This is a genomic window from Rhodococcus sp. ZPP, from assembly GCF_017656075.1.
GTDB classification, from domain to species: domain Bacteria; phylum Actinomycetota; class Actinomycetes; order Mycobacteriales; family Mycobacteriaceae; genus Rhodococcus_F; species Rhodococcus_F oxybenzonivorans.
The window spans coordinates 3,894,705-3,952,375 of the sequence record NZ_CP058638.1 but is presented as its reverse complement, the minus strand read 5'-3'; the positions used below and the strand labels follow the sequence as shown (position 1 = coordinate 3,952,375).

At 65.3% G+C, this 57,671-nt stretch carries 55 protein-coding genes and 1 pseudogene (2 of these 56 cut by a window edge); 32 read left to right on the top strand and 24 right to left on the bottom strand.

Features of this window, described 5'->3' with window-relative positions:
• Positions 1–653 carry the 5' portion of a zinc ABC transporter ATP-binding protein AztA gene (gene aztA, locus HYG77_RS18720; protein ID WP_208960196.1) on the bottom strand. Its footprint begins 13 nt before the window's first position, so only the first 653 of its 666 coding nucleotides appear in the window; it begins with the start codon at positions 651–653; its stop codon lies off the left edge, out of view.
• 19 nt (positions 654–672) lie between these two features.
• On the opposite strand from aztA, the gene aztB reads away from it, so the two are divergent.
• The 4 genes from aztB (at position 673) to aztD (ending at position 5,036) form a co-directional block, all read left to right on the top strand.
• Positions 673–1,527 carry a zinc ABC transporter permease AztB gene (aztB, locus tag HYG77_RS18715; protein WP_208960195.1) on the top strand — a complete coding sequence of 285 codons (855 nt, stop codon included), beginning with the start codon at positions 673–675 and terminating at the stop codon, positions 1,525–1,527.
• A 42-nt stretch (positions 1,528–1,569) separates the two neighbouring features.
• Entirely contained in the window at positions 1,570–2,841 is a 1,272-nt protein-coding gene (locus HYG77_RS18710) for an ABC transporter (RefSeq protein WP_208960194.1), read from the top strand.
• Entirely contained in the window at positions 2,838–3,764 is a 927-nt protein-coding gene (gene aztC / locus HYG77_RS18705) for a zinc ABC transporter substrate-binding protein AztC (protein ID WP_208960193.1), read from the top strand. The genes HYG77_RS18710 and aztC overlap by 4 nt, the downstream gene beginning before the upstream one ends.
• A gap of 63 nt (positions 3,765–3,827) precedes the next feature.
• Positions 3,828–5,036: a zinc metallochaperone AztD gene (gene aztD, locus HYG77_RS18700; RefSeq protein ID WP_208960192.1), complete on the top strand. Its 1,209-nt coding sequence runs from the start codon at positions 3,828–3,830 to the stop codon at positions 5,034–5,036.
• A 57-nt stretch (positions 5,037–5,093) separates the two neighbouring features.
• Here aztD and HYG77_RS18695 read toward each other — a convergent pair whose 3' ends face one another.
• Positions 5,094–5,537: a carboxymuconolactone decarboxylase family protein gene (locus HYG77_RS18695; protein ID WP_109334019.1), complete on the bottom strand. Its 444-nt coding sequence runs from the start codon at positions 5,535–5,537 to the stop codon at positions 5,094–5,096.
• A 141-nt stretch (positions 5,538–5,678) separates the two neighbouring features.
• On the opposite strand from HYG77_RS18695, the gene HYG77_RS18690 reads away from it, so the two are divergent.
• Complete coding sequence (locus HYG77_RS18690) at positions 5,679–6,047, top strand: MmcQ/YjbR family DNA-binding protein (protein ID WP_109334021.1); 369 nt, start codon at positions 5,679–5,681, stop codon at positions 6,045–6,047.
• On the opposite strand, the gene HYG77_RS18685 is transcribed toward HYG77_RS18690, so the two are convergent.
• Positions 6,031–7,380, bottom strand: coding sequence for a TIGR01777 family oxidoreductase (locus HYG77_RS18685; protein ID WP_208960191.1), 1,350 nt, complete (start codon positions 7,378–7,380; stop codon positions 6,031–6,033). The two genes, HYG77_RS18690 and HYG77_RS18685, sit on opposite strands and share 17 nt — an antisense overlap.
• Positions 7,381–7,437: 57 nt before the next feature.
• Between HYG77_RS18685 and HYG77_RS18680 the strand changes: the two genes are divergently transcribed.
• The gene (locus tag HYG77_RS18680; protein WP_109335410.1) at positions 7,438–8,925 is read left to right on the top strand and encodes an SDR family oxidoreductase; all 1,488 of its coding nucleotides are present in this window, start codon (positions 7,438–7,440) and stop codon (positions 8,923–8,925) included.
• Here HYG77_RS18680 and HYG77_RS18675 read toward each other — a convergent pair.
• Positions 8,904–9,527 carry a lipocalin family protein gene (locus HYG77_RS18675; RefSeq protein ID WP_208960190.1) on the bottom strand — a complete coding sequence of 208 codons (624 nt, stop codon included), beginning with the start codon at positions 9,525–9,527 and terminating at the stop codon, positions 8,904–8,906. The genes HYG77_RS18680 and HYG77_RS18675 overlap by 22 nt on opposite strands.
• A gap of 210 nt (positions 9,528–9,737) precedes the next feature.
• On the opposite strand from HYG77_RS18675, the gene HYG77_RS18670 reads away from it, so the two are divergent.
• The 6 genes from HYG77_RS18670 (at position 9,738) to HYG77_RS18645 (ending at position 14,156) form a co-directional block, all read left to right on the top strand.
• On the top strand, positions 9,738–10,406 hold the full coding sequence (locus HYG77_RS18670) for a fasciclin domain-containing protein (RefSeq protein WP_208960189.1): 669 nt from the start codon (positions 9,738–9,740) through the stop codon (positions 10,404–10,406).
• 371 nt (positions 10,407–10,777) lie between these two features.
• On the top strand, positions 10,778–11,356 hold the full coding sequence (locus HYG77_RS18665) for a sigma-70 family RNA polymerase sigma factor (RefSeq protein WP_109335412.1): 579 nt from the start codon (positions 10,778–10,780) through the stop codon (positions 11,354–11,356).
• On the top strand, positions 11,349–12,074 hold the full coding sequence (locus tag HYG77_RS18660) for an anti-sigma factor (protein WP_208960188.1): 726 nt from the start codon (positions 11,349–11,351) through the stop codon (positions 12,072–12,074). The genes HYG77_RS18665 and HYG77_RS18660 overlap by 8 nt, the downstream gene beginning before the upstream one ends.
• A gap of 65 nt (positions 12,075–12,139) precedes the next feature.
• Entirely contained in the window at positions 12,140–12,361 is a 222-nt protein-coding gene (locus tag HYG77_RS18655; protein ID WP_109335413.1) for a hypothetical protein, read from the top strand.
• A complete protein-coding gene (locus HYG77_RS18650) occupies positions 12,358–12,849 on the top strand; it encodes a Clp protease N-terminal domain-containing protein (protein WP_109334029.1) in 492 nt (163 codons plus the stop codon). The genes HYG77_RS18655 and HYG77_RS18650 overlap by 4 nt, the downstream gene beginning before the upstream one ends.
• Positions 12,850–12,926: 77 nt before the next feature.
• Complete coding sequence (locus HYG77_RS18645; protein WP_109335414.1) at positions 12,927–14,156, top strand: LuxR C-terminal-related transcriptional regulator; 1,230 nt, start codon at positions 12,927–12,929, stop codon at positions 14,154–14,156.
• On the opposite strand, the gene fdhD is transcribed toward HYG77_RS18645, so the two are convergent.
• The 8 genes from fdhD to HYG77_RS18605 form a co-directional block, all read right to left on the bottom strand.
• A complete protein-coding gene (fdhD, locus tag HYG77_RS18640) occupies positions 14,149–14,970 on the bottom strand; it encodes a formate dehydrogenase accessory sulfurtransferase FdhD (RefSeq protein WP_109334031.1) in 822 nt (273 codons plus the stop codon). The two genes, HYG77_RS18645 and fdhD, sit on opposite strands and share 8 nt — an antisense overlap.
• The gene (locus HYG77_RS18635) at positions 14,970–17,276 is read right to left on the bottom strand and encodes an FdhF/YdeP family oxidoreductase (protein WP_208960187.1); all 2,307 of its coding nucleotides are present in this window, start codon (positions 17,274–17,276) and stop codon (positions 14,970–14,972) included. The genes fdhD and HYG77_RS18635 overlap by 1 nt, the downstream gene beginning before the upstream one ends.
• Positions 17,277–17,280: 4 nt before the next feature.
• Positions 17,281–17,913: an MBL fold metallo-hydrolase gene (locus HYG77_RS18630; RefSeq protein ID WP_109334035.1), complete on the bottom strand. Its 633-nt coding sequence runs from the start codon at positions 17,911–17,913 to the stop codon at positions 17,281–17,283.
• Positions 17,910–18,995: an S-(hydroxymethyl)mycothiol dehydrogenase gene (locus tag HYG77_RS18625; protein WP_109334037.1), complete on the bottom strand. Its 1,086-nt coding sequence runs from the start codon at positions 18,993–18,995 to the stop codon at positions 17,910–17,912. The genes HYG77_RS18630 and HYG77_RS18625 overlap by 4 nt, the downstream gene beginning before the upstream one ends.
• Before the next feature lie 181 nt (positions 18,996–19,176).
• Positions 19,177–20,316: a serine hydrolase domain-containing protein gene (locus HYG77_RS18620; RefSeq protein ID WP_208960186.1), complete on the bottom strand. Its 1,140-nt coding sequence runs from the start codon at positions 20,314–20,316 to the stop codon at positions 19,177–19,179.
• A 136-nt stretch (positions 20,317–20,452) separates the two neighbouring features.
• Positions 20,453–21,478 (bottom strand): magnesium transporter CorA family protein, encoded by a 1,026-nt coding sequence (locus HYG77_RS18615; RefSeq protein ID WP_208960185.1) that lies wholly within the window; start codon positions 21,476–21,478, stop codon positions 20,453–20,455.
• A gap of 20 nt (positions 21,479–21,498) precedes the next feature.
• Positions 21,499–22,017 carry a peptide-methionine (S)-S-oxide reductase MsrA gene (gene msrA / locus HYG77_RS18610; protein WP_208960184.1) on the bottom strand — a complete coding sequence of 173 codons (519 nt, stop codon included), beginning with the start codon at positions 22,015–22,017 and terminating at the stop codon, positions 21,499–21,501.
• 99 nt (positions 22,018–22,116) lie between these two features.
• Positions 22,117–22,590: an NUDIX domain-containing protein gene (locus HYG77_RS18605; protein WP_109335415.1), complete on the bottom strand. Its 474-nt coding sequence runs from the start codon at positions 22,588–22,590 to the stop codon at positions 22,117–22,119.
• A gap of 146 nt (positions 22,591–22,736) precedes the next feature.
• On the opposite strand from HYG77_RS18605, the gene HYG77_RS18600 reads away from it, so the two are divergent.
• From HYG77_RS18600 to HYG77_RS18580, 5 genes are all read left to right on the top strand, one after another.
• On the top strand, positions 22,737–22,976 hold the full coding sequence (locus tag HYG77_RS18600; protein WP_109335416.1) for a hypothetical protein: 240 nt from the start codon (positions 22,737–22,739) through the stop codon (positions 22,974–22,976).
• 211 nt (positions 22,977–23,187) lie between these two features.
• On the top strand, positions 23,188–24,513 hold the full coding sequence (locus HYG77_RS18595) for a lipase family protein (protein ID WP_109334045.1): 1,326 nt from the start codon (positions 23,188–23,190) through the stop codon (positions 24,511–24,513).
• 121 nt (positions 24,514–24,634) lie between these two features.
• Positions 24,635–25,321, top strand: coding sequence for a GAF and ANTAR domain-containing protein (locus tag HYG77_RS18590; protein ID WP_208960183.1), 687 nt, complete (start codon positions 24,635–24,637; stop codon positions 25,319–25,321).
• 298 nt (positions 25,322–25,619) lie between these two features.
• A complete protein-coding gene (locus HYG77_RS18585) occupies positions 25,620–26,105 on the top strand; it encodes a hypothetical protein (RefSeq protein ID WP_208960182.1) in 486 nt (161 codons plus the stop codon).
• A gap of 282 nt (positions 26,106–26,387) precedes the next feature.
• Positions 26,388–26,762, top strand: coding sequence for a hypothetical protein (locus tag HYG77_RS18580; protein WP_230989984.1), 375 nt, complete (start codon positions 26,388–26,390; stop codon positions 26,760–26,762).
• Between the two features lie 65 nt (positions 26,763–26,827).
• Here HYG77_RS18580 and HYG77_RS18575 read toward each other — a convergent pair whose 3' ends face one another.
• Complete coding sequence (locus HYG77_RS18575; protein WP_208960181.1) at positions 26,828–28,405, bottom strand: alkaline phosphatase D family protein; 1,578 nt, start codon at positions 28,403–28,405, stop codon at positions 26,828–26,830.
• Positions 28,406–28,517: 112 nt separating this feature from the next.
• Between HYG77_RS18575 and HYG77_RS18570 the strand changes: the two genes are divergently transcribed.
• A complete protein-coding gene (locus HYG77_RS18570) occupies positions 28,518–28,778 on the top strand; it encodes a hypothetical protein (protein WP_109334053.1) in 261 nt (86 codons plus the stop codon).
• Between the two features lie 57 nt (positions 28,779–28,835).
• Here HYG77_RS18570 and HYG77_RS18565 read toward each other — a convergent pair whose 3' ends face one another.
• A complete protein-coding gene (locus HYG77_RS18565; protein WP_208960180.1) occupies positions 28,836–29,306 on the bottom strand; it encodes a DUF6069 family protein in 471 nt (156 codons plus the stop codon).
• A 184-nt stretch (positions 29,307–29,490) separates the two neighbouring features.
• Here HYG77_RS18565 and HYG77_RS18560 point away from each other — a divergent pair, with 184 nt between their 5' ends.
• The 4 genes from HYG77_RS18560 to HYG77_RS18545 all read left to right on the top strand — a co-directional run bounded on the left by HYG77_RS18560 (position 29,491) and on the right by HYG77_RS18545 (position 35,667).
• Complete coding sequence (locus tag HYG77_RS18560; protein ID WP_208960179.1) at positions 29,491–30,003, top strand: nitroreductase family deazaflavin-dependent oxidoreductase; 513 nt, start codon at positions 29,491–29,493, stop codon at positions 30,001–30,003.
• Between the two features lie 72 nt (positions 30,004–30,075).
• A complete protein-coding gene (locus HYG77_RS18555; protein ID WP_208960178.1) occupies positions 30,076–30,702 on the top strand; it encodes a TetR/AcrR family transcriptional regulator in 627 nt (208 codons plus the stop codon).
• A 34-nt stretch (positions 30,703–30,736) separates the two neighbouring features.
• The gene (locus HYG77_RS18550) at positions 30,737–32,449 is read left to right on the top strand and encodes an AMP-binding protein (RefSeq protein WP_208960177.1); all 1,713 of its coding nucleotides are present in this window, start codon (positions 30,737–30,739) and stop codon (positions 32,447–32,449) included.
• Positions 32,446–35,667 (top strand): carboxyl transferase domain-containing protein, encoded by a 3,222-nt coding sequence (locus HYG77_RS18545; protein ID WP_208960176.1) that lies wholly within the window; start codon positions 32,446–32,448, stop codon positions 35,665–35,667. The genes HYG77_RS18550 and HYG77_RS18545 overlap by 4 nt, the downstream gene beginning before the upstream one ends.
• 32 nt (positions 35,668–35,699) lie before the next feature.
• Here HYG77_RS18545 and HYG77_RS18540 read toward each other — a convergent pair whose 3' ends face one another.
• From HYG77_RS18540 to HYG77_RS18520, 5 genes and pseudogenes are all read right to left on the bottom strand, one after another.
• Positions 35,700–36,689, bottom strand: a complete 990-nt coding sequence (locus tag HYG77_RS18540) for an MDR family oxidoreductase (protein ID WP_208960175.1) — start codon at positions 36,687–36,689, stop codon at positions 35,700–35,702.
• 34 nt (positions 36,690–36,723) lie between these two features.
• The gene (locus tag HYG77_RS18535; protein ID WP_208960174.1) at positions 36,724–37,701 is read right to left on the bottom strand and encodes an LLM class flavin-dependent oxidoreductase; all 978 of its coding nucleotides are present in this window, start codon (positions 37,699–37,701) and stop codon (positions 36,724–36,726) included.
• A 41-nt stretch (positions 37,702–37,742) separates the two neighbouring features.
• Positions 37,743–39,161 (bottom strand): MFS transporter, encoded by a 1,419-nt coding sequence (locus HYG77_RS18530; protein ID WP_208960173.1) that lies wholly within the window; start codon positions 39,159–39,161, stop codon positions 37,743–37,745.
• Between the two features lie 113 nt (positions 39,162–39,274).
• Positions 39,275–39,694 (bottom strand): annotated as a pseudogene (locus HYG77_RS18525) (MarR family transcriptional regulator); the annotation flags it as partial.
• 121 nt (positions 39,695–39,815) lie between these two features.
• Positions 39,816–41,243: an FAD-dependent oxidoreductase gene (locus HYG77_RS18520; RefSeq protein ID WP_208960171.1), complete on the bottom strand. Its 1,428-nt coding sequence runs from the start codon at positions 41,241–41,243 to the stop codon at positions 39,816–39,818.
• Positions 41,244–41,339: 96 nt separating this feature from the next.
• Between HYG77_RS18520 and HYG77_RS18515 the strand changes: the two genes are divergently transcribed.
• The 7 genes from HYG77_RS18515 (at position 41,340) to HYG77_RS18485 (ending at position 49,276) form a co-directional block, all read left to right on the top strand.
• Complete coding sequence (locus HYG77_RS18515; protein ID WP_109334075.1) at positions 41,340–41,906, top strand: TetR family transcriptional regulator; 567 nt, start codon at positions 41,340–41,342, stop codon at positions 41,904–41,906.
• A gap of 63 nt (positions 41,907–41,969) precedes the next feature.
• Positions 41,970–43,379 carry an FAD-binding oxidoreductase gene (locus tag HYG77_RS18510; protein ID WP_208960170.1) on the top strand — a complete coding sequence of 470 codons (1,410 nt, stop codon included), beginning with the start codon at positions 41,970–41,972 and terminating at the stop codon, positions 43,377–43,379.
• Positions 43,380–43,602: 223 nt separating this feature from the next.
• Positions 43,603–44,583, top strand: a complete 981-nt coding sequence (locus HYG77_RS18505; protein WP_208960169.1) for a zinc-binding dehydrogenase — start codon at positions 43,603–43,605, stop codon at positions 44,581–44,583.
• A gap of 53 nt (positions 44,584–44,636) precedes the next feature.
• Positions 44,637–45,167 (top strand): MarR family transcriptional regulator, encoded by a 531-nt coding sequence (locus tag HYG77_RS18500; RefSeq protein WP_109334079.1) that lies wholly within the window; start codon positions 44,637–44,639, stop codon positions 45,165–45,167.
• 208 nt (positions 45,168–45,375) lie between these two features.
• Positions 45,376–46,530 (top strand): acyl-CoA dehydrogenase, encoded by a 1,155-nt coding sequence (locus HYG77_RS18495; RefSeq protein ID WP_109335419.1) that lies wholly within the window; start codon positions 45,376–45,378, stop codon positions 46,528–46,530.
• Between the two features lie 23 nt (positions 46,531–46,553).
• Entirely contained in the window at positions 46,554–47,351 is a 798-nt protein-coding gene (locus tag HYG77_RS18490; protein ID WP_109334081.1) for an SDR family oxidoreductase, read from the top strand.
• 257 nt (positions 47,352–47,608) lie between these two features.
• On the top strand, positions 47,609–49,276 hold the full coding sequence (locus HYG77_RS18485) for an AMP-binding protein (RefSeq protein WP_109334083.1): 1,668 nt from the start codon (positions 47,609–47,611) through the stop codon (positions 49,274–49,276).
• A gap of 55 nt (positions 49,277–49,331) precedes the next feature.
• Here the strand turns inward: HYG77_RS18485 and HYG77_RS18480 are convergent, their stop codons facing one another.
• From HYG77_RS18480 to HYG77_RS18465, 4 genes are all read right to left on the bottom strand, one after another.
• Positions 49,332–50,447 (bottom strand): LuxR family transcriptional regulator, encoded by a 1,116-nt coding sequence (locus HYG77_RS18480; protein WP_230989986.1) that lies wholly within the window; start codon positions 50,445–50,447, stop codon positions 49,332–49,334.
• A 26-nt stretch (positions 50,448–50,473) separates the two neighbouring features.
• Positions 50,474–51,625: a helix-turn-helix transcriptional regulator gene (locus tag HYG77_RS18475; protein WP_230989987.1), complete on the bottom strand. Its 1,152-nt coding sequence runs from the start codon at positions 51,623–51,625 to the stop codon at positions 50,474–50,476.
• A gap of 196 nt (positions 51,626–51,821) precedes the next feature.
• Positions 51,822–52,883, bottom strand: a complete 1,062-nt coding sequence (locus tag HYG77_RS18470; protein ID WP_109334087.1) for an extradiol ring-cleavage dioxygenase — start codon at positions 52,881–52,883, stop codon at positions 51,822–51,824.
• 121 nt (positions 52,884–53,004) lie between these two features.
• Positions 53,005–53,811 carry an IclR family transcriptional regulator gene (locus HYG77_RS18465; protein ID WP_230989988.1) on the bottom strand — a complete coding sequence of 269 codons (807 nt, stop codon included), beginning with the start codon at positions 53,809–53,811 and terminating at the stop codon, positions 53,005–53,007.
• A gap of 233 nt (positions 53,812–54,044) precedes the next feature.
• Here HYG77_RS18465 and HYG77_RS18460 point away from each other — a divergent pair, with 233 nt between their 5' ends.
• The 3 genes from HYG77_RS18460 to HYG77_RS18450 all read left to right on the top strand — a co-directional run bounded on the left by HYG77_RS18460 (position 54,045) and on the right by HYG77_RS18450 (position 57,407).
• Complete coding sequence (locus HYG77_RS18460; RefSeq protein ID WP_208960168.1) at positions 54,045–55,109, top strand: amidohydrolase family protein; 1,065 nt, start codon at positions 54,045–54,047, stop codon at positions 55,107–55,109.
• A complete protein-coding gene (locus HYG77_RS18455) occupies positions 55,096–56,079 on the top strand; it encodes an alpha/beta hydrolase (protein ID WP_109334091.1) in 984 nt (327 codons plus the stop codon). Before HYG77_RS18460 ends, HYG77_RS18455 begins: the two co-directional genes overlap by 14 nt.
• An 89-nt stretch (positions 56,080–56,168) precedes the next feature.
• On the top strand, positions 56,169–57,407 hold the full coding sequence (locus HYG77_RS18450; RefSeq protein ID WP_208960167.1) for an MFS transporter: 1,239 nt from the start codon (positions 56,169–56,171) through the stop codon (positions 57,405–57,407).
• A gap of 27 nt (positions 57,408–57,434) precedes the next feature.
• Here the strand turns inward: HYG77_RS18450 and HYG77_RS18445 are convergent, their stop codons facing one another.
• On the bottom strand, positions 57,435–57,671 hold the final stretch of the coding sequence (locus HYG77_RS18445; protein WP_280123269.1) for an MFS transporter. It continues 450 nt past the right edge of the window; the window shows 237 of its 687 coding nt (coding positions 451–687); the start codon falls outside the window, past its right edge; its stop codon occupies positions 57,435–57,437.

The following is a 57,671-nucleotide window of genomic DNA, read 5'->3' as shown; positions in this document are numbered from 1 at the left end:
GAGAACTTCCCGGACACAGTGGCGTCCGTCGGCCCCTGAAGAGACCCGGCCGTCAACGTCAGCGTGCGACCGGCGCGCTCGGCATCGAGCAGTTCGTGGGTGGCCACGACGACGATGGCACCTCGTGCGGCTTCTTCGTCGATCACGTCGTTGATTACGGCGCGGGCCTGCGCATCGAGTCCGGTGGTCGGCTCGTCGAGGAGCAGTAGGTCACCGCGTTGCACGAGCGCCTGAGCAAGCAACGCGCGTTGCCGTTGACCGCCCGACAGCGTACCTACTTGCCGCGCAGCGATATCCGTGATGTCAAGCCTCGTCAACGCAACCTCCACAGCTTGGCGGTCGTCGGGGGTGAGGCGGCGAAACAGTCCACGGCGCTGCCACGCGCCCATGCCGACGAGCTCGCGCACCGTGAGGGGCAGGTTGTCCCCGACCGCCGTGCGTTGTGGCACGTAGGCAACGGGCCGCCCGCGGAGGCCGTCGATGCTTCCGGACGTGGGGCGCAGGATGCCGGCCAGTACATGGAGCAGCGTCGACTTGCCGGACCCGTTGTGCCCTATGAGCGCGGTAACCGCCCGCTCAGTGAAGGATGCGCTGACACGGTTCAGCGCCACGGCGGTCCCGTACCGCACGGTGAGTTCGCTTACGACAATCATTATCGCTTAGGTTAGCACCATGCAGTGGCTACTCGATCCGTTCATGGTGTCTTTCGTTCGCCGGGCGTTGTTCGCCGGAATGCTGGTCTCCGTTCTGTGCGGGTTGGTGGGCACCTGGGTGGTGGTACGCGGAATGGCGTTCATGAGTGAAGCCATCTCCCACGGGATGTTGCCCGGCGTGGCGGTCGCGTACCTCGCGAGCGCCAACCTCATCCTCGGCGCAGCCGCGAGCGCGGTGGTGATGATTCTTGGCGTTTCGTGGGTGTCGAAGAATTCCCGGCTGTCCGAGGACACGGGCATCGGTCTATTGTTCGTCGGAATGCTCGCACTCGGTGTGGTCATCGTCTCGCGGGCACGATCGTTCGCGGTCGATCTCACGGCGTTCCTGTTCGGGGATGTGCTGTCGGCAACGTGGGACGATCTGATCTGGCTCACCGCAGCCGTTGTGGTCGCAGCCCTGATCTCCGTGGTGGCCTACCGGCCGTTCGTTGCTCTGGTCTTCGACGAACGCAAAGCACACACACTGAGACTGCGCCCGCGGTTGGCGCACCTGGCGCTGCTCGCCCTGGTAGTCCTCGCCGTCGTAGCGTCGTTCCGCATCGTCGGAACATTGCTCGTCTTCGGACTCCTGGTTGCGCCCTCCGCCACCGCGGCACTCTTCGGCCGCTCGCTTGTCGCAACCATGGGTCTGGCCGTGCTGCTCGGATGGTCGGCCACAGCCCTTGGACTGATCGTGTCGTGGAACGCCGACACCGCCGCGGGCTCCACCATTGCCGGACTGGCCGTGCTGCAATTCTTCGTCGCCGTACTCATCCGAACTGCAGTGATGCGCCTTCGTGCAGCGAGTTCGCCCGCGCCTGTGCCGATTGGCTAGCCTATCAGTAATGATTATCATTAGTAATAGATGGAGTGCATAGTGCAGAACAGGACACTGGTGCGCGCGGCGATCGCCACGTCGATCGCCGCGCTGGTATCGACCGGGTGCGGCTCGGACGCGACGGACGCGACGGGCGAGACCGCGCCCAGCGGCCAGAGCAGGCCTGGCAGCGACCTCGCGGCCGAAGCAGGAGCCACCGAGGTAGAGGGGCCCGAGCCACGACTGGTCGTCGCAGACGCGCTGTCCGGCCGTGTCGACGTCCTCGATCTGACGACCGCGGACAAGGTCCATTCGTTCCATTTCGACCATCCGACGGTCCTCACCACAGTCAAGGACCGCTACGCGTTCGCAGTCGATGCATCGGGCGGCACCGTGCATGTGGTCGACGCCGGATCATGGACCATCGACCACGGCGACCACAACCACTCTTACACCAAGGCCCCCATCGAGATCGGCAAGCTGACCGGCAAACAGCCGGGAGCCGTCGTAATCGGTGACGACAAGGTCGCCACATTTTTCGATGCCGACGGCCGCGCCGACGTGATCGACTTCGCGCAGCTGCGCAAGGACAGCGCCGAGGTCGGCGAGGTCGTGCCGTCCGCATCTGCGCACGCCGGAATGGCGATACCCGTCGCCGATCGCTACCTCGTCTCTCGACCGGGCACCGGCGCAGGGGCTTTCGCACCGGCTTCGTTCGAGCTCCGCAACGCGAACGGCGGGGTGGAGACGGCATTCGACGTCGCGTGCCCGGCAGCGAACGGACACGCCGTCTTCGACTCCTACGCGCTCGCGGCGTGTGACGATGGTGTCTTCCTCGCACGCGTCACCGGCGGACAGTGGACGGCGGAGAAGATTCCGTACCCGGAAGGCATCGGACCGAGCACCCGCCCCACCGCGTTCCGTGGGACGGACGGAACGCCCCTCCTAGCCGCGACAGCGGGATCACCTATCGCCAATGACGGTGTGCTGCTGCTCGATCCACTGACCCACCACTGGACCCACGTTCGGACGCCGGCCGCGGCGCTCGACGTAAACCTGTCCGGCGACGGCCGCTCGCTCTTCGCCGTCCTCGCCGACGGCACCTTCCGGGTGTTCGACGCAGCGTCCGGGGCGGAGACGGCATCCGCCCCGGCCCTGACCGGCGACAAGCCGCACGAGTCCGCAGCGATCACCGTCGGCGGCAATCGCGCCTACGTCACCGACCCGGAAGCGAAAGCCGTGATAGAGATCGACTATCGAGACAACGCACGAATAGCACGCAGGCTTGATGTCGGAATTTCCGTCTCCTCGGTCAGCGTCGTGGGTTCATGACGGCGACGTTGCGGCGCCTGGTGCCGCTCGGTCTTCTGCTCGCGCTCACCGCCTCGGCCGTCACCGCGTGTGCCTCCTCCGCCTCCGATGGCCCGTTGGTGGTGGTGACGACGAACATTCTTGGTGACGTGGTAGAGAACGTCGTCGGGGATCAGGCCGACGTCATGGTGCTGATGCCGAGGAATGCCGACCCGCACTCGTTCGAGATCTCGGCGCCGGAAGCCGCACGGGTGGCGAGCGCCGATCTCGTCGTATCCAACGGACTCGGGCTCGAAGAGGGATTGGGAAGCACTGTCGAAGCTGCCCGGGCCGAGTCGATCCCGATTCTCGAGGTCGGTGAGCGTGTGCGGCCCATCGAGTACGGCACCGGGCAGTCCTCGGGCTTACTGGACCCACATATCTGGACCGATCCGGACCGCATGCGCGACGCTGTCGCCCTTGTTCGCGACGCGGTCATCGAGCACGTGACCGGTGTGGACGCACAGGTGATTCGAGATCGATCCGATGACTACTCGGGTCAACTCGAGGAGCTGACCGAGCGGATGACGTCTCGGTTCGCAGGCATTCCGGAAGAGCGCCGCACACTGGTCACGAACCATCATGTATTCGGCTATCTCGCAGAGCGATTCGATTTCGAGGTGGTCGGCGCCGTCATTCCGAGTGGGACCACGCTGGCCTCACCCAGCGCTTCCGACCTGTCGCAACTCGCCGCCACCATCACTTCCGCGAAGGCACCGGCAATCTTCGTGGATTCGTCACAACCGAATCGGCTCGCCGAGGTGCTGGCTTCGGAGGCGAGGTTGCCCGTCGCCGTCGTCTCCCTGTTCACCGAGTCACTCGGGGACGTGGGGTCGGACGCCGGGACCTACATACAGATGATGGACTCCAATTCCCTCACGATCAGCCGGAACCTGGCGTCGTGACACATCGCCACATGCACATTCATGGCTTTGACAATCATTTGCGATAAGGAGTACTTCTCATGGGTGACCCTTTTGCGTAGATCTCCCCTGCCCGCGGCCGTTGTTGCTCTAGGACTCTCGGCTGCGCTCTTGACCTCCTGCTCTTCCGACTCGGCCGATGCTGCCACCGACAACGCAACGCGCACCGATTCGGCGACGCCCCGCCTCGCGTTGAGCTACGACGGAGGTGTTCTCGTGCTCGACGCGAAGACACTCGATGTCGTCGGAACCGCCGAGATGGACGGGTTCAACCGCCTCAATCCGGCGGGGGACGGCCGGCATGTACTTATCAGCACGGGCAGCAGTTTCACCGCGCTCGACACCGGTACCTGGACGGACGGCGACAGCCATTTCGTCAGCGATCCGGCTGTCACGGACATCTCGTTCGACGCGACGACGCCCGGGCACGTGGTCCGGCACGACGGCAAAACGGTGCTGTTCGACGACGGAACCGGCTTGGTGCGCGTCTTCGACCCGGCAAAGCTCGCCGATGGTCTGCCCGAGACCACCGACTACACGACACCGGAAGCGCACCATGGTGTGGCGGTCGAACTGTCGGACGGCAGCATGCTCACCACGGTGGGCAACGAAGACGAGCGGACCGGCATCGTCGTACTCGACCGCGACCGCAAGGAGATTGCGCGCAACGAGGAGTGCCCCGGCGTACACGGCGAAGCCGTGGCGGCGGACGAAACCGTGGTTGTCGGTTGCCAGAACGGCCTGCTGATCTACCGTGACGGCGTCATCACCAAGGTGACCAGTCCCGATCCGTACGGACGCATCGGCAACCAGGCCGGGGACGAGAATTCCCCGATCATCCTGGGCGATTACAAGACCGACCCGGACGCCGAGCTCGAGCGTCCTCAGCGGGTCAGCCTGACCGACACCACCACCGGACAGCTGACGCTCGTCGACCTCGGCACCAGCTACACGTTCCGTTCCCTCGGCCGCGGTGTGCACGGTGAAGCGCTCGTCCTGGGTACCGACGGCGCACTGCACGTGATCGATCCCGGGTCCAAGACGGTGACCCGTACGGTGCCGCTGATCGACCCCTGGACCGAGCCGGAGAAGTGGCAGTCGCCCCGGCCCGCTCTGTTCGTGCAGGACGGCACGGCCTACGTGACCGATCCGGCGAAGAACAGGATCCACGCGGTCGACCTCGAGTCCTGGACCGTGTCCGATTCGGCCGATCTTCCGCAGACGCCGAACGAGATCACCGGCGTCACCGGCTGACGCAGTGAAGGCGTATCGGATTCGGACCCGCGAGGGGTGGGTCCGAATCCGATACCGTCACGACGCGTCGGTTGTGCCCGCGAGCGGACCGAGTTCCTCGTCGAGTGCTTCCTGCACCACAGCCATCGCCGACAATCCGGCGGGGGCACCGCAGTAGGCGCTGGCGTGAATGACCGCCTCCACGATCTCCGTGCGGGTCAGACCGTTTCGAAGAGCTCCGCGCACATGCCCTTTCAGCTCACCGTGCGCCCGCAGTGCAATCAGCATCCCGAGGTTGAGCAGGCTACGGCTGCGCCGATCCAACCCGGGCCGGTTCCATACAGCACCCCAGACGTGTTCACTGACGAATTCCTGCAGAGATTCGCTGTCGGTACCGGCAGTGCGGGTGAGCGCCCGCTCGACGAAATCAGCGCCCATCACCTCGCGGCGCACTGCCAGCCCCGCCTCGACTGCGGGACTTCGACCACCACCGGTCGGGCCGGCCGGTTCTGCTTCGGTCATCGGTTCACTCCTGTTCCGGTGCCTCGATCGTCACCACCGTCACTCTACGAACTCCCACCTGCCGTGCTTGCAACACCCGAGCGATGTCGGTGCGGCCGGATATAACGGAACCCGACAACATGAGGAAGTGTGGGAGCTGTGATGCCGACCGAGCACGAGGTGCGCACGATGATGCTGGCTCTGCCAGAGGCACACGAGGTGGTGGTCGCCAACTGGGGTGACCAGCCGACCTTCCGGGTGCGCAACAAGATGTTCGGTCTGGTCGGGTACGGCGCGCCCACGGTGTGCCTGAAAGCCACCCTCGAAACCCAGACCGCCCTCGTCCAGGAAGATCCCGAGGTGTTTCTCGTGGCGCCGTTCTTCGGGCGCTGGGGGTGGATCGACGTGGTCCTGGAGGCGGTGACGTCGACCGAACTGGCGGAGCTGGTCGAGGAGGCGTGGCGCCTCACCGCCCCCAAACGTGTCGTCGCCGCGTACGACAAGGAACGGGGTGCTACTCCGCTGTCGTGAATCGCCCGAGCTGGTGCCGCAGGGCACTTTCGAGATCGGGGCGCCGGAACCGGTGCTCGCACGAGAGAAGCCGTCCCGGAACAACTCGCTGATTCGCGAGGGCCAGTTCTCGGGCCCCTTGCTCACCCAGGAGTAGTTTGGGTCCGAAGTCGGGCACCGGTAGGAACGCCGGCCGGTGCACCACCGACGCAAGTACCGCCGTGTACTCCGCGTTGCGCACGGGGTTCGGCGCGACGGCATTCACCGGACCAGTCAAGCGCGTGTCGACGACGGCCCGATGGTAGATGTCCACCAGGTCGTCGAGGTCGATCCACGACAACCATTGCGTACCTGCACCGAGCCGGCCACCGAGTCCCACTTCGAAGAGTGGCCGCTGTAGCCGCAGGACACCACCTTTCGGCGATTGGACGATACCGGTCCGCACGGCTACCACCCGCGCGCCCGCATCGGAGGCGGAAGCGGTCGCACCTTCCCACTCTGCCACCGTGTCGGCGAGGAAGCCGTCACCACGCTCGTCGTCTTCGTGCAGGAGCTCGTCGCCGCGGTCCGGACCGTAGTAGCCGATCGCCGACGCAGTGACGAAGACCTTGGGTCCGTCGGCGGTGGAACCAATCAGCTCTGCCAGCCGCCGAGTGGGTTCGATGCGGCTGTCCCGAACGGCACGGCGGTGGCTGTCGGTGAAGCGGCCCGCAATGGACGCGCCGGCGAGGTGGATCACCGCGTCGACGCCCGCGAGGAGATCGGCGGCCGGAGCGGCCGGGTTCCAACGCCGCTCGTCCGGGGTCCGCGGCGTGCGGCGCACCAAGCGGACGACCCGGTGACCTCCCGTGGCGAGAAACGCGGTGAGAGCCGAACCCACCAAGCCCGAACTACCGGTCACCGCGATCGTGCGGGAACCCGGCGCCAGGGTCGATGCCCACTGGTGGCGGGCCATGTCGTCGGCGACCTGGCGATGCCGGTAGCGGAACGTCGAGGTCAGGAAGCGGCTAGGGACGGCGGTGTCGACCCGGTCGGTCATCCGGGTCTCGTCTTCGGATACGACCTCGAACGTGTGCGTGTGCCGCCACGGCACCAGCAACCGCATCGGGAGCCCCGCCGAATAGTCGACGAACTGCCGCGGCGGGTCGTACCCCGCTGGGTCGTGTCGGGCTGTCCACCGCAGGCCGCCCGGCAAGCGCAACACCGCCCGCCCCGCCTTCAGGGATTCCGCTTCCTCGTCGAGCGACAGCGGCTGCCACGGCGGCGACAGCCGAGTGAAGGCCCCGGGTCTCGTATGCCACGCGAACAGCTCGTCCCGCGCGGATCGGATCACGCTCGAATGCACGATGCCCATCACTCGACCCTAGCGTTGATCGAGCGAGGCGGCACCCGTGACGGGTAGCGTATGGGAATGACACAGTTACGCGTACTGGTCACGGGTGCTACGGGATACATCGGTGGACGCCTCGCACCCCGACTGCTGGAAGCCGGGTATCAGGTGCGGGTGCTGGCACGTTCCCCCGAGAAGCTCACCGATGTTCCGTGGGCATCGGACGTCGACATTGCTCGCGGTGACCTGAGCGATCCCGAATCCCTTTCTGCCGCTTTCGCGGACGTGGACGTCGTCTACTACCTCGTCCATTCCATGGGCGGCCCGGACGAGTTCGAGGAGGCCGAACGGGTCAGCGCGGAGAACGTCGCTCGAGCCGCCCACACGGCCGGGGTTGGACGCATCGTCTATCTGGGCGGGCTCCACCCCGAATCCGCGGACCTGTCTCCGCACCTCCGTTCTCGGACGGAAGTCGGGAAGATCCTCACCGAGTCCGGCGTGCCCACAATGGTCCTGCAGGCCGGGGTCGTCATCGGATCTGGTTCGGCCTCTTTCGAAATGATTCGTCACCTCACCAACAGACTTCCCGTGATGACGACGCCGCGGTGGGTGAACAACAAGATCCAGCCCATCGCCGTCCGCGACGTCCTGCACTACCTCGTCGCGGCAGCGGAGGCCCCGTTACCGCGCAGCCGCTCCTACGACATCGGCGGCCCCGACGTGATCCGGTACGGCGAGATGATGCAGATCTATGCGGAGATCGCTGGACTGCGGCAACGCAGAATTCTCGTCCTGCCCGTGCTCACACCGAAACTCGCCGGTTTGTGGATAGGACTGGTCACCCCCATACCGCGTTCGCTGGGCCGGGCACTGATCGAATCACTGCACAACGATGCCGTCGTCGGCGAGCACGACATCGACGACGTGATTCCACCACCGGCAGCAGGGCTGACGTCGTACCGTGACGCCGTTCGATTGGCGTTGCGGCGCATCGACAACGGCGAGGTCGAGACCACCTGGGCAAGCGCCTCCCCCGTGGGTGCCCCGTCCGATCCGCTTCCGTCCGACCCCGACTGGGCCGGTGAGGTTGTCTACACCGACGAGCGCAGCAAGGAGTGCGCTGCGGATGCGCACACCCTGTGGAGCGTCGTCGAGAGTATCGGCGGGGAAAACGGATGGTACTCGTTTCCGCTGGCCTGGTCCGTGCGTGGCTGGCTCGATCGGATCGCCGGTGGTGTCGGGCTCACTCGCGGTCGTAGAAATCCGAAGCAGCTCAATACCGGTGATCCACTGGATTTCTGGCGTGTCGAGCATATCGAGCGCGGTTCGCTGTTGCGGCTGCGCGCGGAGATGCGGGCTCCCGGCGGAGCCTGGCTCGAATGGCGTGTCCGCCCCGTCGATCAGGACTCGTCGCGGTTGGAGCAACGCGCCATCTTTTTCCCGAAAGGACTGGCGGGCCGGCTGTATTGGTACTCCATCCTTCCGTTCCACGGGATCATCTTCCGGGGAATGATGGAGAACATCACCGGCGCCGCCGCCCGCCTGGGTCACACGGTGCAGAGGGGTTGAATGTTGTCTCGACCTCCGGTGGTCGGTGAGGTCAGCAGCAGGCACGAGTTGTAACCCCGCGATTCCACCACCTGGCGGATCTGCGTCCAGCCGGAATCGTCTACCGCAGGAGTCCGCGACAGGACGAAACCCGACGTGCGCGCCGGATCGCCGACCAGTGCCCACGAATAGTCGTCGGCGATGTAGGTCACCACATAGTTGGTGGGACCCTCGGGTCCGCTCTGAAACGGTACCGAGGGAAAACTCACGTGCAATTGTGCGTTGGTGACGGGATCGTTGACGCGCGCGTTCCCTTCGATGCCGCTCGTTCCCCCCGCCCACGTCGTGCAGGAGTTGGACACACTCACATTCGTGGAATCGCGCACTCCGTAGGTGGCTCTCGTGTCGCGCGCGCAATCGAGGTTGAACGGTTGCGGTACCGCTGCCAGTTGGTACCAGGTACCGGCATACCGCTCCACGTCGAGGCCGGCGACAGGGGCCAGCGGCCCAGGGAACTCCGCCTGCCCCATCGGTTCTGCCTGCGCCGGACCCGCTGCAAGCAACACAGCGGCGGCAGCGGTCGCAAGTCCGACGGCACATCCACGCATTGTCGAAACGCCCATGTCGAGCCCTCTTCCGGTGATCGAGTTCGCGGTGACACGCACACCCCGAAGAGAGGGCTGCGCGGCACCCTTGCGGAAGGAATTCGACGCCGCCGCGCCACCGGATGGGTTGGATACAAAAATAAAAAGCGGACCCATCCGCTTGGCGAACCGCTCCGAATGGCTGTCGATGGTGCGCAACCGCACCCACATCGGAGAGAGGCAATTTCCATGAACATCACCACACGGGTACTGGCAGTCGCAGCGAGCACGTCCTTGGTGTTGCTGGGCGCAGCATGCTCCTCGGACGACAGCGACTCGTCGAGCACTGCCGGCGCCGCAGACACCATGACTTCCGAGTCGAACTCCGACTCCGGATCCACCACTTCTTCCGCGATGGCCGACCCGGCCGCCAACCTGGTGGGTCCGGGTTGCGCCGAGTACGCGAAGACCGTGCCCGAGGGCGCAGGGTCGGTCAACGGAATGGCGCAGGATCCGGTGGCCACCGCCGCTTCGAACAATCCGCTGCTCACCACGCTCACCGCGGCGGTGTCGGGACAACTCAATCCGCAGGTCAATCTGGTGGACACCCTCAACAGTGGACAGTTCACGGTCTTCGCGCCTGTGGATGCCGCATTCGCCAAAGTTGATCCCGCCACCATCGAAACGCTGAAGACCGATTCTGCTCTGCTCACCAAGGTGCTCACTTACCACGTGGTGCCCGGGCAGATCGCACCGGACGACATCGATGGCGAGCACGCCACCGTCGAGGGCGGCTCCGTCACCGTCACCGGATCGGGTGACGACCTGAAGGTCAATGACGCCGGCGTGATCTGCGGTGGCGTGCAGACCGCCAACGCGACGGTGTACCTGGTCGACTCCGTCCTGATGCCCCAGTAATTTCCGGCTCAGCCATCACACACAGATACCGGTGGTACCGAATCTCGGTGCCGCCGGGTTTGTGCGTTGCAGGAAGGGGCAGAGGGTAGACCCCAACGATGTATTCCTCTGGGCACGAGTCGATCCGGCAGTCCACGGCCACTTCAGCTTCGAATCACTGATATGGAATTCGGTTTCGCCACAACGACGAGGCACGTGCGCAAGCGCTCATCCGCGTGCCCACCGTCAGCGGCAACCCGATGAACGATTCGGTCACCGAGGTCGGGGCGTTCGACGCGGCAACCCGGTTGCTGGAGAGGTCGATGTCCCCGACCTGGTCGCACCGGCTGCAGGCTGGGATTAGGCTGAAGTTCGATGAACGGACAAGGCCGATGACCGGCGTCGACAGGGCCACGGAGAACGTGACGCTGACGGCTTTGCTCGCGCAGATTGCCGCGGGCGAAACCGAAGCGTTCACCGTCTTCTACGAACGCACGAGCGCGCGCGTGTACGGCATGGTGTTGCGCGTTCTCCGCGACCCCGGTTACAGCGAGGAAACCACCCAAGAGGTGTATCTGCAGGTCTGGAAGTCCGCAGCGAGCTTCGACCCCCGCCAGGGCTCACCGCTGTCGTGGCTGATCACCTTGGCGCACCGGCGTGCGGTCGATCGGGTGCGCTCCGAGCAGTCGGGCACCGACCGGGAATCGACCTACGGCGCGGCGAGCTACTACGGCCCGTTCGACGCCGTGTCCGAGGAGGTTGCCCGCCGTGGCGACAAGAATGACGTCATCGACTGCCTGGGCACTCTCACCGAAATCCAGCAGGAGACCGTCGTCCTGGCCTATTACGGCGGACTCACCTACCGCGAGGTGGCAGAGCGGTTGTCCGTGGCCCTTCCCACCGTGAAATCGCGGATCCGAGACGGATTGAGAAGGCTCGGGCAGTGTTTGGGGGTGCAGGTCGATGGATGAGTCCACCAACCCTCTGCTCGATCTCGCCCCGGTATACGCCCTCGACGCGGTCGACGACGTGCAACGGCGCCAGATCGACGCCGCGGTGCGGGACGCTACGCCCCAGGTTCGCGTCGAGTTCGCCGACGCGGTACGAGGTGTCCGGGAAACGATGGCCGCACAGTCCGCGTCTACCGCAGTGGAACCGCCCGCCCACCTGATCGGCCGCATCCTCGGGTCGCTGCCCGCCGCGACCACCCCGGTGTCGCTCGACGGCGCGCGCAGTCGACGCCGCAACCGGCTGATCGCCGCGCTGACAGCGGCGGCCGCAGTGGTCGTTCTCGCGGTCGGCGGTGTGACCGTGGTGCAGCAGTTCCGCGATGATTCCACCGAGCCCGTTCCCGCCCAGATTCTGGCGGCCGACGACGTCCGCACGGCGGTAGCGCCTATTGCCGGTGGCGGTTCGGCCACGGTCGTCTTCTCCAAGGATGTCGACGCGGGCGTCCTGGTGATGAATGATGTCGCTCCGCCTGCTCCGGGCTCGGTGTACCAGATGTGGCTCCTCGGTCCCTCCCACGAACCGGTGTCGGCGGGGATCATGGACGCCGGCGCCGTATCTCCGTCCACGACGGCCGTCGTCACGGGCATCGACGAGTCGACGGCCCTCGGATTCAGTGTGGAGCCGCCCGGTGGTTCGCCTCGACCGACCACAATCTTCGCGACGATCAACCTCGCCTGACCGCAGACCCACCGGCCTATCAACAAAGGTTGACGGAGTCGCCTCATCAACATATGTTGACAGCTGTGGCTGACGATCTGGATCCGGATACCGCGTTGGCGGCCGTGGTGGCACTTCGACGTCAGGCGGATCAGCTCGAGCGCAAGGCAGTGGAGCTGGCCCTCGCTTCCGGCTGGACCTGGTCGGCGATCGGTCAGGCTCTCGGAATCTCAGGGCAGGCGGCACACAAGCGTCTGGGCCCCGGACGCAGAGAAACAGGCAACGCGAAGAGGAGAGGCACACGATGATGCTGACCCGCGGATGGCGCGACATGCGGTCGATGAAACGGCTGTTCGCCGAGACCGAAGCCGAAGCCGACCGGCTCGGTGACCGGGAGCCCGGTGCGGAACATCTCTTATTGGCGTCGTTTTCGTTGCCGGACGGCACTTCTCGGCGAGTGTTCGAGCGTCTGGGGTCCGACCGGGACGCTCTGCGCGAGGCCATTACCCGGGTGCACCGTGACGCACTCGCTGCAGCAGGCATCGGTGACACCACCTCCGTCGACACGGCACTGCGCCGGCCCCGTTCCGGCCCCCTGCACCTGTCGGCACCAGCACGCGAGGCCTTCCGCGAGGCGACAGCGGTGGCAAAGGCGGGACGTCGACCGTTCACCGGGGCGGACATCGTCCGCGCGGTAGCGGGAGTCGAACACGGCACGGCGGCCCGCGCCCTGGAAATTCTGGGTCTCGAGCGGTCCGACGTCATCGATGCCGCCCGGGCCGAGGCTCGGGCCTGACCAGCACCGCGCGATACCCTCGTAAGGTGGTTCTCTCCAGCTCGACCTCGGTGTCACCTGCGGATCTCCTCGGTTCGATGCGCGACGTCATCGACGGCTCGCTCCCCGACATCGCCGTCCGGTTCTCGAAATTTCTCGCCGACATCTGGCCGCACACCGCACTCGTGATCTTCACCCGTGAATGCACGGGACGTCCTCGGAAGGTCAGCGGAGATCCGTCGATCGTCGAGCGGGTCACCATCACCGAACTCGATGCACTGCGCACCCAGCTGGCCGTGGACGAGGTCTTCGACGATCACGCCGTGATCGCCGGCTCGAAGCGGAAGGTCTGGGCACTGCTGGACGCCACCGGCACCTTGCTGCTCGTCGTACCGAAAACCCGTCAGCGCATCCGCGACGTCGACCTCGTCGGGGCCGCGTTCGGTGTCGTGGCCGTGTCCATTCGACTGCAGGTAGCGCAGGCCAGTCCGGCCTATCTGGCGGAGTCGCGGGCGGCGTCGAGCGAGAGGGCCAGGACCATCGTCGAATTGACGGATCTACATGCCGCCACCCTCGAGTCGATCCTCGCGACTCTCCGGTCCAAGGATCTCGACGATCATCGGTCGCGTATCACGGCGAGCGAGACCGCGTCCACGGCCCTGGTGGCGCTGCGCTCGGCCGGTGAGTCCGACCGCCTCCTCACGGAGGAAGCCGTCACCACCGCATTCGCCCGACTACAGGGTGAACTCCGGCCCCTTCTGCAGCACCGGCCACTGGTCGTCGACTACGTCGATCCGCCCGCGGACGGACGGGCCCTTCCCGGTGAAGTCGCGCATGCCGCACGCGCGGTGGTGCGCAGCGCTGTTCTCGCCTTCGCCGCACAGGCGACGCTCGAACGGATTCGCATCGCCTGGGACTGCGACGGATCCAATCTTCTGGTCGAAGTCCGCGACGACGGCGCCGGCGGCCTGGACACCGACGCACTCGTTCGGCAACTGTCGGGCCGCGTCCACACCCTCGGTGGGCGGATTGCCGTCGAGTCCGTCGACGGGTGGGGCTCCCGCGTCGCCGTCGCCATTCCGCTCGATCCTCCGGCGGTGAGGCCCGACGAACAACAGCTCGGCGACCTCAACCCCCGCGAACTCGAGGTGCTGGGCCATCTCGCCACGGGCAAGCGAAACAAGGCGATCGCCGACAGCCTCGGCATCAGCGAGAGCACCGTCAAGTTCCATGTTGCCGGGGTGTTGAAGAAGCTCGGGGTGGGGTCGCGCGGAGAAGCAGGGGCTATTGCGCTCGAGGCAGGGATCCGCGCCGACAGCCTCAGGTGATGCGGTCGGGGTGGGTGTAGATGTTCATCGTGGTGCCGCGGAGAAATCCGATGAGGGTCAGTCCGGTGTCGTGGGCGAGGTCGATCGCCAACGAGGAGGGGGCGGACACGGCGGCAAGGACGGGGATCCCGGCCATCACCGCTTTCTGGGCGAGTTCGAACGACGCCCGACCCGACACCAGCAGGATGCTCCCCCGCAGCGGGATGCGGCCCTGTTCGGTGGCCCAGCCGATCAGCTTGTCGACCGCGTTGTGCCGGCCGACGTCCTCCTTGACCGTCAGCAGGTCCCCGGTAGCGGTGAACAACCCGGCCGCGTGCAGGCCGCCGGTGCTGTCGAACACCTTCTGCGCCGCCCGCAGCCGGTCCGGCAGCTCCGCGATCGTCGCGGACGGCACCCGCACCGGGTCGGTGGCCGGGGAATGCTCCGTGCGTTGCCGGATCGCGTCGAGGGACGCCTTTCCACACACCCCACAGGAGGAGGTGGTGTAGAAGTTCCGTTCGATGCCGGTGTCGGGCAGGAAGATCCCGGGGGCGAGGTCGACGTCGAGAACGTTGTAGGTATTCACCCCGTGCTCGTCGACACTGTTGCAGTACCGGATCGACGCAATATCCGCCCGGTCGGCGATGATCCCCTCGGTCAGCAGGAACCCCTGCGCCAGTTCCACATCCGAACCCGGGGTCCGCATCGTCACCGCCAGCGGGGTCCCGTTCACCCGGATCTCGAGCGGCTCCTCGACCACCACCGTGTCCGGGCGGGTCGACTGCCGGGTGTCGGTGATCCGGGTGACCGGGGTCCGGAGCGTCACCCGCCCCATCAGGACCGCCTCTCGAGCCGGATCAGCACGGCCTTCGACACCGGGGTATTCGACACCGCCGCCACGTGATCGAGCGGAATCAGCGGATTCGTCTCCGGATAATAGGCGGCCACATTCCCCACCGGCGTCGGATACGGCACCAGCCGGAAATCGCCGGCCCGCCGTTCCTGCACGGTCCCGTCAGGGGTGGTCCACTCCGACACCAGATCCACCCGATCCCCGTCGGTGAAGCCCAGTGCGGCAAGGTCGTCGGTGTTGATGAACAGCACCCGCCGGCCGCCCTTGACGCCGCGGTAACGGTCGTCGAGCCCGTAGATGGTGGTGTTGTACTGATCGTGCGAGCGCATCGTCTGCAGGATCAGCTTCCCCGCCGGCACCGGCAGCCAGGACAGTGCGTTGACGGTGAAGTTCGCCTTCCCCGTGCTGGTGTCGAACCGGCGCTCATCCCGGGGTGGGTGCGGCAGGGCGAACCCGTCTGGCGCACGCACCTTCCGGTTGAAGTCCTCGAACCCGGGAATCACCCGGGCAATCGAATCGCGGATCCGGTCGTAGTCGGCGGCGAACTCCTGCCAGGGCACCAGGTGATCGGGCCCGAACAAGGCCTGGGCGATCCCGCACACGATCGCGACCTCACTGCGCAACTGGTCACTGGCCGGGGGGAGGCTGCCGCGGGACAGATGCACCACCGACATCGAGTCCTCCACCGACACCTGCTGCTTGCGCCCGGACTGCACATCCTTGTCGGTGCGGCCCAACGAGGGCAGGATCAGTCCGGTTCGCCCGGTCACCAGGTGGGAGCGGTTCAGTTTCGTCGACACCTGCACCGTCAACGCACAGTTCCGCAGGGCGGCCTCGGTGGTGTCGGTGTCCGGGGTGGCGGAGACGAAGTTGCCGCCCATCCCGACGAACACCGACGCCTTCCCGTCCCGCATCGCCCGAATCGAGTCGACCGCATCCCACCCATGTCGGCGGGGGGACCGGATCCCGAACTCGGTGTCCAACGCGGTCAGGAAGGGTTCGGGCATCTTCTCCCAGATCCCCATCGTCCGGTCCCCCTGGACGTTGGAGTGCCCTCGGACCGGGCACACCCCGGCCCCGGGTTTGCCGATCATCCCCTGCAACAGCAGCAGGTTCACCGCATCCTGAATGGTCGCGACCCCGTGCGTCTGCTGGGTCAACCCCATCGCCCAGCAGATGATCGTCCTCTTCGAGGCGATCAGCGCCTGCGCCGTCTGCTGGATCTGCGCGAGGGTCAGTCCGGTGGCTTGGACCACGGTGTCGAGGTCGACCTGCCGGATGGCGGCGGCGTAGTCGTCGAATCCTGCGGTGTGCCGGTCGATGAAGTCGCGGTCGATCACCGTGCCCGGGTTGCGGTCCTCTTCCTCGAGCAGGAGCCGGCCCAACCCTTGGAACAGGGCCTGGTCGCCGCCGATCCGGATCTGCAGGAACTCGTCGGCGATCTGCACCCCGTTCCCGACCACCCCGTGCACCTTCTGGGGGTCCTTGAACCGCAGCAGCCCCGCCTCCGGGAGCGGGTTGATCGCGATCACTTTCGCCCCGTTACCCTTGGCTTTTTCCAGGGTGGAGAGCATGCGGGGGTGGTTGGTGCCCGGGTTCTGGCCTGCGATCAGGATCAGGTCGGCGTTCTCGATATCCGGGACGGTCACCGAACCCTTCCCGATCCCGATCGTCTCCACCAGAGCCGACCCGGAGGATTCGTGGCACATGTTCGAGCAGTCCGGCAGGTTGTTCGTGCCGAATGCCCGAATCATCAACTGGTACACGAACGCCGCCTCATTACTGGTGCGCCCGGACGTGTAGAACACCGCCTCGTCCGGCGATCCCAGCGCGCGTAGTTCCCCGGCGATCATCGCGAACGCGGCGTCCCAGCCGATCGGCTCGTAATGCGTTGCCCCGGGCAGCAGCACCATCGGATGCGTCAACCGGCCCTGCTGCCCCAACCAGAACTCGGTTTTGCCGAGCAACTCCGCCACCGAATGCTCGGCGAAGAACTCCGGTGTCACGGTGCGGGTGGTGGCCTCCTCCGCGACCGCCTTCGCCCCGTTCTCACAGAACTCCGCGTGCTTGCGGTGCCCCGGAGTTTCCGGCCACGCACACCCCGGGCAATCGAACCCGTCCCGCTGATTCAACTTGAACAACGTGCGGGCCGTGCGCACCGGACCCATCTGCTCCAACCCGCGCCGCAACGACACCAACACCGCAGGAACACCCGCCGCATAGGACTTTTCGTGCGTGACGACGACATCATCCTCGTCGAAGGTGTACCTGTCGGTGGTGTCGGTCATGAACTCAGTTTCCTCGTGCAATCCACTCGGCGAGGTGCGGGGCCTCGGTGCCGATCGTCGTTCCGTCTCCGTGCCCGGTGTGCACAGTCGTCTCCTCGGGGAGGGCGAACAGCCGATCGCGGATCGATCCGATGATCGTCGGGAAATCGGAGTACGACCGTCCCGTCGCCCCGGGGCCACCGGAGAACAGGGTGTCGCCGGAGAACAGAGCACCCACCTCGGGCAGGTACAGGCACGACGAACCCGGCGAGTGGCCCGGCGTATGGATCACCTGAATGTCGGTGCCGGCGATAGCGATACGTTGTTCGTCCTCGAGCCGCCAGTACTTCGCGTCGGGGTGCGTCATCTTCCAGAGGATGTCGTCACCCGGGTGCAACAGCACCGGAGCGTGCAAGCGCTCCGCGAGCTCCGGTGCGACGGTGACGTGGTCGTTGTGACCGTGCGTGCAGATCACGGCGTTGACGTGCCGACCGCCGACCGCGTCGATGATGGGCTGCGCCTGATGGGCGGCGTCGACGATCACCACGTCGGTGTCGTCACCGATCAGCCAGATGTTGTTGTCGACGTTCCACTCTCCGCCGTCGAGAGCGAAAGTGCCCTCGGTGACGACCCGCTCGATCCGCAGCTTCCCGCTCACAGGACCACCACCGAACGGAGCACCTCACCGGCATGCATGGTGTGGAAGGCCTGTTCGACCTCGTCGATCTTGATGCGCTCGCTGACGAACTTCTCGAGGGGAAGCCGGCCCTGCTGGTACAGATCGACGAGCACCGGGAAGTCACGCTCAGGCAGGCAGTCGCCGTACCACGACGACTTCAACGAACCACCGCGGGAGAAGAAGTCGATCAGCGGCATCTCGAGCTTCATATCCGGGGTCGGCACACCGACCAGGACGACGGTGCCTGCGAGGTCGCGGGCGTAGAAGGCCTGCTTCCAGGTCTCGGGTCGGCCGACCGCGTCGATCACCACGTCGGCACCGAAACCGCCGGTGAGCTCCTGCACGGCCTCCACCGCATCCACGTTCGAGCCGTTGATCGTGTGGGTGGCACCGAGATCCTTCGCCCACTCGAGTTTCTTGTCGTCCCGATCGATCGCGATGATCTTCGACGCACCGGCAAGCCGGGCCCCCATGATCGCCGCATCACCGACGCCGCCGCAGCCGATGACGGCGACCGAATCGCCGCGGCTGACGTTGCCGGTGTTCACCGCGGCACCCAGACCGGCCATCACACCGCAACCGAGCAGTCCGACGACAGCAGGGTCAGCCGACGGGTCCACCTTGGTGCACTGACCGGCGTGCACCAGAGTCTTGTCGGCGAACGCACCGATACCCAGCGCGGGCGTGAGTTCGGTGCCGTCCTCGAGAGTCATCTTCTGCGTCGCGTTGAACGTGTCGAAGCAGTACTGCGGACGGCCACGCTTACACGCGCGACACTGACCGCACACAGCACGCCAGTTCAGGACCACGAAGTCGCCGACCTCGACCGAATCGACACCCTCGCCGACGCTCTCCACGATGCCTGCGGCCTCGTGACCCAACAGGAACGGGAACTCGTCGTTGATCCCACCCTCACGGTAGGTGAGGTCGGTGTGGCAGACCCCGCACGCCGCGATGTCGACGACTACTTCTCCGGGTCCGGGGTCGGGAATGGTGATGGTCGCGATCTCAACGGGGGCACCCTTCGAGCGGGCGATGACACCTCGTACCTGCTGCGGCATGGGACTCGTTCCTTCGGTCGATCAGTGTGGCGGATCGATGCATCGCTATATATGCACCTCTTCCCGGAACACTACGGACCGCAGCACCGAGGGGGGACTGATCAAAGGGACAGGCCGACCTGGTCGGATTGCCAGCCCGGCCAGGTCGCAGCTCGTCGGCCGCTCGTGTTGGTACCCGCGCTCAGCCCACCGCCGCGAAAGCGGCAGACACGTATTGGGCACTCCGGTCGGAGCCGAGGAGCCCTGGACCCATCTTGTTCATCACGTAGGTCACCGTCATTCGCCGCTCGGTGTCGATGACGACTTGGGATCCACCCCAGCCACCCCAGAAGCAGATGCGCCCCTCGGGCACGAAGGGAACTGACACCGGCGTCGGCAGGCCGTACCCGATTCCGAACCGGATTGGCTGTCCGAGAGCAAGATCCACGCCGTTCGACTGCTCTTCGAAGATAAGCGCGATGGTGTCGGGCGAGAGCAGACGGACACCGTCAATCTCGCCACCGCACGCCACCACCGATTGGATGCGGGCAAGGGATCGCGCGTTACCGTGCCCGCCCGCCGCACCGTTCTCGGCCTGTCGCCACTCCGGGGTCCATGCCGCAGAGGCGTCGGGGCCCGGCCCGGTGAACGTCTTGACGATGACACTCTCGGGGTCGAGTGAAGCCAAATCAATCGGCAGCGGCGGCGGTGGAACGACATTCGATACGCGTCCGAACTCCGGAGGATTCAACCCGATGTGGAAGTCGGCACCGAGCGGTCCGGCGATCTCCTCGGCGACGAACCGCCCGAGGGTGCGTCCGTCGATCCGGCGGATCACCTCACCGATCAGATGACCGTAGTTGAGTGCGTGATACCCGGACATGGTGCCCGGCTTCCACCACGGAGCCTGGGCTGCAAGCTGTTTGGTCGACTCCGCGAGATCGAACATATCCTCGACCGTGAACGGCTTGTCCCAGCCGGAGACGCCGGAGGTGTGTGAGAGCAGGTGCCGGACCTCGACGTCGCCCTTGCCGTTCGCAGCAAATTCCGGCCAGTACCGGGCGACAGGCGCGTATACGTCGAGCAGCCCTCGATCGACGAGCACGAGCGCGGCGAGCGCGGTCACGGTCTTGGTGCACGACCACACATTGGTGATCGTGTCCCGACCCCACTCCGTGGTGTGCGTGGTGTCGGACCATCCGCCCCAGATGTCGACCACCGGGGCACCGTCGAGGGTGACGGCGATGGATGCGCCGAGATCCTCACCGGAAGCGAGGTTGTCTTTCAACGCTTCCTGCAACGCCGAGAAGCGGCTGTCGCACACACCACCGATTTTGGTCACGCGGATTCCTTTCACGGACGACTACATTATGATCTTGACTTCGGATTCAAGTCGAAACCCAGTGTGGTGCCGACCTGCTGTGATGTCAATCACTCGATCGCCGTTGACCAGCTCGGGAGCACCATGTGCGACGCCGTCACAACCAGCCGCGGCGTTTGAACACCACATAGAGCAGGGCGGCAGCACCCACGATCACGACCGCGCTCGACACGACTCCGCCGTTGTGACCGAACCCAGGGTAGGGAACGTTCTGCCCGTACCAGCCGGTGACCGCAGTCGGTACGGCGATGATCGCCGCCCACCCCGTGAGCTTCTTCATCACCGTGTTCAGCCGAGCGTCCTGTAGGGAAAGATTGGTTTCGAACACGGTAGTCACCATGTCCCGCAACGATTCCGTCCATTCGGTGGCACGGATGACGTGGTCGTAGAGGTCGGCATACCAGCCGTCCAAGGCAACGCTGTTGCCGTTCTCCTCACGGTGCCGCATTACCGCGGTGACGACCTCGCGCATCGGCAGCACCACGCGCCGTAGTTCCACGAGCTCCTTCCTCGCCCGGTACGTGTGCCGCTGGATGACGCGGGTCTGTGCGCGGTCGTCGAACAGTCCCTCTTCGAGGTCCTCGATGGTGTCGTCGAGCGACTGGATGGCGTCGAACTGTCCGTCGACGATGACGTCGAGTAGACCGTGGAGCAGGGCGGCCGTTCCGTGCTGCAGCAGGTCGGAGTTGTCGTCCCAGCGCCGCAGCACCTCCTCCATGTCGAATCCCGCCGAGCCGGCGTCCGCACGCCGCACCGTGACGATCCCGCGGGGAAGGACGAACACCGACACCCTGCTCGTACGCAGACGCGACCCCAGACTGTCCGGCGGCGCGTCCACCGTCAGCCGGGTGGCATACACAGTGAGGAAGGTGTGGTGCGCGTACCGTGTCGCCTTCGTGCGCTCGGCATGCGCGAGAACATCTTCGACCGCGTGCTGGTCGAGTGTGAGCTCCTCGGCGAGCTCGCACAGTTGCGCGTGGTCGGGGTCGCAGAGGTCCAACCAGACGAGGGCACCGTCCTCCTCGAGGTAATCGGAGACCTCAGCGAAAGGAAAGTCCGTGGCGGCGAGCCGGCCCTGCCGCCACAGACGAGTCCTGACAGGTTCCTGCGTACCGGTGGTCACACCTTGTAGTGTGCCCGCGCTCAGCCGACCTCGGCGTCGCGACGCGGAAGCTTCCACCCCGGCCGCACGAAGTGGCAGGTGTATCCGTCCGGCAACCGCTGCAGGTAGTCCTGGTGTTCGGGCTCCGCCTCCCAGAAGTCGCCTGCCGTGGTCACCTCGGTGACAACCTTGCCGGGCCAGAGTCCGGAGGCATCCACGTCGGCGATCGTGTCCTCGGCGACGCGTCGCTGCTCGTCGCTCGTATAGAAGATGGCCGAGCGGTAGCTGGCTCCGATGTCGTTACCCTGCCGGTTCTTCGTCGACGGGTCGTGGATCTGGAAGAAGAACTCGAGCAGGTCGCGGTACGACGTCTTCGACGGATCGAACACGATCTCGATCGCTTCCGCGTGCGAGCCGTGGTTTCGGTACGTCGCGTTCGGCACGTCCCCACCGGTGTATCCCACCCGTGTGGAGATCACGCCCGGCTGCTTACGCACGAGTTCCTGCACACCCCAGAAGCAGCCTCCGGCCAGGACGGCGGTCTCGGTGACGTTCGACATTGTCCGTTCCCTTCATCGGGGCGCGAGTACACCCCGTGTCGTTTCTCCCCCTCCACAACACCGGCCGTCCGCATCTATTCCGCAACGGGGTGCAGTCTGTTACGGTCCAGCGCCTTCCACAGCGCTTTCCAGCTCGTCCAGGAATGCCACCTGTGCGGCGATCAGTCGGGTCCGCGCCACTGCGACGGAACACCACTCGACCCGGTCGATCTCGGGGAACGACGTCAGCCGGCCCGATCGAGGTGGCCACTCCATCTCGAATTCGTTGCTCACGGCGTCGGTGACGTCGAGGTCGCCTCGCACAGCGAACGCGCTGACTACCTTTCCCGCCCGTTGCCGGATCGGAGCAAGAGGAACTACCGCACCCTGCGGCGGATCGAGACCGACTTCCTCCCGAAATTCCCGCTGCGCCGCTGCCCACGGGTCTTCGTCGACGGCGTACTCCCCCTTCACGATCGACCACGCTCCTGCGTCCCGACGCGCCCACAACGGACCACCCGGATGGCAGATCAACACCTCGAGCACACCGTCCCGGATGCGGTAGGGAAGCACCCCCGCACTCTGCTTCGCCACCACACCAGCATGTCACGGACGTGTGACGGCGCTGCGAATGTTCGGCCACACCCACGAGCTTCTTCTCCCGTTCCGCCGTAGCCGGCAGCCGGGGTGGGGTACGTATTGGGAGGACAGGGGGCCTGGCGATCGAGGAGGAGTTACAGATGAGCGATCAGGAAACCGGTGCGGTGACGGGAACGAAAGACAAGGACTACAACTTGATCTGGTTCGTCGAAGCGTCGCTGAGTAACGCTCTGCGCCTGGACGGCTACATCCGGGACGCCGAACGCGCCGGAGATACCGAGCTCATCGACTTCTTTCAGCGAGCGAAGGCCGTGAGCCTCAAAGGTGGCGAACTCGGCAAAGGACTCCTCGCTGCCCGGCTCGCTCCCAAGGACAGCTGACTCCGGCCTCGGAGACGGACAGCGTCGCCGATTCGGGATGAGAAGTCGGTTCGAGGAAGGTGCGACCCAGGACATACAGGACTCCCGCACCCAGTGACCGGGGTCACCGCGTGCAGGCGCCCGTCGGCGCTGTGAGAGTCTGTCACTCGTCGTACCGGATAATCGACCGAGCTTCCGTCTCCGCGGGGTTCTGTCCTGGAAAGGTCGCACAATGAGTGTGAACGCCGAAATTACCGAGGGGCCGCTGTCGGGAGGTGTTCTTCCCGAACCGGTCGGGCAAAGTCGGCCGATCTTGCCGGGGGACGACCCCTTCTACGTCCCACCCGCCGGTTTCGCCGCCGCGGCGCCGGGTGCCGTGCTCCGCAGCCGCGAAGTCGAGCTGGCCCTCCTCGGCGTCATCCCACAGAAAGTGTCGGCCTGGCAGCTGCTGTACCGCAGCTGTGACCTGCACCAGGCTCCCGAGGTGGCGGTCACCACCGTGCTGCTGCCGTTCGGCGCCGACCCGGACGAGGAGCGGCCGCTACTGGCGTATCAGTGTGCGATCGACGCCATCGCCGACAAGTGCTTTCCGTCGTACGCACTGCAGCGGGGTGCGTACTCGCCCGGCAGCCTCCCGCCCCTCGAGATGCTGATCATCGCCAATGCGCTCGAGCGGGGCTGGGCCGTGACGCTGGCCGACCACGAGGGCATGGGTGGCTACTTCGGCGCACCCCGCGAACCTGGCTACCGGGTCCTCGACGGAATCCGTGCGGCGCTCAGTTTTCCGCCCCTCGGACTCGACGCCGCGACCCGAGTCGGCGTGTGGGGATATTCCGGTGGCGGCATGGCCTCGTCCTGGGTAGCCGAAATGGCCCCCGAATACGCACCCGAAATCGACATCGTCGGCGCCGCGCTCGGCGCCCCGGTCGGTGACCCGGGCGAAACCTACATCCGGCTCAACGGCACCCTCCACGCCGGCCTCCCCGCGCTCGTCGTCGCCGGACTGCGCCACCTCTATCCCGGCCTCGGACGAGTGATCCGCGACCATGCCGACGACGAAGGAATCCGGCGACTCGACAAGATCGAAACGATGTCGACGGTGGAAGCTGTTGCACGTTTCGCCCGTGACGACTTCGACGACTACACCGACATCCCCCTCGCCGACATCCTGGCCACACCCGAGGTACTGGAGGTGTTCGACGACATCCGGCTCGGCGGACGCATTCCCGAGTGCCCTCTACTGGTGGTGCACCCGGTCCACGACCAGATCATCCACATCGAGGACGTCGACGGGCAGGTCGAGCGGTACGTCGAGGGCGGCGCCCACGTCACCTACGTGCGGGACCGATTGAGTGAGCACCTGTCACTGATGGTGATCTCCGCACCCGCCATGCTCGAGTGGCTGACGGACCGATTCGCCGGCACGCCGCTCCCACCGTCCGGGACCACAACCGTGTGGTCTATCGCGTCCTCTGCGTTGTCCCCACTTCACGGGTTGCTCACCGTCGGACGCACCGCGGTGCGGGTGCTGTTCGCACGACCCCTGGGCCCTAACTGACCACAGACACCGGCAGCAATACCCGGTGCCCCGACGTCGGAGCGCACGGCCGCCTAGGGTGGACGAAGGAGACGGTTGCACGGCTGTCTCGTGACGACGTCGACGGACAGAGGAGGCTGTGATGAACGGTTTGGGGAGCGGCGACATCGTCCGCACCATGGCTGACCTCGCACGCAGTTTCTCCACCCCCCGCTCGGTCGAAGACAGTCTGTCCACCGTGACTGCCGCTGCTGTCGACTTGATGCCGACGGAAGCGTGTGCGGGCATCTTGATGGTCTCCGGGGGTGGGAAGAAGTTCGATTCGGTTGCCGCGACCTCGGACCTCCTGCCCAAGCTGGACCACGTTCAAGAGGAACTCGGCGAGGGCCCCTGCGTCGCGGCGGCTGTGGCGAACCTGGTGGTCCGCTGTGACGACTTCCGCTCCGACGATCGGTGGCCGAGATTCGCCGCCGCAGCCGTTGACGTGGGCATTTACAGTTCCATCTCCTTCCAGCTGTATACCTCCGAGGGCAAGATGGGCGCACTCAATCTCTTCGCCTTCGAACCCCACGCCTTCGGTCTCCAGGAAGAGTCGATGGCTGAGGTTCTCGCTGCCCACGCCGCGTTGGCCCTGATGGCTGCGCGCACCAAGGAACAGCTGCAGTCGGCGCTGGTCTCCCGGGACGTCATCGGCCAGGCCAAGGGCATGATCATGGAACGGTTCAATGTCGACGCCATCCGCGCCTTCGAGATGCTCACGCACCTCTCACAGGAGACGAACACCCGCCTCCACGCCGTCGCAGAGCAGATCGTCCAACGCGGAAAATAGGGCACTCCCCCGGGAATATCCGGGCTACCGCCCCCGTTGAGAGTGTCGACGGTGTCCGACCCAATGCCCCGGGTACCACATTAAATATGTCGCTGCGAGCGACCACTTGCCGAGAGGCGCACTGGCGGGCACCGTCACCTTCCGCCCGGTCAGACCTACAGTGCGTAGCGTGCCCGACGCAAATGCGAAGCCGCTGACACCGACAGGTGCCGGCGGCTTCTCACGTTCCGAAGCCCTTCACTCAGGTCGACAGAAGAGACAGTGGCCTGGGTGCGGCGGCGATGGCACTATCGGTTCTATGCGCAGACACCGGTGGCCGGCGCAGCCACCACCCGCCACCGGCGGGACCCAGGTGCACGGTCCGACAGTCCTCGCCGCCCATCCATACCTGACGCTGCAATTGAACGACATCACCGCCTATCCGAGTGGGATGCAATTGCGCCTCGTCCTGACGGCCACGGGGAGATGCGCCGAACTCGCCCACCACGAGACGCGCTCGCTGACCGACCCCGAGGACTACTCCGGACACTGGTCTTATCTGTCCGTGTTCGTCACTATCGGCGACATCGAAGGGGAAGCAGATCCCTACCACCCGGTGACCAGATCGACCCGCGCGCGTCCGACCGAATATCGGACGCTGCCGCACTACTGGGTGGGGACTTGCCAGGATTCGGGTGCACTCACCCTGACCGCCGGGTGGGAAGAGATCGGCCTTCCGCCCACCACCACGACCATCAAACTGGGACCCAACCCATACCTACCCTCGACCAGCCGCTCCGAGTGAGGGCCGTCATTCGACGCATCGAGAAGCAAAAGAAACTGGATCAGTTCGGGAAACGGCACACGGTCGAACGAACTGCAGGTCACATACCTCGACCGAGGCGACACTTGCTTCCGGGAACGCGGATATCACCGCAAAAGCAAGCCCGACGAGTGCACGCCGGCCGCATCGATACCGTATTGTTAGGAACTTCAAGCCGAGACACCAGCTGTGTAGCAGAGCGCAGACTTGTGTGGCCGGTCGTGGGGCAGTCGCTTCACGACCTTTCACAGAGACGAGACGCCCGTGCCCCTCGCCCATGCTTTCACCAATCGCTACGCAGATGAGCTCATGATGCTTGCTGCGGCCACCCATCGTCCCGCCAGCATCGTCAATATCGGTTGCGGCTACGCCATTCGCATCGATTTCGAGTACCAGCATTATCTCCTCGCCGTCAACGCCGAGGGCATCCTCGCTGATCAACCAGATGCGGCCGCCCTCTGGCGGGTTGCTCTCTTCAAGGAGAGCGACTCGGCCGAGGCCCCCGACCAACTCATCGTCACCGCCGAGTCCAGTTGGCTCGTGGACGCCTTCGACCTGGCCTTCGCCGAGGTGAAAGCAACCGGTCAATGGCCGTCGGCCGACCTGGCGTTCGGCTCCTTCAACCCTGCGGTGACCTGACCGCGCGGATGTCGGCGCGGTGAACCCCACGAGCCTGCGCACCAGTTGAGCGCCGAGATACGGCGTCACGCCTCGGCGACATTGGGTATCTGGTCCTGGACCACGAAGCTCGCGCGGGTATGGACAGGCGCGCCCGGACGACGGATGTAGGGAACGACGCGGAAGTCGTTGCGCCACAACTGATGGTCCAGCTCGACGCGCACATATCCACGCTGAGCGTTGAAGAATTTCATGTCGGGATTGGCCGCCAGCAGGCGGCGCCCCGTGTCATTCATGTCGGCGCCGTCGCCACCCGTGGTGATCGACGTGCCCGAGAATTCCGACGCGACGACAGGTAATTCCGGGTCGGCATAGTCTCGGCGCAGGTCCGCGACGATGTTCTGGTGACGATCGCCGGTGATCACTACCAGATTGCGCACGCCGCGATCCGCTGCGCCGCCGAGAACGGCGTTGCGATCGGCGACGTAACCGTCCCAGGAGTCGGAAGAGAGCACCGCGTCCGAGCCGGGGTCGTTGTCGGTCTCACCCATCGCCACCTGATTGCCGATGATCTGCCAACGCGCCGGTGACCCGGTGAATCCGTCGAGCAGCCAGTCCCGTTGCTGCGCACCCAGTATTGTGCGATCGGTGTCGAGCCGGTCGGTGCAATTCGCGGTCACGTTACCCCCGCACGCCTGCCGGTCCCGGTATTGCCGGGTATCGAGCATGGTGATCTGCGCGAGATCGCCGAAGCGGTAGCGGCGGTGTAGGCGCATTCCCGGCCCGGAGGGGCGCTGAGCGAGCCGCAGCGGCTGGTGCTCGTAGAACGCCTGGAAGGCGGCGGCCCGGCGCCGACGGAACAGTGCGGAGATTCGATAGATGTCGATGCCCAGTCCCGGCGACTCCGCGGCCCAGTTGTTGTCGACCTCGTGATCGTCCATGGTCACGATCCAGGGGAACGCAGCATGTGCGTCGCGCAGTGGCTGCTCGGCTTTGTACTGTGCGTAGCGCAGCCGGTAGCCGGGCAGATCGACGGCTTCATCGCGGTCGACTCCCATCGACATGCCCTCGCGGCCGCGCCTCCACCCACGTTCGTAGATGTAGTCGCCCAGGTGGACCACCACATCGAGGTCTTCGTCGCTCATGTGCTCGTATGCGGTGTAGAAGCCGGAACTCCACGACTGACAGGAGGCGTACGCGAACCGCATCCGCGCGGTGGGTTGTCCCGAGGCCGGGGCCGTCCGGGTCCGGCCCACCGGGGAGATCGCCGAGCCGGCACGGAATCGGTAGAAGTACCAGCGGGAGGGCTCCAAGCCGTGGATCTCCGGATGCACGCTATGGGCGAGTTCACGCGTCGCAACAGCCGTCCCGCGCGTCACCGGGTGCCGAAAGTTTTCGTCGTGCGCGACCTCGTATTCGACGGTCACCGGATCCCAACCCATGCCGCCGCGACCCCCAGGGGCAAGGGGATCCGGTGCCAAGCGTGTCCACAAGACGACACCGTCCTCTGTCGGATCTCCCGAGGCCACGCCGAGTCCGAAGGGGTCATCGCCTCGCCACCGCGGCGCAGGCAACCGCTCGCTGCTCACCGCTGACGTGCCCACCAGCACCGCAGCCGAGCCGGCCATACCTACTCTCAGCAACTGCCGACGGGAGAGGCGCATACACCACGGTATATCCGGGGGGCGCGGTCGGGCCCCCAATCCGTCATCCGACCTGCGCCCGCCGATATCGCTACGCTGACACGGTCGGTGCAGTAGACCTTGGGAGGAAGCGGTGGTAGCCGTACAGATACAGGTGGGTGATCTGGTGCAGGCATCCGGTCACGCAGGACCGTGGCTGGTGGTGGAAATCAACAAGGGTCTCGCGTCACTGCAGCATCCAGACGGACACCGACTGTCGGTCAGGACGACGACGCTGTCGGTGGTGCACAAGGCAACCAGCCCGGCCGGCGAGGTGAAAGCCGGTGACGGTGAACGGACCGGGACGGTCGGCGACGGCGAATCGGCGGGAGACGCACCGACCCTCTTCGACTAGGCGCCGCCGAAACCCGGCGGCGCCTGATCGACCGAGGTCGGGCCGAGTGTTACCGGCCTAGACGTTGGCGGTGCGCACGATCCGCCGACGCATCGCTTCCAACCCCACGACGATCGCGGCCGCGACCACGACGTGCATCAGTGAGAGTGAGATGGTGCTGGCGGCGTCGAAATCGGCCTGGATGGTCAGGATGATCGTCGCGAGCGCGAGAACGACCCCGATCACCTCTGCGGGACGGATGATAGCCGGCAATTTCACGGAGATGAGCGCGGCGAGTGTCATTCCGATGAGAAGGGGAACGACCGTCATGACGACGACGCCGCCGGGTGCTGCACTGGTGGTCTTCCCCGCATCCGTCATCTCGAACGACGCACCTGCGGGAAGTGCGAGCAACCACAGCACCAGGTTGGGGACGAGTGCGATCACGGCGGTCCAGAGCAGGGCGGCGGGACGGCTCAGTTCGAGGGTAAGCGGATTGAACTTCGTGGCGGCGCTCGTTGCGGTGGCCGTGGTTTCGGTGCTCGACATGTTCGTACTCCTTCGGTGAGATGCTGACTGACTTTGCTGACATGATCTTGCAACCTCAACCTTTGTCGAGGTCAAGGCGTGGGCGCCATGGTTCTTCCGTCGAATCTGAAAGGTAGACCCGAGCGCAGCAGAAAACTCATCGGCGGCGGCGCGCACACCTTGCCGCTGGGGGATGATGGCGGACATGAATGCCGGTTCCTCGTCCTCCGCGCAGCCCCGTCGGCGCCGCAATCCTCTGGTCGCGCTCGCCCGTTGGCTCGGGACACAGGAGTGGGTCATGCGGCTGGCGCCGGCCATCATCTGGCTCGAATCGCATCTGCGCTCGTGGACGGGTAACCGGGTGAGCCTCATTGGCATCGCCGGATTGCAGTCGGTGCAGGTCACGGTTCCGGGACGCAAGAGCGGCACCCCTCGGACCACCGCGCTTCTGTGCATCCCGCAGGGCGACGGGTACATCGTCACCGGTTCGAACTGGGGACGGCCCGAGCATCCGATGTGGTCGGCGAATCTACGGGACGCCCAGGAAGCCCGCGTAAGGTCGGGGTCGCACGAGCGCCGGATGAGCGTCCGGATGGTGACGGGCGAGGAACGCGAGCAGCTGTGGACGTTCGTCACCGAGTACTGGCCGGGTTACCTCATGGAACACGCGCGGTCGGGCGGACGCGAGTTCAGAATTTTCCTCCTCCAACCACTCTGACCCAAACCCTCCCGGCAGTTTCGCTGATCGCGGCGTGCGATATTGACATTGACGTCAACATCAATCGATACTGTGATCGTGACCACAAGCCAAGCGCAGGAGCGGGCTCGCACTGCGCGGAAGAACAACGACGGACCGCGGAGGCGGGAGCTCATCCGCGCGGCGGGCGTGTGCTTCGCTGAACTCGGCTACGACCGCACCACCGTCGAGGTGATCACCAGTCGCGCCGATGTCTCCCGGGCGACGTTCTACGCGTACTTCTCGTCGAGGGACGAAATGTTCCATGCGGTGGCGGACGAGGTGTGTGAGGAGTTCCTCGAGTCGCAGCACGTGGAAGGCCCCGCCAGCGAGGATTTGCGTGAAGTCCTGCGCACCACGACCAAGGCCTTCGTCGAGGCGGTGTACGCCAACGGACGTGTCCTCGAGCTGATCGAGCACCGCGCGCGTCTCGATCCGGAGGTCGGCCGAACATGGTCTGCCGTGCAGACGCGGCTGATTCGTCGGTACACCCGCTTCATCGAGCGGATCAACGAGAGTTGCGACGTGGTCCCGTGCGCGTCACCGGCACGGATCGCGCAGACACTGGCCGACGCCCAGCTTGCCGGTGCCGCCCGGCTCGTCGACGCCACGCCCCGGGAGCGGCGTCGCTACACCTCCGACGTGACTGCCATCTCCGAGAGACTCATCGGCTTCATCTGAGCCGGAAACATCCGCACAGAATCGGGAGTTCGATATGCCATCTCCACCTTCGAGTGACCATGCGGTGCTGGAAGCCGCCCTCGCCGACCTTCGCGCAATCCAGGATGCCGCCTGGCCACCGCAGGTACCGCAAACCGTCGAATATCCGATCGAGGATCGCACGGTCGTCGGCTACCTACGCCACTGGGCGACACGGCGTCCGGACACCGTGGCAATCGATTTCTACGGACGCCGAATCACGTACGCGGAGTTCGACGACCTGTCCGATCGGTTCGCTGGATGGCTGCTCGAACAAGGTGCCACGGCCGGTGACCGCGTCGGCGTGCATCTCGCGAACTGCCCGCAGTTTCACATCGCAATGCTCGGCATACTCAAAATCGGTGGAGTTCATGTGCCGATCAACCCACTATTCCGCGAACACGAACTGATCTACGAACTCAACGACGCCGGGGTCGAGATCCTGCTGACCCAAGACGCTTTCGCGCCCATGGTCGAGTCGGTCCGGCGCGACACTCCCTTGCGCCACGTTGCGGTGACATCGCTGTCCGACCTGCTGCCGCCCGTCCCCAGCGTCCCTCCCCCCTTCCCTGTCGCCGACCCCGCGACCACGGACTGGGCCGAGATCATGGAGTCGCCCCGCGCGGAACCGGTTGCCACCGACCCCGACGCCCTCGCGGTGTTGAACTACACCGGGGGCACCACCGGAATGCCCAAGGGCTGTGAGCACACTCAGTGGCACATGGTCTACACCGCGGCTACCGCGACCGTGGCAGGCGGACGACGAGTCGGTGAGACACCACCGGTCGTTCTAGGTTTCCTTCCCATCTTCTGGATTGCGGGAGAGGATTTCGGAATTCTGTACCCGCTGCTCAACGGCGGCACCGTCGTCCTCCTCACCCGTTGGGATCCCGAGGCCGCGGTGACGCTGATCGAACGATGCCGAGTGACCTCGATGGTCGGGACGGTCGACAATTATGTGGAACTGATGGGTCTTCCCGGATTCGCCGACCGCGATCTGTCGACACTCGACAACGCCATGGCAGTGTCGTTCGTGTTGAAACTCGATCCGGCGATTCGTGCCCGGTGGCGCGACGCCACCGGACACGTGTTGCGAGAAGCCAGTTACGGGATGACCGAAACCCACACCGCCGACAGCATTACCCTCGGCTTCCACACCGGCGACTTCGACCTTCTCAGTGAACCGGTGTTCTGCGGGCTCCCCGTACCCGGCACGGACATACTCGTCGTCGATGAGGCAGGCGTACCGGTTCCGATGGGCGAATCTGGTGAGATCATCGTGCGCAGCCCATCCCTGCTCACCGGTTACTACAGAAAACCCGAGGCCACGGCTGAGGCGCTGCGCGGCGGATGGCTGTGGACCGGTGACATCGGCAAACTCGACGACAGAGGTGCTCTGCACTATCTGGCACGCAACAAGGAAATGATCAAGACCAACGGTATGAGCGTGTTTCCCTCGGAGGTAGAGGCACTGCTCCTGCTGCACCCCGCCATTCAGTGCGCTGCCGTGGTGCCCAAACCCGACTCGGCGAGAGGTCAGGTTCCTTTTGCTTTCGTCCAACTACTGCCTGATCACAACGTGTCGAGTGACGAACTGCGAGAGTGGGCAGCCCAGAACATGGCCGGCTACAAGGTACCCACCGTCGAAGTCCTCGACACTCTGCCCATGACTGCGACAGGGAAGGTCCGTAAGGCCGACCTGTTCACCCTTGCCGAGGAGTACAAGTGACACTGCTGGTCGCCAACCGTGGCGAGATCGCGCTGCGCATCATCCGCTCCGCCGCCGAGATGTCGATGGAGACGGTGGCCGTCTACGCAGAGGACGATGCGGACTGCCCTCACGTGCGGGCCGCGACCGAGGCGGCGGCGCTGAGCGGTTCGGGCCCGGCCGCCTACCTCGACCACGCGGCACTTCTCGCAGTTGCGGAGAAATTTGGTGCCACCGTGATTCATCCGGGGTACGGGTTTCTCAGCGAGAACGCAGAATTCGCCCGCAAGTGCGCACAGGTCGGCGTGAACTTCGTGGGACCGAGCCCAGACCTGCTCGACGTCTTCGGGAACAAGTCGGCGGCCCGGGATGCAGCCGTCGCAGCGAAGGTGCCGGTGTTGCCGGCAACCAACGGCGCCACCGATCTCGACGGCGTCCGCGCCTTCTTCGCGAGCCGGCCACAGGGCATCATGATCAAGGCACTTGCCGGTGGCGGTGGCCGCGGAATACGCGCCGTGCACAGCGCCGACCACGTCGACGACGCCTACCGGCTCTGTGCGTCCGAAGCCCAGCTCGGCTTCGACAACCCCGCCGTATTCGCGGAAGCTCTGCTGACGGGCGCGCGGCACATCGAGGTTCAGGTGGTGGCGGCGCCGTCGTCCGAGGGCGTGCGCGCGCTGGCGCTCGGCGATCGTGACTGCAGCGTCCAGCGTCGACATCAGAAGTTGATAGAGATCGCACCGGCACAGGGCCTCGACCCGACGTTGCGCACCGAGCTACACGAGGCGGCCGCCCGCTTGTGCGCCAGTGTGGGGTACCGAGGACTTGCCACCGTCGAATTCCTCGTCTCTGCCGACGGGTTCTACTTCCTGGAAGTGAACCCGCGAATCCAGGTGGAACACACCGTGACCGAAGAAGTGACCGGTGTCGACCTGGTGGCGACACAACTCGCGATCGCCGCCGGCACCGACTTCGAGTCGTTGCTCCTCCCCCACGGGATCACCGCCACCGGGCTCGACACTTCCGGTGAGCCTGCCGCGTTCCGGGGTATCGCCGTGCAGGCGAGGGTCAACATGGAGACGATGCGTTCCGACGGGCAAGCCGTTCCCGCGGCCGGCACTCTCACCGTGTTCTCCCCGCCGACCGGACCCGGTGTTCGGGTCGATACCTATGGGCGGCCGGGACTCTCCCCGAGCCCGCGTTACGACTCCCTCCTCGCCAAGGTGATCGTCCTCTCGCGCGGACCCGCATTTTCTGCTGCCGTTCGGAAAGCGGAGGCGGCGCTCGCCGAGTTCGAGATCGAAGGCGTCCCCACCAACATCGCGTTCCTACGTGCCATCCTCACCGATCCGGATTTCGGCAGCGGGGTCGTAGGCACCGATTATCTCGGCGAGCGAATGAGCAGACTGGTCGAGGACGCGCAGGCCCAGCAGGGGCCGCACGTTCCGTCCACCGCCGTCGAGTTGCGCGCCGGCCAAGAAGTGTTGCGGGCGGAGTTGGCCGGAACCATCGTCGAAGTGGTCGACGAAGGTCGTAATGTCGACTCGGGCGCCGCGTTGGTGGTGCTCGAGGCGATGAAGATGCAACACGCGATCACCAGTCCCGCGGCCGCGGTGGTGGAACGACTGCTGGTCGCTCCGGGACAAACAGTGGCTACCGGGGATCCACTCGTCGTCATCCGCCGCACCGGTGCCGATTCAGCCGAGATGGCAGACATTGCCGTCGACCTGGACGGTGCACGCGAGGATCTGGCCGAGATCCGGCACCGGCACGAGGTAACCCTCGACGCCGCCCGTCCCGCCGCCATGGCCAAGCGGGCGAAGCTCGGTCGCCGCAGCGCCCGGGCGAACATCGAGAACCTCGTCGACCCCGGCAGTTTCGTCGAATTCGGTCCCCTCGTCCTCGCGGCGCAGCGCAGCCGTCGCTCCGAACAGGACCTGATCGATAACACTCCGGCAGACGGCCTGGTCGCGGGACTCGCGACCATCAACGGTGACGTGTTCAGCGCGGCCGCGTCGGAGGCGGTGGTGCTGTCGTATGACTACACCGTCCTCGCCGGTACGCAGGGGATGCGCAACCATGCGAAGACCGACCGGGTGATCGGATTAGCTGCCCGCAAACAGATTCCGTTGGTTCTGTTCGCCGAGGGCGGCGGTGGCCGGCCAGGCGATACCGACGCCGGTACCGCGGCCGGACTCGACCTCGACACGTTCCGGTCGCTCGCGACCCTGAACGGGAAGGTGCCGTTGATCTCGATAGTGTCGGGCCGGTGCTTCGCAGGTAATGCCGCGCTGGCCGGGGTCTGCGACGTCCTCATCGCCACACCCGACGCAAATATCGGCATGGGTGGGCCAGCCATGGTGGAGGGCGGCGGGCTTGGGGTGTACCGGCCGGAGGACATCGGGCCCGTCGAGGTGCAACGACGCAACGGGGTGATCGACCTCCTTGCCCGCGACGAGGCTCACGCGGTGGAGCTGGCCAAACGCTATCTGTCGTATTTCCAGGGCCCCCTTGCACAGTGGTCCGCCCCGGACGAACGGATTGCCCGGCACGTCGTTCCTGAGAACCGGCTACGCGCGTATGACGTTCGCACTGCCGTCGACGCGATCGCGGACGTCGACTCGGTACTCGAACTGCGACCCGACTACGGGGTCGGCATCGTGACGGCACTGATGCGGGTCGAAGGGCACCCCTACGGAGTGGTCGCCAACAGCAGTCATCACCTGGGCGGCGCCATCGACGCCGTCGCGGCAGACAAGATGGCTGACTTCCTGCGACTGTGCGAGTCGTTCGGTCTTCCGGTGGTTTCTCTCTGCGACACACCGGGCTTCATGGTGGGACCGGATTCGGAGAAGGAGGCAACCGTACGCCGGTTCGGCGCGCTGTTCATCGCGGGCGCGCGGATGACCGTGCCTTACGGCACGATCATCCTGCGCAAGGGCTATGGCCTCGGCGCGATGGCCATGGCGGGCGGATCGTTCCACGCCTCACAGTTCACGGTCGCCTGGCCGACCGGCGAAATCGGGGCCATGGGCTTGGAAGGTGCCGTCCGACTCGGATTCCGGAAGGAACTCGACGCGATCGACGATCCGGCCCAGCGCGACGCGGCGTTCTCTCAGCTGGTCGATGCGGCGTACCAGCAGGGCAAGGCACTGAACGCGGCCACGATCTTCGAACTCGACGACGTGATCGACCCCGCCCAGTCCCGCTCCTGGATCGTGCGCCTCCGCCGCCCGTGAGTACTTGTTAACCGCCCAATGTTAAGAAGTACTCACGGGGCGAAGCCCACGACGGCACGGCCCGAGTAGGACCCGACCCGCACCTGGTCGATCACCGACACCACCTCGGCGATCGGAACGTCGTGGGTGATTGCGTCGAGGTGCGTCGGCGCCAGATCGGTGGCGAGGCGTTTCCACAGGCGACGGCGCTGCGCGATCGGGTACTGCACCGAATCGATACCGAGCAGGCTGACCCCGCGGAGGATGAACGGCAGCACCGTGGTGTCGAGCCCGGACCCACCGGTGAGTCCGCTGGCCGCCACCGAGCCGCCGTACTCGATGGTGCTGAGCACGTGTGCGAGGGTGGCACCGCCGACGCAATCGACCGCGGCCGCCCACTGCGCCTTGCCGAGCGGACGAGGCTTGGTGTCGGGTTCGGGTAGCCGTCCGATCACCTTGCTCGCACCGAGGCCGGTCAGTAGCTCGGCCTTCTCGGGTTTCCCGCTCGATGCCACAACCTCGAAGCCGGCAGCGGCCAGAAGGTCGACGGCAACCGTGCCCACACCGCCGCTCGCGCCGGTGACCAGCACCGGACCGTCGCCCGGTTCGAGTCCGCGGGACAGCAACGCCTCGACGCTCATCGCGGCCGTGAAACCGGCTGTCCCGATAGCTGCCGCGGTCCGGGTCGACATGCCGTCCAGACGCACCACCCAGTCGGCCGGGACCCGGGCGAACTGCGCGTACCCACCGTGGCGGGCGGTACCGATGTCGTACCCGTGCGCGACTACCTTGTCGCCGACCGCGAACTCCGACGACTCCGACTCGACGACGGTGCCGGCGAGGTCGATGCCGGGCACGATCGGGTATGCGCGTACCACTCCGCCTTTCGGGGTGAGCGCAAGAGCATCCTTGAAGTTCACGCTGGAGTACTCGACCTGAATGGTGACCTCACCCGGCGGGAGAAACGACTCGTCGACCGTGTCGGGGGCGAGTTCGATCGTGCCCTCGTTCTCGCGAGCGATCCAGGCGGTGAAGTCCTTCATCAGTTGATCTCCTGACCTCGAGAATGGTGACGGTTCACTCACGGTACAGAAGCGACAGCGATCGGTCGGCGTCGAACAGCGCCTCGCGGTCGAACGTCGATGTGGACGCGAGAAGCTCATCCGCGCCGGTGCGGGCGAACAGGGAGTCGAGCTGCTCCCGCACCTCGTCCGCCGTTCCGTGGATCGACGACTCGATCGACGCGTCGATCTGCTCACGCATCCGCTGTGTCCACGGCCGATCGCGCAGGACCGAGACCGGTTCGAGGGCCGGAAACTCGCCTGTCCGGCTCGACGACGCCAGCGCCCACGCCTCCGACAGCAGGAGATCGCGCGCCGCGTCGGTGCTGTCCGCGATCATCACCTCGAGCGAGATCACCACGTAGGGCTTTCGGTTCCCCGGTGAGGGTACGAATTCGTCGCGGTAGCGATCGAGCTCTGGGATCCTGCCCGCGGTGCTGCCCAGTATCGGTCCGCCTACCACTACGGGCAGTCCGGCGCGCGCGGCGAAGTCGAGCCCCCGCCGGGTGGCGAGCACGAACATCGGGGGTGCCGCCTCCACCCGAGGTCGTGCGGTGACCGGCGCCGCCCCCTCCAGATACCGCCGCAGCTCGTCGAGGTCGTCCGCGAACGTATCGGGTGCAGTGCGGTCGCGGCGCAGAGCGTCACGGACCGGTCTGGTGAATCCCAGAGACCGCCCCACTCCCAGATCGATCCGCCGCGGGTACAGGGCTTCGAGCATCAGGAATTGTTCCGCCACCACGATCGGCTGATGATTGGGCAGCATCACGCCACCCGATCCCAGCCGAATGCGGTCGGTGCGGGCTCCGATCGCGGCGAGGAGTACCGGCGGGGAGCCACTCGCGATCCCCGGGACCCCGTGATGCTCCGCCACCCAGAACCGGTGGAACCCGAGCTGCTCGGCGTGCACCGCCCTGTCGATCGTCCCCGTCAGCGCGGCGGCGTCGGGCACGCCGGCACGCGTGCGGGATCGGTCCAGGATCGACAGCTTCACCCTCGACGCAACCGTCGCTCCGACCCAACTATTTCCCGCAGCTACACCGCGGACACTTGCGAAGACCGGCTGTCGCGCATGTTTCGGGACGTGAGGACGCCGACGAGCAGCACGACTCCCGCAGCCGCGATGAACCAGCCGGTGCGGTGCAGTCCGTCGTCACCGATGATGTGTCCGGCGGTGGCCTGGAGCACCACCGCCGACAGATTCGCACCGATGTATTGGACGGTGCGGTACATCCCGATTGCCGTGCCCACCTCCTCGACCGACGTCACCGAGCTGATCAGATTCTGGTTGCCGATGTTGTTGAAGCCATTCGGTATTCCGAGTACGGCGGCGACGAGCAGCAGCACCACGATCGGTGCGGTACTTCTCTCGACCGAGGCGAGGAGCAGACCACCCAGCAGCAGCGCACAGGTGCCGACGGCGAGTGTTCGCCGGGCGCCGTGCCGCCGGTAGATTCTCGACGCGAGCATCGTCGAGCCGATGCCGACCACTGCGACGGGCAGCATTGTCAGGCCCGCCTCGGTGGCACTCATGCCGCGTGAATATTGCAGCCACTGCGGCACTCCGAAGAAAACACAGTAGAACGCCGTATAGGTCAGCAGAGTGCGCGCAAGGGTCGCGCCGAGTGCGCGGTTACGGGTGAGCGCCCGGACGTCGATGAACGGTTCCGGCGCCCGCCTTTCCCACTGGACGAATGCGGCGAGAGCGAGCGCCCACACCGGCAGCAGCCACCAGAGCGGTTCCGACGTCGACGACAGCAGGAACAGCATCGTCGAGGACACCAGTACCAGGAACAACAGCACCCCGGCGAGGTCGAGTGAGTGCAGCAACTGCCGGTGACCGACCGACGAACCGCCGACGAAGCCGACGTCGGCGAACCGCACAACGGCCAGGGCGCTGAAGGCGATGATCGGCAGATTGATCCACATGATCGACTGCCACCCGAAGGCGCCGACGAGCAGACCACCCAGCGTGGGCCCCAGGGCGACGACCGCCTGACTACAGATGGCGAGTGTCGTGATCGCGGTACGCGGCTGCGCGTCGTACTTCTCCGCGTAACCCCGGATCATCGTCATGGCATTGGGATACTGTGTGGCAGTTCCAATTCCGACCAGTATTCGTGAGAAGATCAGCCAGCCGACCGACGGCGCCAGCAACCCCGCGATCGACCCCAACGCCACCAGCGCGAGACCACCGAGATACACCCGTCGAGCGCCGAGCAGCGAACCGAGCTTGCCCGCCATCGGGGCGGTCACGGCGGTCGCGATGTACAGGGCAGAGATCACCCAGGCAATTCCGGATGAGGGGCCGAACTGTGCGGCGATACCGACGATCGCGATGGCGATCATCGACGAGTTCAGCGGCTGGAGAATACTGCCGGTTGCGACCGAGCCGCTGACCCGAAACGGTACCCGGCGGGCGTCCTGTGTCGGAGTGGTGTCGGTGACCGTCACGGAGTCATCAGTGACTCCTTACGCGAACCCGACCCGGCAGAGTCGGCGAGCCGCCCCCGATCCGGAACGTCGGCGAGCCGCCCCCGATCCGGAACGTCGGCGAGCCGCCCCCGATCCGGAACGTCGGCGAGCCGCCTCAGTAAGCGGCCGGCGATGAAGAGTAAGTCACGCTCGGCGTCCGTGCAGGTGTCAGCCAACGCCGCCGACAACCATTCACTGCGTTGGGCCCGGTCGGCGGCCAGCATCCGATGCCCGGACTCGGTGATGGCGATGAGACTGGCGCGCGCGTCCTGTGGGTCCACTGTCCGCGAAACCATGCCCGAATCTTCGAGCATGGTGACCGTGCGGGCGATGGACTGGGGAGTCACCTGCTCGAGGTCGGCGAGCGTCTTGGCGCTCATCGGTCCTTCTCGATCGAGGTGGGCGAGTGCCTGGAGTTGCGTGGGCGTAAGCAGGTGGCCTGCCCTTTTGGTGCGGATGCGCCTTGTGAACAGCACTATGTCTTCGCGGAGCTGATCTACTCGCTCGTCCATTGCGGCCTCCCTGCTTCAGTGTCGTTAGCCAGTCTAGCTGTCTAATGAACTTCCGACCAGGTGAAGTTTGTCTCGATCAATCGAAGGAATATGGGACAGTTGGACAGCAAACCTGGATAATTCAGGCTGTTACCGGCATGTGCCCGGTCCACCGCTTCAAGGCCACTCGCCACCCATCGGACGCACTGTCGCCCGCCCACGCGATGTACCCGTCGGGCCGCATGAGCAACGCGGGTCCGTCGCCGAGCCGGGTCACGGAGTGAACCCCGGAAGGCACAGGCACGTCCCGCTCGGCTATCAGGACGAAACCGCCGGAGCGCAGTACCTCGTACAACCTGCCGGCGGCAGTCGGAAGGTCCTCGGCCCGCCTGCCCACCAGTACGCTGTCGCCGGTTCGGTGCCCGTACCGGATCCCGATACCCGAAAACGTCTTAGCGACAGCACCACCGGTCGGCGGAAACCGCAGAAGAGTCGCGACCACCACGTTCCGGAGCTTCCGCAGCACCCACGGCCGTAGCGTCATCATTCGCATCGTGGTGCCGCTGGTCCGGAGAACCATCCTTCCTACCGGATGCCGTTCGGCGTGGTAGGTGTCGAGCACGGAGTCGTCCGCCCCGCCGAGCACCGCCGCGAGCTTCCATCCGAGGTTGGCGGCGTCCTGTATGCCGGTGTTCATCCCCTGCCCACCGGCAGGCGAGTGCACGTGCGCGGCGTCGCCGGCAAGAAACACCCGTCCCGTCCGGTACTGCGGGACCTGCCGTTCGTCGCTGTGGAACCGTGACTGCCATCGCACCGCACCGAGGCCGTAGTCCGTACCCATGGCGCTTTCGATGACGTCGCGCAATTCGGCCCGATCCACCGGAGCGCTGTCGTCCACCTGATGCCGCCGGTTCCAGGCGATCACGCGAAACAGGTTGTCGCCGTATGGGGCGAGGAAGGCGAATCCGTCGCGCACCGCGTTGACGGTCACGATGCTGTCGGGCGGATTCCGGAGTTCGACGTCGGCGAGCATGATCGAACGGAGCACTGCCTTTCCGGGAAACGGCTGACCGATCATCTGCCGCACCGCACTGTGTGCGCCGTCTGCGCCCACCGCGTACGCCGCGCGGAACGCGTGTTCCTCTCCCGACGTGTCCCGCCCGCGCACTGTGACAGCGTCGCCGTCCTGCTGCACCCCGGTCACGGTGATGCCGCGGATGATCTCGGCGCCCTGTTCACGGGCGTGCCGCTCGAGGAGGGAATCGACATTTCGCTGCGGGGTGATGAGTACGAACGGGAATCGTGACGGAAGGCCGGCGAGATTCAATTCCGCACCTCGCCACAGCTTCAACCCCGGAGACGGCGCGCCCGAGGCGACCAGCTCATCAGCGAGTCCACGGGCGTCGAGCAACTCGAGGGTGCGGGCATGAACACCGAATGCCCGACTGAGCGGTGATGGTGCGTCCCGCTTGTCCAGAACGGTGACCGATCTGCCTGCGGCTGCCAACTCCCCGGCAAGCATGCAGCCGGTGGGCCCTGCGCCGATCACCACGACGTCGGTGTTCTTCATGACGGTCCTCCGATCGAGCTCCGAGTCAACGCCTGTTGACTTCCACGGTAGGCGCCTTCGATCGCCAAGTCAACAACTGTTGACTACACTCGGGGAATGCCCGAAAGACGTACCCGCTCCGCTGTCGCCACCCGCGCCGCGATCCTCGATGCCGCCCGCGCCCGGTTCGGTGCCGAAGGCTACGACCGCACGACGATGCGGGCTGTCGCATCGGATGTCGGCGTCGATCCCGCCCTGGTGATTCGCTATTTCACCAACAAGGAATCGCTGTTCGCGGAGGCGGCCGAGTTCGAACTCCACCTTCCCGACCTCCACGACGTTCGGGCCGACTCGCTCGCCACCGTGCTGATGCCGCGATTCTTCGCCGTGTGGGAGAACGACGGCGCGTTTCTCCCGCTGCTACGGGCGGCGTCGACCAGCGCTCGGGCCGCCGAGACGATGCTCCAAGTGTTCGCCCGGCAGGTGGCACCGGCACTCGCGGCGGTCGCGGTGGATCGGGCGGCGGAGCGCGCGGCCCTGGTGGGATCGCAGATCCTCGGGCTTGCGTTCGCGCGCTACATTCTTCGCGTTCCACCGCTGGCGGAGATGACACATGAGCAGTTGGTGCGGTGGGTCGGGCCAGTCCTCGAGCACTACCTGACCGCCCCGCATCTGCGAGACTGAGGACGAATGAGGGTCCCGCGGACGCAGCGACAGGCGGGCCACGCAACCGACTTGGAGGCGCTCGTGAGGTCACCGTCCGCGGAATGTGTCCAGCAGCTGAAGGCGACTGTGCCCGATCGGGTGCATCTCCCGGATTCGCCCTCCTACCGAAATGCGCTCGGGAGAGTCTTCTTTCCCGACGCGGCGAGACGGCGTCCAGCCTGTGTGGTGCAGCCGGTTTCCGCTGCGGAGGTCGCGACGGTCATGGCCATCGCGCACCGAACGGGTGGTGCGATCACCGTGCGGGGCGGCGGCCTCAGTTCCAACTGCGTGGCCGACAGTGCCGTCATGCTCGACCTCTCCGCACACCTTCATACCGCCCGCCTCGAGGGTGATCGCGTCGTGGTCGAGGGCGGCGCCACCATGGGAACGATGCTGGACGCCCTCGCGCCCGCCCACCGTGTGGTGCCGGTCGGCATCGTCCAGCACGCCGGCTTCGGGCTCGCCACTCGCGGTGGCTTCGGCTACCTCACCCGCAGCCTGGGCCTGACGCTCGATCATCTCGTCCAGGTCGAACTCGTTCTCCCCTCCGGTGAGATTCTTCAGCTGTCCGAGGCCAGTACCGGCGACGAGGCCGATCTGTGGTGGGCGGTGCAAGGATGTGCGCCCTGCTTCGGCGTCGTCACCTCAGCGGTGTTGCGCACCCACCGGGCCGGCCCGGTATGGGTCGACCGGATGATGCTCGGACTCGACGCCCTCGCCACCTATTTCCGTGTAGCACCGGAGCTTCCGCGCGACACGACCATGGGCGCCGTCCTCGGCTACAGCGACGACTCACCCGATGAGCCGGTCTTGTTCGTCTACACCGCCTGCGCGAGCCGGGACGAGGCCGCCATCGCCCGCGCCCGCACCTCGGCGTCCGGCGTGGCCGCGGCGTCGAAGAACGTGCTCTACCGCTCCGAGATGTCCGGTCGATACCTCGACGGTTTACCCGAGTTCACCCCGCCCGGCCGCGGCGGGCAAGAACCCGAACCGATCCGTCTGCCGGTACCGGGCGAGCCGCGCGGATCCTTCTTCGGTAAAGCGGTTTTCACCGGTCCGACCCTCGATTCCGACATCGCCGAGGCGCTGGCCGCTCAGATCCACGGTGCTCCGACCCGTCAGTGCCGTATCGACTTCCAACACAGCGGCGGTGCCCTCGCCGACGTGGACGACACCGACACCGCGTTCTGGGGCCGCACCGGCGAATGGAACGTTCCCCTCAACGCGATTTGGTTCGACCCCTACGACGGCGCCGCCTGCCTGGCGTGGGCGGGCGGTGCGCTCGACGCCCTCGCTCCGCACACGATCGGCGTCTACAGCGTGGAAGTGCGGCCGGGGTTCCCCGAGACCGGCGTCGAGATCAGCGCGGCCTACGGAGGAAACCTCCGGCGGCTCCGGTCGTTACGACAAACCCACGACGCGCGTGGAGTGCTCGCGCACTATCCGCTCTGAGCTCTGGAAGTGCCACGGAGGCTCTGAAAGTGCTACGAGCGGGAGGACCTGCCGGATGCATCAACCGCAGTCATCGACGGCGGCCACCCCGGCGAAACGTGCTGCGAGGAAGTCGATCGCGCCTTGGGCACCGGTGATCAACCACGGCAAGACAGACGAGCCACCCCGCTATGCGCATGGAAAACATGCTACCGTGCGAATGGTACGACCGAAAGGACTTTCAGTGGATGCCGTGGTACTACGCGAATTCGGGGAGCCCGACGTCCTGCGGCTGGAGTCGGTCCCAGATCCGGCCCCGGGCCCGGGCTGGGTCACCGTCCGCCTGAAGGCGGCGGCACTCAACTGGCACGACGTGCTCGTCCGCCAGGGCAAGTATTCGTCACCCCTGCCGCACGTACTCGGCGCCGACGGCGCAGGCGTGCGCACCGACACGGGCGAAGAGGTTCTCGTCCTCCCGTCGCTGTGGTGGGGCGATCGCGAGGCCGCACCGAGCGCACAGTGGGAGATACTCGGCGATTACCAGCGAGGCACGTACGCCGAGTCGGTACGAGTTCCCGAAAATTGCGTCGCCCCCAAACCACGTGGCCTCAGCTGGGAACAGGCCGCTGCGCTACCTCTGGTCGGACTCACCACCTATCGCGCCCTGTTCACGCGCGGGCGTCTGCGGGCCGGTGAGAACCTCCTGGTTCTGGGTGCCGGCGGCGGCGTCGCGACCATGGCCGTCATGCTGGCGTCGGCCGTCGGCGCGAACGTGACCGTCACATCGTCGTCAGCCGACAAGATCGCGCAGGCGCAGGAACTCGGTGCGGCCAACGGTGTGCTGTACACCGACTCGGAATGGCCGGCGGCGGCTCGCACGCTCACTCCGGACGGGCAGGGTTTCGACCTCGTCCTGGACTCGGTGGGGACTTGGGAACCGTCCATCGCAGCACTGCGACCAGGTGGCCGGTTGGTCGTGCTGGGCGCGTCGCGGAGCGAGCACGCCACCCTCGACGTCCGTCCCTTTTACTTCGGCCAGTACGAACTGATCGGAACCACGATGGGCAGCCCCCGGGACTTCACGGGGCTGTTGACCCTGCTGGACACCGAAACCGTTCCGCCCGTACCTATCAGCGCGGCGTTTCCGCTCGCCGAAGCGGCCGCGGCACACAAGTATCTCGAACAGGGAGGCGGGTTCGGAAAGGTCGTCCTCACGCACTGCTGACCGCCGTTTACTATCTACCTCGACGCGGTTCGCTGACGACGAGAGGACGCCCAGTGGCGAGTGAACTCCCGATGTCGGCCGACGATCATCGACACGACGTGGTCGACTGGATGCGAGCCGAATGGTCCGAGCGGCGGGATTCGGCCGACCTGGAGTTCGGAACCACGATGGCGCTGCTCCGTGCCCATCAGTGGGTCGTGCGTGCCATGGACCAGGAACTGCGATCACTTCGCTTGTCCCGCAACGCCTATCTCATTCTGATGTCGTTGCAGCTGTCAGAGCAGCGGACCCGTACGCTCGGCAAGTTGAGCAAGTACCTCATGGTCCACCCCACCACCGTGTCGATGGCGGTCGACCAGCTCGTGAAAGCGGGCTTCGTCGAACGTCAGGCCCACGCGACGGACCGCCGCACCGTTCTCGCAACCCTCACACCCGCCGGCCTCGAGGTGGTCGAGGACGCGAATGATCGCCTTGCCGCGGTGCACTTCGGTCTTGCGTCGGTCGACACCGAGACACTGGAAGCCTTGATCGAACAATTGCAAGAGGTACGTCGCGCCGTCGGCGACGTCGAGACCGGGCTCTGAGCTACCGGACACGCTCTCGCGCAGTACATCTACCCGGCACACCCCTAGCATCATCTGCCCGGAACACCCCTTGCACGGCGAGCTTTGACGCCCTACTATTCAAACCTAGAATAGTTTCCCGGGGCGAAGAGCAGCCGTGCGGCCTGCTGCACGACAGCGCTCCCTCGCCGTGATCATCAATCCGAGCCACGCACAGGAGCACACTCCGATGGTTTCATTTGCATTCACCGACGAACACGAAGAGTTCCGAAAGACGTTGACCTCGTTCAGCGACCGAGTCCTACTTCCCGGCTATCGCGACCGCGCCGCGTCGACGAACTTCCCCTTCGACATTCTGAAGAGACTCGGCGACCTCGGCTTGCTGGGCATTGGCCTGCCCGAAGAGTACGGCGGCACAGGAACCGAAGACCCTGTACTTCTCGGGATCGCCACCGAGACCCTCGCCTACGGTGACGTGAACATGGCGTCTGCACCCGTCCAGATCGGTTTGGTGGCCTCTCAACTGGCGCTGTGCCGGGACGAAATCCAGGAGCGATACCTCCCTCCCCTCATCAACGGTGAACAGACCATTGCCATCGCCTTGACCGAACCCGGGTCTGGCTCCGATGCAAGTGCGCTGACCACCACCGCGACGGCAGTCGAGGGCGGATGGCGCCTGAACGGCGAGAAGACGGCCATCTCCTGGGCGATGAACGCCACTGCCGCGCTTGTCTATGCACGCGAGCCGGGGTCCAGTCGTGCAAGGGGCGTCAGTTGCTTCGTCGTACCGCTCGATGCGGACGGCGTCAGCGTCAGCCACATGCCCGGCATGGGATGCCTTCCCCTGGGGTGGGGAAGCATTCATCTGTCGGACGTGTTCATTCCGGAGTCCCACCTCGTCGGCGAGCTCGGCAAGGGCTTTCACTCGGTCATGGATCACTTCGACTTCAGTCGAGCCGCCCTCGGACTGATGTGCCTCGGCGCAGCGAAACAGAGCCTGGAGGAAGCCGCCGCATACGCACAGCAGCGGGAGACGTTCGGGCAACCACTCTCCGAACACCAAGGACTTGCGTTTCAATTCGCCGAACACGCAACGTACCTCGAAGGTGCACGATGGATCTGCTACCGGGCACTGTGGCTCCGCGAGACCGCTCAACCGCACACGGCGCTGGCGTCGATGAGTAAGTGGTGGCCGCCCGTCGTAGCAAAGAACGCAATCGAGTTCGCCATGCGCGTACACGGAAACCTCGGGTACTCCACAGAATCGCCTCTGCAGCAGCGGTACCGGGATGTCACCGCATACCTCGTGGCGGACGGCACGGCCGAGATCCAGAAGCGCATCATCGCGAAGGACATCTTCGCCCGCGGCACAGTGTCCCTCTGACATCCCCTGAACGGAGTACACGAATGGGTACGCATGAAATCGCGCCACCGAAAGAACTGAAAGACAGTAGTGGTCTCATCGTGGGCGGCACCGCCGGGATCGGGCTCGCAACCGCCGTGGGCCTCGCCCAGGCCGGCGCACCCCGCATCATGATCGTCGGACGCAATCCGGAACGCGGACAGATCGCCGCCGAACGAATTTCGTCCGCCAACTCGTCGTGTGAAGTCACCTTCCTGTCAGCCGACGCAACCACCGTCGACGGTGCCGCGCACATCGCCTCCGAAGCCGAGCGGATTCTCGACGGCGTCGATATCCTCGTGTCCACGTCGGCCGCCGACACCCGGCCGGAACTGTGTGCGAACATTCCTACCGCCGACATCGCGCGTATCTTCAATCAACTCGCGTTGCCGTGCATGTATCTCGCGAGTGAAATCGTTCCGCACATGACGGTGCGGAAGGGTGGCGTCATCATAAACGTCGCATCGGACGCAGCCAAGACCGCGACACCGGGCGAGTCCGTCATCGGAGCGGCGAAGGCGGCGATCGTCATGTTCACTCGCACCCTCGCCATCGAGGCGAAGCGCAGCGGGATCCGGGTGAACGCCCTGACGCCGTCGCTGGTCGCGGGCACCGGGTCGACCGAACGCATCACCTCCGACGGATTCAGCGCCAGCCTGTTCGCCAAGGCAGCACAGCAGGCGCATCTGGGCGTCCCCGAATCCGAAGATCTGGCTGCGCTGGCTGTCTTCCTTGCTTCCCCCGCCGCACGCCGGCTGACCGGCCAGGCGATCAGCGTCAACGGGGGTATCTCCGCAGCCTGAGATCTGCCTCCGAATCGGGGGCGAAACTCCTCGTCTGGGTGACGCATGGGTGCCGTTCATGCGACCACGGGGTCACAGTTGCCCGCCACCACGCCTCCGACCATCGATCATCCTCCGGGGGCAATTTCCTCACTCGGAAGGATGAGAAGGCTTTCGATTTCCTCCCCTTACGGGCTTCCCTGACGGTAATATGGTTCGACCAAACCCCCCTGTCCTCCTCCTGTCGAGGAAAGGCACCTGAAAGCAAGGATCCGCACATGGATGTCATGGAAGACGCGGGAGCCGTTCTCCCCGAGGACCGCTACAGTGCGAGCACCCTCGAGACCTTCCGTTCGAACGGATACTGGCGCGACGAGAGCCTGGCCCAGCATGTGGATCGCTGGGCAACGATCGACCCAGACTTCGTCGCTGTCACCGACGGCTACGGATCACTCACACGGGGCGAGTTGCGGGCCCATGCGTACCGCCTCGCGTCCTCACTGAAGAAGCTAGGCGTCACGCGCGGGGACCGAGTGCAAGTCCAGCTGCCGAACTGGAACGAATTCGTCGTCATCTATGTGGCACTCGCCAGGATCGGCGCCGTACTCGTACCCACGATGCCGGTCTACCGGCATGACGAGGTCCGCTATGTACTGGAACACTCCGGTGCGAAAATCTCTTTCGTCACTGAGGAATTCCGGAACTTCCGGTACACCGACATGCTGGCCGAGGTCCGTCCCGACGTGCCGGGACTCGAGCACGTGGTCGTCGTGCGGGGGACTGCGGGGGCCGACGAAATCGCGTTCGATTCCTTGACCGCCGGCGACCACGTCCCCGGTGACGACGAACTCGGGCCGCCGCCGTCTGCGGATGCGGCCCACGCCATCATCTACACCTCAGGAACCGAGTCGCGGCCGAAGGGCTGCCAGCACACCTTCAACACGCTCTCCTTCACCGTCTACGGGTTGGGTGGGCAGGTCATGGGACTCAACCCCGACGACGTGATGTTCATGCCCTCCCCCGTGACACATGCGACCGGGCTCGCCGTGGGCGTGACGACACCATTGATTCTCGGAAGTGGGATCCACCTTCTCGACGTGTGGGAACCGGGTGAGGGCCTGCGGCGTATCGCGAAATTCAAGACGACGGTGAGCATGGCCGCGACACCGTTCCTCCAAATGGCTCTCGGGGCCATCGAGGCCGGTGCGGACCACGATGTCAGCTCGATGCGACTCTGGGTCAGCGCCGGCGCACCGATACCGGAAACGCTTCTGCAGGAATGGAAGAAGGCGCTGCCCGACTGCACGCTCCTCCCGGTGTACGGCAGCAGCGAAGGCCTTCTGGTGACGGCTGTCCGTGTCGACGATCCCGTCGAAAAGGTGCTTTCCTCCGACGGTCGGGCCTTCGATGGTGTTGCTCTCGAAATCCGCGACGAAGAGGGTGCTGTGGTTCCCGCGGGCGAGGAAGGCCAGATCTTCTACGGGGGACCGGGCATCTTCCTCGGATACTGGCGTGACCTCGAACGCACGGCCGCATCGGTCGACGACCGTGGGTTCCTCGCATCGGGTGACCTCGGCCGCGTCGACGAAGCCGGCTATCTCCGGGTCACGGGACGGATCAAGGACTTGATCATCCGCGGGGGCATGAACATTTCGGCACGGGAGGTGGAAGAACACCTCTTGGCGCATCCGCAGATCATCGCGGCAGCAGCTGTGTCGATGCCCGACGCCCGTCTCGGCGAGAAGGTGTGCGCCTTCATCGTCGTCAACGGACCCGCGCCGACCCTGCAGGAACTGGCTGAATTCCTACGGATCGAGCGTAAAGCCATGATGCAGAAGATTCCCGAGAAGCTGGTGGTCGTCGATCAACTCCCCACCACCGCGACCGGGAAGATCCAGAAGTTCATTCTTCGGAAGCAAGCGGCAGAACAGGTCGCCGACGCCTAGGTCCGGCCGAAGCAACAGCACCGCCCCCTTTGCCGAGGCAAAGGGGGCGGTGTGTTTACCGTTGACCCGTTATCGCGAGATAGCGGTAGATCGCCTCGGACCGGTTCATGGCACCCAGCTTGCGAAGTATCTTCTTGACGTGCGTCTTCACCGTGAAGATGCTGATGACCAGCTCGTTCGCTATCTCGGCGTTCGATGCGCCCCGGGCAAGAAACGCGAACACCTCGCGTTCACGCGTTGTCAGCGACTCCAGCGCAGCGGAATTCAGATCGTTGTGGGACGTACCGGGCAACGTCGAAGTCTGATCAGCCGAGGTTTCCTCGAGGAAACTGACATCAGCGTGTTCGAGAAGCTCAGCTTCGCGGGCTTCCTGTTGCAGGCGTTGGACAATCACATTCTTCTGTTCACCGAGGCGGTCGGCGAGCATCGCCCGTTCGAACAACGTTCCGAAACCGCGGGCATATGCCCCCAGCATGTCCCGGACCACAACGTTCACCGGATCCCCGGACGGTCGACTGCCGTGCACGAGCCCGATAACCCCGGTCGACACTGTGATCGGGGCAACCACATAGGACTCGGCAGCGAGCATCCGTACGACCTCGCCACTCGGCCGAACATCGCCATTCGGCCCGGCGAGTACCGCTGATCGGGTCTCGCACGCCCTGCTCTCGGCCGATTCGAAGCCGAGGGGCAACACCGAGGAACTCAGGACCTCGTCCGACCTCATCGAGCTGTTGAGCTCGAGGGCCGTCCACGTACCGTTGTGTACCTCGGACAGGAGTATTCGGTCGAGTTGCGCTGCAGTCGCGGCCTCCGAGCAGATTCGCTTGCGAAGACCGGCGACGGACTCCGAGCACCGTAACCGCCGGATCGCGCTGGCAAACTCGGCGGGTTGCACGACGTGCCCCGGACCTCCGCGCACCGTGCGAATCCGCATACGCGTCTTCTGCAGGTCGACGATGAGGCGACCGAGCGCTCGTTGCTGCTGGGAGCCTAGTTCGGGGAACTTCGCAAGTGCAGATTCTGTGGCCTCGTCGAGGAGCGCCATCTGGGTGCCGAGCGAGACAACACGAATTTCGTGGGATCCGGGACCAACGCCGTAGTCGTCGCGCAGCCGGTCGAGGAGAATGATGACTGCATGCGACAACTCACGGTCGGTCGTGGAACGCACGGCAGCTCGCTCCTGCGCCTTCCCTGTCATCGCGCTCGTCGGGTTTGACTCGAGTAGAGGGCGGTCGCCGCGGCGCGCGTCGGTGCGTGCAGCTTCTTCAGCACGGTTTTCACATGCGATTTCACGGTGCCCTCGGAAATGACCAGTGCCTGCGCGATCTGGTTGTTGGTGGCCCCGGTGGCGAGGTGGGACAGGACCTCACGCTCCCGGACAGTCAGCACGCTGTTGATTTCGAGTATCCGGTTCCCTCCCGGGTCGTCGGTGGAACTGTCGGCGGTTGCCGCGGCCTGGTGCGAGAGAATTGCATCCGCCTTCGAGATCCGGTCCAGCATCGTCTGGGTTGCGTCGAACGACTCTTCCACTCGGGCGCGCTGCAGTTGGATTCGGTGCTTCAGCACCGCTTGCTCGTACACGATGGCCAAAATGGTTGTGAAGGCGTCCAACCGATCTCGGTCGTCCGGATCGAGACCACCTTCCGATTCCGGCCGATCGGCATGGAGCAGTCCGATGACCTTCCCCGAGGACATGACGGGCGCCGCGACGTACGCGGACGTCCGAGATCGGCTGATGATCTCTTTGTGCGTGCGGTCGTCGGCAGCCGGGGCGGCGACCAGCGCGGGAACTCGGCGTCGGACCAGCTCGGTTTCCAGAGGCGCATCAGCCAGGGACCACACTGAGGAGTCGACGTAGTCGGAGAAGTCGAGAGGTGATCCGTCGAGGTCGGGCTGCAGATAAAGACGGCGGGGCTGCCACAGAGAACCGGACACCGCTGAAATCAACGAGCGCGCGAAAGGTAGTTGTGTGCACACCACTTCCGGTGCCGCCTCGATGACCTGTTGCGGGGAGAGTCCCCGAAGCGTCACTGCAGCGTCGTGCACCTCACTCAGCTCCGCGATCCGGCGAATCTCTGTGGTCCTGGCGAGCTGCTCCTGAACACGTTCGATGTCGACGAGGACCCGGCATGCGTCTTCGATATCGGACTCGGCGAGCTGCCCCTCGGTGAGCGCTTCGGCAAGGCGACCTCGCGCCGCTGCAAGTGACTCCGGGAGTGTGGGAGTGCCGAAGTCGGAGTGGCCGTCGTGGTCGACCAGCAGCGTGCCGACAATAGCAATGCAGTCGACCGCTTGCTGCACGAGATCCGCTTGATCGGGATCGATTGACGTCGTCGTCCAGCTCACCTTCCGATACACCTCCGGCCGTTTGTGCACACCACACCTGTGATTGGCATCACTATCCTAGAGTAACCCGAAAGCTTTATTATCGTCCAATGGTATGACCAATCAGCTGCCCTATTCCTTCTGGAGCAGAGAACACCCGCGCGTTCCGCGGTTGGTTCCGTCGCCTCCTCGCCGACTGCGCCGGGATGCCGATCTGTTACGAGTACACGGCAAACGCCTTGTTAGAGTTGAACACATCGGTCACCACGAGGTCGGACCACTCCCGGCGCAAACCGAGCTCCTCGACCGCACCGAGCATGCAGAACCAGTTGAGGATCTCGTGCTGGCCGGCATCGACGACTTCTGCGCTGGTGTATCTGCGCATCATTGCGTAATCGTTGTCGAGCAGCGCCTTGTAAATGCGCATGTCAGCTTCGGTATCGGGACGCATATGCCACAACTTGTCCGCCAAGAAGGCGTGGGACCAGCTCGAGGAGGCGACGAATGCCACCTTGAGATCGCGGTCGCGGAAATGCTGCGCGACGGCTCGACCCACTTCGAAACAACGAGCAGGTGTGGGGCCCGAAGGATCAAGCTCCTCCGACTCGATGTCGGCGAATCTGGCCAATCCACCCTTACGCGCGATCGCGTGTTGGCCATAGCAATTGACGGTCATCGGAATGAAGGGGTATGACATCTCCGCGCCGGCGTTCTCGTAATCGAGGAACAATTGCGTGTTGAGGATCGCGTGTGGAAAGTGTGCACCGGCGCGCTTCTTGTACGAGTAGGCCATGTCGAAACCGCGCTCGATCAGGCCGCCGGTGAGTTGGCGGGCTGCCGATGCGTCACCACGCATGACTATCTCGAAATCGTCCGGTTTGCCCCAGAAGTTCGGGCTGCCTCTTTCGTTCATGACCTCGAACGCGGGCACCTCGAGGTCACCGTAGGCGAGCACACAGAAGGGTGGCACTACCTCCTCGCGGAAATTCTCGTATTGGTCGTCGCCCCACACCACGACGACATCGGGGGCGAACTCGTCGACCGCTTCACGCACCCGAGTCAGATTCGACACCAACTCCGCACGATGTGCCGCCGCGGCTGCCGTTCCACCGTCGTCGGACCACTCGGAGCGCATCCGGTCCGGCCAATGGGCCGGGTCCTTCTCCTCGACCGGGATGTCCGGGTCGGTGAGGGTCCATCGCAACAGGCCTGCCATGTGCTCGTCGGTTCCCGCCAGCAGCGGGTAGTGGGTCATGCCGAGAGCGAGGAAGTCTCCCATTTGGCCGTCCTTTCTGGGGTGGCGCCTCGGGCGCCGTCACACGCGCCGGGCGGATCGCTCCCTCATCGTGTGACGTGCCGGTGACGCACGCACGGCAAGTTCCAGTGCCCGGAACGCGGCGTCAGTCGTCGAACGGAAAGAGGTCTGCTCGGCCCTGGGAGAGCATCTGGGTGGTGTCGCGGCTGATGCGGTGGGCGGTCAGTTTGACCGCGTTGATCACCGACTCGGAGACCTGCTTCGACGAGTCGAACTGAACGGCGATCGCCCCCATCGGCCGGCCCTTGATCAGGACGGGCGCCGCAATGTTGCCCAGGCCGAGAACCACACCATCCTTCTGGACAGCTGCTCCCGCCACCCGTATGCGCTTCAATTCGTCCTGAATCTGCATCGGATCCGTCACGGACTTGGGCGTCAGACCGACGAGAGTGCCCGCAAGCAGTTCGGTGAGCTCGTCCTCGGGGATATAGGCCATCATTGCCCGACCCATCGCGGACAGGTGCGCGGGGATCCGCGTACCCACCTCACCTATTGGCCGGGCGTGATCCACGGCGAAGAGCGCCTGCAGCACGACGACCTCGTTGCCCCTGAGGACGCCGAAGTGCACCGATTCCTTCGACCACGCCTGCAACTGGGCCAGGTGCGGCAACGCGACCTCGCGCATTCCGTCCACCGGCATGGACGAAACCAGCTGCAACAGACGGATACCGAGTCGGTAACCCGCACCGTGTTCCTCGATCACATCCAGCTCGCCCAACCGCTGCAGCAACCTGTGTACCGTCGACTTGGGTAAGCCGGTCTTACGGCTGATCTGTGTCAGGGTCAGCACCCGATCTCGCTCGTTGAACGCCCCGATGACCAAGAACGCCTTCGCCAGAATGGAGGGAGGCGCACTCTGCGCGCCACCGACCTCGTTTTTGTCATCTGCCATGTGCATCATCCGGGCCTCCGCACTCTCCGCTCCGCCGACCCAGCGGGAAACCAACTGTAACGGCGGTCACAACGCGCATGTATTCAGGGTACGGGTTTCACCTACCGGTTCCAGCCCCTGGAACAGCCGCGGCGGCCACCGTGCGAGGGCCCCTAACGTTTCGCAGAACCGGCTTACCCACGACGTGGGCGTGCCGACGGAACTGAAACGGATGCGTGCGAAAGGAGAACCTCGTGGTTCCACCCGGCACCGTCGATGTGCATGCGCACTACTTCCCCCGTGACGCCCCTCCCGTCGAGGTCATCGCAGGTTTTCCGCGCGCACCTCGATTAGTGGTCGACTCTCCGACGGAGGGACGGTTGGTCCGCGGATCCGAAGACTTCCGCAGCGTCCGGCGCGCCCTCTGGGATGTGGAGGCGCGCCTGGCGGACATGGATCGCGCGGGCGTCGGGGTTCAGGCGATTTCTCCCGTGCCGGTCACATTGGAATACGGTGCTCCGGTAGCACCGTTTGCCGCCTACTGCCGATGGATGAACGAGTCCATCGCCCGTGCGGTCGACCCTGCTGACGGCAGGCTCGTCGGTATCGGAACCGCCCCCGTTGCATCACCCCGTCACTGTCTGCCCGAACTACGTCATCTGTCCGAAGTTCTGGGGCTTCGCGGCGTCGAGATCGGCACGCGGATCAACGGAATGGAGTTGGACGACCCGGCGCTGGGGTATTTCTTCGACGCCGTCGACAGCCTCGGTCTCGCGGTACTTGTGCACCCGGTCGACGGTGGTGGCGGCGCCGTGCGGCGCTCCGGGTTCACCTATGACTTCGGGCTCGGAATGCCCTCCGACACTGCGTTGGCGGCCACTGCCCTCGTCTTCGGCGGGGTTCTGGACAACCATCCAGGACTACGGGTGGCAACGGTTCACGGCTGCGGAACCTTCCCGTGGGCGTATCCAAGACTTCGCCTCGGAGCCCAGCTTGCCGCCACACACGACCCGGATGATCTGAATCGGACCGTATCGCGCCTCTACGCAGACACCCTCGTGTTCGATCCGGCGCACCTGCCGACTCTGGTACATCGCTTCGGTCCGAACAGGGTCCTTCTCGGCAGCGACCACCCGTTCATCCCGAACCAACCCGAAGAGGGAATTGCGGACTTGTCCTCCATGGCAGCATATTTACCGCCCGGTACCGTGCCGCGAATCCTCCGTGACAATGCACTCGAATTCCTCGGACTGTCATCCGATGCGCTCGTCACCGCTCACTTCTCACCGACAAAGGAAGACCACCATGGCACTCACTGATGAAAATCTCGTCGACGTTCCCGGAATGGCCAGCCGATGGGTACGCCTGGCGAACGGCGCCCGCGCGCATTACATGACTGCCGGCACCTCCGGCCCCGCGGTGATCCTGCTCCACGGCGGTTTACCCGGCTCGTCAGGTCTCGCGGGGTGGCGCTTCATGGCCCCCTATCTCGGCGACAACGGTTTTCGCGTCTACTGTCCCGACATGCCCGGCTTCGGACTGTCCGACACCCGGGAAGAATACTGGCCGGACGGCATGGAGTCGTTCGTCGACTTCATCGACCAGTTCGCCACCGCACTGTGCCTCGACGAGTTCCACCTCGCAGGAAACTCCATGGGCTGCATGAACACGGTCAACTACACGGTTGCACACCCGGACAAGGTCAAGAGCTTCATTCTGATCGCGGGAGATATCGGTGATGTGGTCCCGGAACACTTGACACCACCAGCGGGCGAATTCCGTCTCACGGCGTACGACGGCACACGTGAGGGCATGCGCACCATGATGGAAGCGATCATCCACCGCGGCGAGGCCATCAGTGAAGACCTGATCGACATGCGTTACCTCTCCGCGAGGGACCGGATGGATGCGCACGCGAAGTTCTGGCCCACGCTCCTGCAGTACCGTCGAATCACGGACTGGACGAACGAGAATCGCGCCGCCCGCCTCGTCACCAAGGGGCGCCTCGACCGGTTGAGCACGCCCGGGCTCTACCTCTACGGTCGTCAGGACATCCTCACACCGGTCGAGTGGGGGTACGTCCAGGAAGACTACTTGCCCAATGTCCAGTTCTTCTACCCCGACGAGTGTGGCCACCAGGGTCAGACCGACAGGCCCGACCTGTTCAACCCGGTCTTTCTGGAATTCTTCCGGGACGGTACGGTCTCCGGTGAGCTCGCCGACGCCGCTGGTGTCTCCGATCGCCGCCCCGAACTCCCACTGATCAACCGTTCCCTGGTTTCTGCCTGAATCTCCGGCGACAACCGTTGGCCGACTCCGGGGTCCACGATCCGGCGTCGGCCAATGGTTGTTCCGTCCGTGAACCGAGGAAGTGTCCGATGGCTCGACCGCAGACTGCGCCGACCGAAACATCACCCACTGTTCCGGCACTGTCGGTGCGAACCGGACGTCGTGCCCGGACCTGGTTCTCGATCTGCGCGGCAATGTTCGTGGTCGCCTGGGGTGGCAATCAATTCACTCCACTGCTGACCATGTACCGGACGCAACGCGGGTTCAGCGAACTCGCCGTGAACACACTGCTGTTCGCGTATGTCGTCGGCCTGATCCCCTCGCTCCTGCTCGCGCATCGGCTGGCGGCCCGCTGGGGCACCCGGAATCCTCTCGTTCTCGCCGTACCCCTCAGTGCACTGGGCTCTATCCTGGTCGCGGCCGGGTCACACAACCCTGCGCTGATGTTCGCGGGGCGTATGTCGACCGGTGTGGCGCTGGGGATCGGGATGGTGGTCGGCGGGCTGGCGCTCGATTCGCTTTCGACCACATCTGGCCGCGCTCCACGCGCATCGGCAATGAGCCTGACCAGCGGATTCGCGGTGGGCGCGGGTGCTGCGGGCGCACTCGCCCAGTGGGCTCTTGCGCCGACCACCACGCCTTTCGTGCTTCACGGAGTGCTCTGCGCTGGTGGTGCCGTACTGATTGCGCGATCCACGACCGCTACTGCGCGCACACGGTCAGACCAATCGGAGCGAAACCGAACACCGCTTCCGAGAGCATTCCATCTCCTCGTGATACCCGCCGCACCGTGGATCTTCGGTGCCCTGGGCATCGCTTACGCGGTCCTCCCGCCCATCGTGGCGGCTGAGCTGGCCGGCTTCGATTCAGCATTCTCGGGAGTGCTGCGCCTGCTGAGTTTAGGACTAGGCTTCATCGCGCAACGTCTCGCCGGGCGCACACCGAAACGATCGGGCCCGACACGGGCGATCGGACTTACGCTGTTCGTGGTCGGCACGCTCGCCGCCGCCGTAGCTGCCGCAACCGCGTCGGTGTGGCTGGTCGTGGTCGCGGCATCCGTGCTGGGGATCGGATACGGATTGACGTTGGTCGGATGCTTGCGTGACTGCGAGCGATCAGCCCCGCCCGGCCGGCTCGGGACGATGACCGGCCGGGTCTACTGTCTGGGCTATCTCGGGTTCGGACTACCGACCGCGATCGCATGGCTGCACAGTTCATTTGCGATCGGCACGACGACATCATTGCTGTGGGTCGCCGGTGCGGCCGTCGCGACCAACATTGCAGGTGCTGTCCTTCTCGGCATCACACGAAAAGAGCAGGCGGGTTAGGGCATCTCGCCAAATCACGGATCGTGCCTAGCCGACATCCTCGTGTGCTCGCACCGTAACGGGCTCAGTTTCACTCTCTTGCAGAGAAATTCCCTTGGTCTCGGCCAGAAAGGCGACGCAGAGCGCGCTGGCTCCAGCGAGGACGGCCATCATGACTGCAAGTCCGAGACTGCCGAAGGCGGCGACCAACGGCGCGGCGACAATCGGGGGGATGGCCCCGCCCACCACACTGCCCATGTTGAACGCCACACCGGCGCCGGTGGA

Coding starts and splice junctions, on each gene's coding strand:
- HYG77_RS18560 (WP_208960179.1), top strand. CDS start 29,491: ATGAATGCCGGTTCCTCGTCCTCCGCGCAGCCCCGTCGGCGCCGCAAT.
- HYG77_RS18470 (WP_109334087.1), bottom strand. CDS start 52,883: ATGGGAGACTTCCTCGCTCTCGGCATGACCCACTACCCGCTGCTGGCG.
- HYG77_RS18540 (WP_208960175.1), bottom strand. CDS start 36,689: ATGAAGGACTTCACCGCCTGGATCGCTCGCGAGAACGAGGGCACGATC.
- HYG77_RS18495 (WP_109335419.1), top strand. CDS start 45,376: ATGGTTTCATTTGCATTCACCGACGAACACGAAGAGTTCCGAAAGACG.
- HYG77_RS18585 (WP_208960182.1), top strand. CDS start 25,620: ATGCGCAGACACCGGTGGCCGGCGCAGCCACCACCCGCCACCGGCGGG.
- HYG77_RS18550 (WP_208960177.1), top strand. CDS start 30,737: ATGCCATCTCCACCTTCGAGTGACCATGCGGTGCTGGAAGCCGCCCTC.
- HYG77_RS18645 (WP_109335414.1), top strand. CDS start 12,927: ATGCGCGACGTCATCGACGGCTCGCTCCCCGACATCGCCGTCCGGTTC.
- HYG77_RS18485 (WP_109334083.1), top strand. CDS start 47,609: ATGGATGTCATGGAAGACGCGGGAGCCGTTCTCCCCGAGGACCGCTAC.
- HYG77_RS18465 (WP_230989988.1), bottom strand. CDS start 53,811: ATGGCAGATGACAAAAACGAGGTCGGTGGCGCGCAGAGTGCGCCTCCC.
- HYG77_RS18675 (WP_208960190.1), bottom strand. CDS start 9,527: ATGGGCGTTTCGACAATGCGTGGATGTGCCGTCGGACTTGCGACCGCT.
- HYG77_RS18595 (WP_109334045.1), top strand. CDS start 23,188: ATGAGTGTGAACGCCGAAATTACCGAGGGGCCGCTGTCGGGAGGTGTT.
- HYG77_RS18690 (WP_109334021.1), top strand. CDS start 5,679: ATGCCGACCGAGCACGAGGTGCGCACGATGATGCTGGCTCTGCCAGAG.
- HYG77_RS18565 (WP_208960180.1), bottom strand. CDS start 29,306: ATGTCGAGCACCGAAACCACGGCCACCGCAACGAGCGCCGCCACGAAG.
- HYG77_RS18685 (WP_208960191.1), bottom strand. CDS start 7,380: ATGGGCATCGTGCATTCGAGCGTGATCCGATCCGCGCGGGACGAGCTG.
- HYG77_RS18515 (WP_109334075.1), top strand. CDS start 41,340: ATGCCCGAAAGACGTACCCGCTCCGCTGTCGCCACCCGCGCCGCGATC.
- HYG77_RS18670 (WP_208960189.1), top strand. CDS start 9,738: ATGAACATCACCACACGGGTACTGGCAGTCGCAGCGAGCACGTCCTTG.
- HYG77_RS18680 (WP_109335410.1), top strand. CDS start 7,438: ATGACACAGTTACGCGTACTGGTCACGGGTGCTACGGGATACATCGGT.
- HYG77_RS18695 (WP_109334019.1), bottom strand. CDS start 5,537: ATGACCGAAGCAGAACCGGCCGGCCCGACCGGTGGTGGTCGAAGTCCC.
- msrA (WP_208960184.1), bottom strand. CDS start 22,017: ATGTCGAACGTCACCGAGACCGCCGTCCTGGCCGGAGGCTGCTTCTGG.
- HYG77_RS18450 (WP_208960167.1), top strand. CDS start 56,169: ATGGCTCGACCGCAGACTGCGCCGACCGAAACATCACCCACTGTTCCG.
- fdhD (WP_109334031.1), bottom strand. CDS start 14,970: ATGGGGCGGGTGACGCTCCGGACCCCGGTCACCCGGATCACCGACACC.
- HYG77_RS18665 (WP_109335412.1), top strand. CDS start 10,778: ATGACCGGCGTCGACAGGGCCACGGAGAACGTGACGCTGACGGCTTTG.
- aztC (WP_208960193.1), top strand. CDS start 2,838: ATGACGGCGACGTTGCGGCGCCTGGTGCCGCTCGGTCTTCTGCTCGCG.
- HYG77_RS18625 (WP_109334037.1), bottom strand. CDS start 18,995: ATGCCGCAGCAGGTACGAGGTGTCATCGCCCGCTCGAAGGGTGCCCCC.
- HYG77_RS18660 (WP_208960188.1), top strand. CDS start 11,349: ATGGATGAGTCCACCAACCCTCTGCTCGATCTCGCCCCGGTATACGCC.
- HYG77_RS18575 (WP_208960181.1), bottom strand. CDS start 28,405: ATGCGCCTCTCCCGTCGGCAGTTGCTGAGAGTAGGTATGGCCGGCTCG.
- HYG77_RS18650 (WP_109334029.1), top strand. CDS start 12,358: ATGATGCTGACCCGCGGATGGCGCGACATGCGGTCGATGAAACGGCTG.
- HYG77_RS18635 (WP_208960187.1), bottom strand. CDS start 17,276: ATGACCGACACCACCGACAGGTACACCTTCGACGAGGATGATGTCGTC.
- HYG77_RS18590 (WP_208960183.1), top strand. CDS start 24,635: ATGAACGGTTTGGGGAGCGGCGACATCGTCCGCACCATGGCTGACCTC.
- HYG77_RS18455 (WP_109334091.1), top strand. CDS start 55,096: ATGGCACTCACTGATGAAAATCTCGTCGACGTTCCCGGAATGGCCAGC.
- HYG77_RS18490 (WP_109334081.1), top strand. CDS start 46,554: ATGGGTACGCATGAAATCGCGCCACCGAAAGAACTGAAAGACAGTAGT.
- HYG77_RS18600 (WP_109335416.1), top strand. CDS start 22,737: ATGAGCGATCAGGAAACCGGTGCGGTGACGGGAACGAAAGACAAGGAC.
- aztB (WP_208960195.1), top strand. CDS start 673: ATGCAGTGGCTACTCGATCCGTTCATGGTGTCTTTCGTTCGCCGGGCG.
- HYG77_RS18520 (WP_208960171.1), bottom strand. CDS start 41,243: ATGAAGAACACCGACGTCGTGGTGATCGGCGCAGGGCCCACCGGCTGC.